Source organism: Patulibacter sp. NPDC049589, assembly GCF_040675535.1.
GTDB lineage: Bacteria > Actinomycetota > Thermoleophilia > Solirubrobacterales > Solirubrobacteraceae > Patulibacter.
Map to the genome: position 1 here is coordinate 1 of NZ_JBFAPC010000020.1, position 49958 is coordinate 49958.

Below are 49958 nucleotides of genomic sequence, written 5' to 3' on the forward strand. Positions count from 1 at the left end.
CGCGTCGCCGCCGGCCGACCGGACCCGTCGGCTGCCCGCGTGTCCGTCGCCCGCCGGCCGGGCCCCCCCCGGACGTCCGCCGCGGCAGGGGCCGTCAGCCCCCGAGCGGCGTGTCGTCCAGGCCGTCGAGCAGGTCCCCGACCGAGTCGTAGACGGCGACCGCCCCGGCGTCCCGCAGCTCCGCGGGCGAGAAGCCGCCGGTCAGGACCGCCACGGTCCGGATGCCGGCGCGCTCGGCGGCCTGGACGTCCCACGGCGTGTCGCCGACCATCACGGCGTCGTCGGTGCCGAGCTTCTCCAGGGCGGCCTTCACGAGGTCGGGCTCGGGCTTCGTGTGCTCGACGTCGCTGGACGTCGTCCACCCGTCGACGAGCTCGCGGGCGTCGAGCAGGTCGAGGTAGTGGTCGACCTCCTTCGCCTTCGCGGAGCTCGCCAGCACGCAACGCCGGTCGCCGGACGACAGCCGCTCGACGAGTTCCCGGGCGCGGTCGAACGGGTGGACCGACGCGATCGACCCGAGGTAGAGCGCGCCCTCCGCGGCCCGGATGTCGTCGCCGTGCTCGGCGTCCGCGTCTTCGCCGATCAGCTTCGCCACGAGCTGGTCGCCGCCCATCCCGATCGACCGGTGGATCCGCCAGATCGGCAGCACGAAGCCGTGCTGCACGAACGCCTCGTTCCACGCCAGCGCGTGCTGGTAGTTGGTGTCGACGAGCGTGCCGTCGATGTCGAGGATGGCGGCGGGGGCGGGCACGCCGGATCGCTACCCGGTGGTCCGCCCCGGGACGCGGCGGTCCGGCCACCGTCGAGCGCGCGCCGTTCTTCGTCGCACCCGGGTGCGTCTCGGCGTCAGTCGTCGGCCGCCACGATCCGCGGGATCGCGCGGGCCGCGGCCTCGGAGAACCCGAGCGGCGTCACGCCGAACACGGGCTCCGCGTCGTTGCGGTCCACGACGAGGTCGTCGCCCAGGCCCTCGAGCAGCGCGGTGATCAGCGCGCGGTCCTCGTCCGCGACCGCGGAGGCGACGAGGCCCTCGAGCTTCGGCACGCTGATCGGCACCGAGAGCGCCCGGTACGGCTTGTCGAGCTGGCGGGCGATCTCCCGCATCAGCTCCTCGACCGAGAGCTCGTCCGCGCCGGCGATCTCGTAGCGGCCCGGGGGCGCCGTCCGCGCGGCGGCCAGGCAGTCGAGGACGTCGTCGACCGCGATCGGCTGCGAGCGCGCCTCGCGCCACGGGGCCGTCGCGAGGACGGGCAGGCGGTCGACCATCTGCACGAGCGTCTTGAACGAACCGCTGCCGACGCCGACGACCATCGACGCGCGGACGACCACGACCTCGGGCGTGCCGTCGGCCAGGAGCTCCTCGACCTCGTGGCGGCTGCGCAGGTGGTCGGAGGACCCGCCTTCGGGATCGAAGCCGACGGCGCCGAGGTAGACCGTCCGCCGGACCCCGGCCGCGCGGGCGGCGCGAAGGTAGTTCTCGGCGGCCTCGCGGTCCTGCTGCTCGAGGTCGCCGGAGCCGCCCATCGAGTGCACGAGGTAGTACGCGACGTCGACGCCGTGCAGCGCCGGGACGAGCGACTCCGCGTCGGACAGGTCGGCCTCGACGACGTCCAGCTCGACGCCGTCCGGCGGGTGCAGCCGGCTCGCGTCGCGGACCAGGGCGCGCAGGCGCACCTCCGGCCCCGCGAGCCGCTCGATCAGCTGCGAGCCGATGAACCCCGACGCGCCCGTGACCAGCACGAGGTCGCTCATGAACCGGGGCTCCCGACGGTCGGGGCGTGGAGGCGGCCGGGGGACGCGGGACCGGGGGTGGACACGCGGCGCGTCTACCCCCGGGGCGCGCCGGCGAACCGCCGTGCGCGAGGGGCCTCAGCCCTTCGGCGTCGAGAAGACCTGCGTCCGGGTCGTGCCGCCGTAGCCGCCCGTACCGCGGCGGGACGCCCCGACGCCGAGGACCCGGAAGCTCGGCTTCAGGATGTTCGCGCGGTGGTCGGGGCTGTTCATCCACGCGGTGACGACCGCGGCGGGGGTGCGCTGGCCGGCGGCGATGGTCTCGCCGACGCGGCGCCAGTGCATCCCGGCCGCGTTGGCGCGATCGGCGATCGTCGACCCGCCCGGAGAGACGTGCGAGAAGTCGTGCCGGCGGATCATGTCGTCGGTGTGGCGCTGTGCCGCTCGGGCGGCCCGGCTGCTGAAGCCCAGCTGCCGCAGGCCGTGGGCGGCGCGCTGCCGGTTGACCAGGCAGCGGACGGCGGCCCCGGCGTGCGACGTGCCCGGCGACGCGACGGACCTGTGGGCTCCGCGGCACGCGGCGTAGGCGGTCGCCGGGAGCGTCGTCGCGCCCAGTCCGGCGACGGCGGAGACGGCGGCGACGAGGGTCGCGCGGCGCGGCCCGCGGGCCGGTCGATCGCCCTCGTGGCGGGCGTTCTCACCGTCCTGCGGGGCTGACGATGGGCGCCCGACGACGGCGTCGAGGATACATCGGAGGCGGGGCGGGGGAAACGCAGCCGTGGCGTCGACCGTACCCGTCGACGCCGTCTTCTGAACTCCTCCCCGTCGGGACCGAATCGGCTCGCGCCGCGCCGTGTTCGTGTAGAAGATGGATCACCAGGCCGAGTCCGGACGCCGTCGTGGCGGCCGGAGCGGGGGAACCAACCGGGTCGTCATCGGCCCTGGGGCGAATCGCCGTAGTCCTCGGCGTAGCGCACCGCGCGAGCCCGTCAGCTCACCCCGTAGGCCGCTGAATCAGGAGCACGGACACATGGCACCGACGATGACGACGAGCACGGCCACCGCGACCACCGAGCTGTGGCGGATCGGGATCACCGAGGAGTCGTACGCCTTCGAGGCGCCGCGCCCCGGCGACCGCGACCTCGCCGAGCACGAGTTCTGGGAGCGGTCGAAGGTCCGCTCGCAGCTGCGGCGCGAGTCCGCCGCGGCGCGGAAGGTGGGCGTCAAGCAGGGCGCTCGATCAAAGCTGGCGATGGCGCTCGTGGGCGTCACGCTCGCGGTCCCGGCCACCGAGGCGGTCACCGCCGGCACCGCGCAGGCGGCCCCGGTCACCGACTCGATGCTCAAGCGCGGCGACAGCGGCGCCCGCGTCGCGGCGCTGCAGCGCGCGCTCGGGATCACCGCCGACGGCGAGTTCGGCACCGCGACCCACAAGGCCGTCCGCGCCTTCCAGCGCGCCAACGGCCTGGCGATCGACGGCGTCGTCGGCACGCTGACGGCGTCGAAGCTCGGGCTCGGCTCCTCCGCCAAGAAGGCGTCCGCGTCGACCGGCTCGAAGGCCTCCAGCCGCTCGGTCTCCTCCGCGGCGAGCGACCCGGACCTGTCCTCGTCCACGATCCAGGCGATCCAGTCGAAGCTCGGCATCGGCGCCGACGGCGAGTGGGGCCCGCAGACCCGCAAGGCCGTCCGCGACTACCAGCGCAGCAACGGCCTCGAGGTCGACGGCGTCCCCGGTCCCGCGACGCTCGCCAGCATGGGCATCACGGCCACGGCCGGTGGGTCGTCCAGCGGCTCGTCCGCCGGGTCCGCCACGGCCGAGAAGGCCTCCGCGTCGACCGGCCTGGGCGCCGCGATCTCCGCGGCCCAGTCGAAGATCGGCGTCCCGTATTCCTACGGCGCGACGGGCCCGTCGTCGTTCGACTGCTCGGGCCTCACGCAGTGGGCGTTCAAGCAGGCCGGCATCTCCCTGCCGCGCACGAGCTTCGCGCAGTACGGCGTGGGCACGAGCGTCTCGAAGGCCAACGTCCAGGCGGGCGACCTCGTGTTCTTCTCGACGGCCGGAGCCGGCGCCTCGCACGTCGGCATCGCGACGAGCTCGTCGACGGTCATCTCGGCGACGTCGCACGGCGTGATGGAGCACTCCTTCACGTCGGGCTACTGGAGCCAGAACTACGTCGGGGCCAAGCGGGTCTCGTAGGGGTCGAGGGGTGGGGCCGGCTTCGCGGGCGGCCCCGACCCCGCCGAGCGCGCCGGTCGGGGCTCAGCCGAGCTCCCGCACCGCGCGCTCCAGCTCGTCCAGAGCCCGGCGGCCGCCGGGGCCGAGGTCCTCGGTCCGCGCCGCGAACGCCGTCAGCAGCCCGCCGTAGTACCAGCGCACGTCGTCGCCGCTGCCGGTGGTGAAGCGCGACCAGAGCTCGTCGCCGACGCGGCGGTGGTCGCTGACGAGCGAGCGGGCGTTGTGGAGCTTGTCGGCGAGCGAGACGCGCAGCTCGTCCGGCTGCTCGTGGGCGATCCGCTCGAGGTACTCGCGCTTGCGGTCGTGCCAGGGCGCCTTGTCGGCGTCGCCGGTGACGGAGTCGGAGTTGGCGAGCACGATGCGCGCGACGTCGGGGCCGAAGCGCTCGGCGATCTCGGCGTGCGCGGCCATGCCGCCGCCGTCCTCGATCACGTCGTGGAGGAGGGCGGCGATCGCCTCGTCCTCGGTGGTCTCCATCTCCAGCACGATCGACGCGACCGCGAGCAGATGCGCGACGTACGGGATCCGTCCGCCCTTGCGCAGCTGCCGCCGGTGGTGGCGCGACGCGTAGACGAGCGCCTCGTCGAAGCGCTCGGTGGTCAGCGGGTCCTCGGTGAAGGTCTCGGGCACCGCTCGACACTAGCCCCGCGCGGTAGCGCCCTCCACCGGAGATCAGCGGAAGGTGACCCCGACCGTCGCGCCGGTGCCCGCCCGCACGAGGAGCCGGCCGCCGCCCGCGCGGCGCAGCGTGACCGTGAGCTTCTGCGTCGTCCCTGCCGGCCGGCGCAGGACGCTGCGGCGGATCGTCCGGCCCGACTGGCGGACGCGGACGACGACCTTCAGGGTGGCGTTCGCGCCCGGCAGCGCGATCCGGATCCGCAGGCGCCGGCCGACGCGGCGGACGGAGGCGGCGGTCACGGTGCTCGGCATCGTGGCGGGCGTTCCCGGCGCGGTCGTGGTGGGCGCCGCGCTGGCGACGGTCCCGAACGCCGCCGGCGCGCGCGGGCACGACGGGGCCTTGAGCGTCACGGCCCCGACGCCGGCGGCGAGTGGACGGCTGAAGTCCTGGACCCAGTACGGGCCGTCGGACGCCGTCGCGATCCCGTACCCCGCGACCGTGAAGTACGGCGTCATGAGGTTCTCGCAGTGGCCCTCGCTGGCCAGCCACGCGCTCATCACCTCGCGGGCGGTGCGCTGGCCCGATGCGATGTTCTCCCCGTAGGCGGACCAGGCGAAGCCCGCGGCCTTGATGCGGTCGCCGGGGTCGGTGCCGTCCGGCGAGTCGTGGGAGAAGAAGCGCCGGGTCACCATGTCCACCGCGAAGAGCTGCGCGGCGCTGCGGACCCGCGGGTCGATGGCGAGGGTCGTGAGGCCGGCGGCGGTCCGCTCGTGGTCGACCAGGCACGAGACCGCGGCGGCGGCGCGATCGATGCCGATCGCCGCCGGGGTCGCGTCGATGTCCGCGCACGCGGTGGCGGCGGACGCTCCCGGCGCGGCGCCGAGCGACAACGCCACGACGGCGAGCCCGATGGAGGACGCGGTGACGACGCGCGTGCGCATGACCGGGAGATCGACCCCAGCCCGGGAAGCACGTCGCCGATGGCTCCGCGTGCGGACCGATGGCGGAGGGCGCCGGTGGCCGTTCGGGCACATCGGTCGGGCCACCCGCGGGGTCACTCCTCGGTGCCGGCGCGGGCGGCTGGAGTGCGAGCGTGGTCCTCGGCAAGCGACGCGGCGAGGCGCGTGCCGCGGGCGAGCGCGGCGGGAGCGCGTCAGGCGGCACGCGTGACGATCAGCGGAAGCGCGCCGCCAGCGAGGCGGACCCGGCCGTGACCGCGACGCGGCCGTTCGCGGCCTTCGCCAGCGTGACGCGCAGGCGGTGGACCTTGCCGCGCGTCAGGCGGAAGCGGACGGTCCGGCGCGCCTGCTTGCGTTGCGTGATCCGCAGGACGACCGTCGCCTTGCCGGACCCGGCGGGGAGCGTCAGCGTCACGGTCAGCCGGCGACGGGTGCGCTTGGCCGTGGCCTTCGCCTTCTTGGCCCCCGCGCCCGCCCCGGTCGTGGTGCCCGTGCCGGTGCTGGTCCCCGCTCCGGTGCCGGTTCCCGTGCCCGTCCCCGTCCCTGCACCCGAGGGCGCCGGGATGGCCGGGAGCTTCGGGCACGTGATCGCGGGACCGTGGGGCTCGGGCGTCCCCAGGGGGCGAGCGAAGACCTGGACCCAGTAGGGGCCGGCGCCGGCGGTCGAGACCCCGAAGCCGGCGTCCGTGAACTTCGGCGCCATGAGGTTCGTGCAGTGGATCTCGCTGCCGAGCCAGGCCTGCATCACGAGGCGCGGCGTCAGCTGGCCGCGCGCGATGTTCTCGCCCACCGACGACCACGAGTATCCGGTGGCGGTCAGGCGCTCGGCGACCGTCGTGCCGTTCGGCGCCGGTACGGGCGCGGTGTGGTCGAAGTAGTTCCGGGCGGCCATGTCGTCAGCGTGGCCCTGCGCCGCCTGACGGGCACGGGCGTCGAGGGCGACGGGCTGGAGGCCGACGGACTCCCGCTCGTGGTTGACGAGGCAGCCGACAGCGGCGACCGCGCGGTCGGGCGACGAGAGGGCGACCGGGAGGTCGGCGTCCGGACAGGACGTCGCGGCCGTGGCGCCCGGGGCGGTGGCGAGGGCGGCAGCGACGGCGGCGGCAGCGACGAACGCCACTCCGGCCGGCCGTGGGCGGCGGGCGCGGGAGGGACCACCGGACGCGCCGGACCACGGAGCTGACATGGCCTGAGTATGGACGCTCGGCGGTCGCTCCGGGCCGGGACCTCTACGGCGTCCCCGGGCGTCGAGCGGACGACGTACCGTCCGTCCACCACGGCGATGCCGCGCGGGTCGGCCGAACGCGGCCGGGCTGGGTGCCGGCCCCCTGGACGGCCGGTCGACGACGGGCCCGGGTCGTCCCCGATCTTCGCGTCCCCGACCGGCCGGCGACTCCCGGCGCAGGCATGATGGCGGGATGCCGAGCTCGCGCAGCGCCGACCGCCCATCGACCCGGGTGCGCCGCGCGCTCGGCGCCCTGGCCCTGGCGCTCGTCGCCGGTGCCGCCGGGGCGGGACCCGCCGGCGCCGCCCCGCTGCCGACCGCGCCCGTCGGACCCGCCCGCGTGACGGTCGCCACGCCGTCGGGATGGACGGTCGAGGAGCACGGTCCCGCGAAGGGGCAGGACCGCCTGACGCAGATCGTCGTCCGGCGCCCGGGCGGGGACGTCGACGCGCTGCTCTACCCGGAGCAGGACGCCGGCGACTTCTGCGACGCCACCGCGGACAGCTATCACTGCCTGCCGCTGCGGGCTGCGTTCACCGGCGATCTCGCGATGGGCAAGGACGGCCTCGTCGTGACCGACCAGGACGCCGACGGGATCCCGGAGGTCGCGATCGGGCTGTTCACGGGCGGGGCGCACTGCTGCGTGATCGACGTCGGCTGGTGGCGTGACGCCGCCGGGACCTGGCATCACGACGCCACCAACGGCGGGTCGGCGGGCGGCGACCGGACGGACGCCCCCGGCCGGCTCCGCATCGCCGACCCCGCGTTCGAGGGCCTGGACTGGGCCTACGTCTTCTACACGCCGTACTTCACCTGGTCGCGGCTGATCCCGGGGAAGGGCTGGGTGGACGCCACGACCCGCGCCGACCACCTCCGTGAGATCCAGCGGCTGAACGGCCGCGTCCGGCGGTACGCGCACGACCGAGACGCCAAGAAGCTGATCGAGGCCGTCCGCGCCGTCCGGATCGCCCACCGCTTCGCGCTCGGGCAGACGCAGCAGGTCGCGAGCGAGCGCGCGACCTACCGCCGCAAGTACGGCCGCCGGGCGCTCAAGGACCTCGACCAGGCCCTGAAGGGCGTGGCGCGGGTCGCCTGACGCCCGCGCCCCCCGAGGTTCTCCGTCCGTTCACCTCCGGGCCGCCGACGCCTGCCATCGTCGAGGGCCGTGGGCCCCCTGGACCTCATCCGCCCCGCGGGCGACCGGCTCCGCCGCGCGGCGATCGCCCTGCTGCTCGTGGCGGCGACCCTCGTCGCGGAGCTCCTGGACGGGGTGGCCGCCGGGGTCGTCGACGGCGCCGCGACCGGCCCCGGCCTCGCCGGCGGCGAAGCCGTCGCCGGCCTCGGCGGTCTCGCGCTCGCGGCGTTCATGGGCCTGCGCATCGCGCGCGGCCAGGACGTCCCGAGCCGAGGCGGGATCCGCCTCGCCGCCGTCCTCACCGCCGGCCTCGTCGTGGCGCTGGTCGCCCACGAGACGCTCGCGCTCGGCCTGCACGTCGAGCACGGCGCGTGCGTCGCCGACCTCGGCGGGCACGTCCTCTGCGTCGTCCTGCCGGCCGCCCTCGTCCTGGGCGCCGGCATGGCCCTCGTCGTCGGGACGCGCGTCGTCCGCGCCGCAGTGACGGCCCGTCGCCGGCTCCCCGTGGCGCCCCGCGGGCCGCGGGTTCTCGAGCGCTTCGTCGTCGCGTGGACCGGTGACGTCGTCCCCGCCCGGCTGCTCCCCGCGCTGCGTCTCGCCGGCAGAGCCCCGCCCGCGCTCGCGGGCTGACGGACCGCTCCGGCGCGCCGCTCGACGACTCCCCCGGGCCGGTCGCCCGAGACGGTCGTCGGCCGGTGCGGCGATCGGGTCCCGAGTGCGGCCGAGGCCGGACCCGGGGCAGGGTCGGAGCGGTTCGCGCCCGGCGCGATCCGCCACCTGCGGCGCGTCCTCCGACGAGGAGGCGGCCCTGGGCGGATCGTGGACCGGCCCGGATCGTGGCCTCGGCCGGCTCGTGGGACGAGCGGTTCGTGGCCCGGATCGGCCCGTCGACCCGTCGGTTCGTGATCCCGATCGGGCTCGTGGACCGGTCCAGACGCGGCGGTCGAACCGGCTCGCGAAGCGGTCCGCGGTCGGGTCCCGGTCCGGCTCGGCTCGAGGACTGCTCTGGCCCGCGACCCACCGCGCGCCGGGGACCACCACCTCCTTTCCCTCACCCCGACAACCAAGGAACGACTCGATGTCCAACCCCCGCATCCCAGGCCGCGTGCGCCGCCCGCTCATCGCGGCGGCCGCCGCGACCGTCGTGGTCGCCGCCGGTGGCGCGACCGCCCTCGCCGTCACCGGCGACGCCACGGTCGACCGCTCGGCGTCACTCGCCGCGAAGATCAACCCGGCCACGCCGAAGAACGTCATCCTCCTGATCGGTGACGGGATGGGCGAGTCGGAGGTCTCGATCGCCCGCTACTACCAGGGCGTCGACAAGCCCCTGAACATGGACCGCCTGCCGTTTCGCGGCGTCGCGACCACGTACGACCTGACCCCGCTGGACGACGTCGCCACGGCCGGCAAGGAGAACTTCGCGCCGGACTCCGCGTCGACGGCCACCGCGTGGTCGACGGGCCACAAGACGCAGATCAACCGCCTCGGCCAGGGCAACAGCGCCAACCGCGCGACGCCCGGCGAGAACTTCGAGACCACCATCGAGGCGGCCAAGAAGCTCGGCAAGTGGACCGGCAACGTCACGACCGCCGAGGTCACCGACGCGACGCCCGCCGGCCCGACGGCGCACATCAGCCAGCGCGGCTGCCAGGGTCCCGCCGACGCCCGCACGACCTGCACGACGGAGGCCAAGATCAAGGCCGACGGCTCGACGAACGCCGGCGCCCTCGGCTCCGTCGCCGAGCAGCAGGAGGCGCTGCGTCCGGACATCACGCTCGGCGCCGGCCGCGCGCGGTACCTCCAGACCCTCGCCCCGACGGGCACGAAGACGGTCGTCGACAAGGCCATCGAGGACGGCTTCCAGTATCTGACGACGAAGGCGCAGCTGAACGCCGTCACGGACCTCGGCACCAAGCCGGGCGACAAGCCGGTCCTGGGCCTGTTCCACGCGAGCGAGGTCAACAGCGACCCCGCCAACATGGTGAGCGAGTGGTCCGCCGCGGACAGCGGCGGCAACTTCCTGCCGAAGGCCGCGGCCAAGCGCCCGGCGCTCGACGGCAACCCGATGGCCTGCAAGGCCGGCTACCGCGAGAGCGTCCGTCCCGAGGAGCCCGCGCTCAACGAGATGGCGTCCAAGGCGATCGACCTGCTCGACAAGGCCAAGGGCGACAAGGGCTTCTTCCTGCAGATCGAGGGCGCCTCGATCGACAAGCGCGACCACAGCGCCAACCCGTGCGAGCAGATCGGCGAGACGCTCGAGTTCGACAAGGCGATCGGCAAGGTCCTGGACTACCAGGCCGCGCACCCCGACACGCTCGTGATCGTCAGCGCGGACCACTCGCACTCGAGCCAGATCGTCAGCGCTGCGCCGGTGAGCGCGACGCCCTCCTCGCAGGAGCAGCCGACGGGCTACTACAGCACCGTCGCCACGCCCAGCGGAGACAAGCTGCGCATCTCGTACGGCACGAACGGTGGCCGCACGGACGGCTCCGTCGTCGCTCCCGATGTGGTCACCGGCGCCGTTCCGAGCCAGCAGCACACCGGCGCCGCCGTCCCGGTCATGGCGATCGGGCCGCAGGCCGCGAACGTCACGGGCACGATCGACCAGACGGACCTGTTCCCGCTGCTGTCGTTCAAGCGCGTCCCGTCGACGCTTCCGACCACACCGGGCGCGACGACCACGATCGCCGGCCCGACCACGACGGTCCCGGGCCCGACGGTCACGGTCCCCGGAGCCGCCCCGGCGGTCAAGCTCTCGGCCGGCGTCGCCGTCCCGAAGACGCTGAGCAACCTCGGCGCGCGCAAGGGCGTGCCGGTCTCGCTGCTGGGCTCCAAGTCGGCCACGGTCGTCCTGACGCTGAAGAACGGCTCGACGACGCTGTCGAAGACGACGGTCAAGGTCACGGGCGGCACCGCGAAGAGCGCGACCCTGAAGGCGAGCAAGCTGCGCAAGAAGCGCGCCGCGAAGCTCAAGCTGACCGCCGTCGCCACGGCCGGCAGCGAGAAGGTCACGCGCACGGCGACGATCTCCGTCACCAAGTAGCGCGAGGGGCGGGGCGGGCCGGTGAGGGCCGGCTCGTTCCCGTGGTGTGCGGGCCGGTGAGGGCCGGCCCGCGCCCGTCAGCCCGCCGCGTCCCGCAGCAACCGGACGACCCGACCGGAGCCGACCACGGTCGCGCCCTCGGCCTCGACACGGCGCCCGAGTTCGCGGTCCGACGTCACGACGACGTCCCCCGCCCCGGCGAGCTCGACGATCAGGTCGTCGGCGTGCCCCGCGAACCGCGCGAACACGCGCAGGAGCTGCATCTCGACCGCCGGCCCGTCGTGGACCACGACGACGTCGGCCCGGGGATCTCCGAGCAGCGCCCCGCAGAGCGCGTCGGCGTCCTCGTCGATCTCCACCGTCAGCCGGATCCGCGCGGCGGCCTTGTCCCGCCACCACCCGTCGGGCCGCGATCCCATGACGTTGGACCCGTCGACGATCAGGCGGGGCATCGGGGGAGGGTACGCCAGGCGCGGGGCCGGAACGGGTCTGGCGCAGTTCGAGCTCGATCTGGTACTACCGCGGTAGTACCATCACGGTCATGGCCGTCCGGAAGCTCTCCGTCGCCCTCGACGAGGATCTCGCGGCAGCCGCGTCGGCGGCGGCCGCCCGCCAGGGCCGCAGCCTCTCGGCGGTGTTGAGCGAGGCGACGGCGGGGTGGCTCGCGCTGGAGGACGGCCGGGCGGCCGTGGCCGAGTACGAGACGGAGTTCGGTGTGCTGACGGCGGAGGAGCTCCGCGCTGCCGACGACACGCTCGACCGTCTGGGCGTCGGCCACGACGGCCGCGATGGTTGACCCCGTGGCCACCGGCGCCCGGGCTCCCGAACGCGGGCTGACCTACGACGCCGGCGCCCTGATCGCGTTGGAGCGCGCAGACCGTACGACCTGGGCGCTGCATGCGGCCGCACTGCGCCGAGGGATTCGTCCGACGCTGCCGACCGTGGTCCTCGGACAGACGTGGCGGGGCGGACCCCAGGCCCAGCTGTCCCGGGCCGTGCGCGGCTGTCGTGTCGAGGCCCTCGACGAGTACCGAGCGCGTGCCGCCGGGACGCTCCTCGCGGCCGCCGCGTCTTCCGACCTCGTCGACGCCGCCGTCGTCATCGGTGCGCTCCGTCGTCACGACGCCGTGGTCACCAGCGATCCGGGCGACCTCTCGGTCCTGGCCGATGCGGCCGGTCGGGATCTCGTCCTGCTCGAGGTCTGAGCAGGCTTGGTGTCACTCCCCGGCGGCACCCACCCAGACGTCGAACCCCGACACGACGCCGCCCCGGACCCGCGCGGTGACGATCGGGATGTCGCCGCCCTCGCCGACGTAGGAGAAGGCGTCCTGGAGCACGACGTCGCCGGAGCCGTCGGCGGGCGGGGTGGCGTCGACGTAGAGCTCGGCGATCCGGGCCATCGGCTCGCCGACCCGCAGCCCGGCCGCGGTCTGCCAGCGCGGGCCGGTCACCCGGGCCGACTGGATCCGCAGCTCGCTCGTCCGGCACGCCTTCCGCCGGCAGCCCCCGAACGTCGCGGCGACGATCGAGACCCCGGCGGCCTTCCACCGGACGCGCCGCAGCGTCCCCTTGCCGCGCGACGTCGTCGGCCGGCCGAACGCGCGGTAGGCGGCCGAGAGCGTGGACGTCCTGGTGTTCACGCGGACGGGCCCGAGCCGCGAGAGGAACCCCTCCGACGTGGTCGTCAGCACGTGCGGCGACTTCGGCGCGGGCGCCTGGGCCTGGGCTGCGGACGGGCCGGCGACGGCAGCGATCGAGGCGGCGAGGCCGGCGGCGAGGGCGGCGCGTCGCCAGGGTCCAGGGGCGGTGGGGGAGGACCGCCCGACGAGGAACGCGGGGGAGGACGGTTCGGCGGGGACGGTGGAGGCCGACGGTCCGACCAAGACGGCGAGGTAGGACGGTTTGGCCGGGACGCCGGGGGAGGACGGTGCACGCATGACGCACTTCTACCCGGCGGTGAGCCGAGGGACGAGGGCGTTTCGGCGGTGTCTGGTCCGACGTTCGTCTTCCGCGTCGACGTAGCGGTCGACGCCGCCCGGGCCCGCCGGCGGTCGGGTGACGCCGGCCCGGGCGATCGGGGCTCGGGCGACGACGGCTGTCCCCGCGCTGTTCATCGGGCGCACGGCAGTCCGCGAAGCGCCAGCGGTCAGCATCCGCCCGCCGCCCCGCCTACCGCAGCACCGGCGTCGCCCCGCGGATCGTCGCCGGGCGGAAGCGGTGGCCGAGGACCTTGCCGGCACCGAGGCGCAGCTCGAGGATCCCGGTGCTCGTGGTCCCGCCCGAGTTCGCCGGGAAGACGAAGTTGCCGAGCGAGTAGGCGATCAGCCGCGAGCCCGACCGCACGATCGGCTGGAGGACGTGCGGGTGCGCGCCGATGACCGCGGTCGCGCCGGCGGACAGCGCGGCGCGGGCCAGCTCGACCTGCCGGCCGCTCGGCCTGCGGTCCAGCTCGATCCCCCAGTGGAACGCGGCGATGACGACGTCGGCGTCCTTCCGGGCGCGGGCGACGGTGGCGCGCACGGCCTCCGGCGTCGACCACGCGGTGCCCGGCCGCGACCCCGACGCGCGAAACTCCGGCGGCAGGATCTCGTTGAAGGCGACGAACGCGACGCGCAGGCCGAGCTTCGTGCGCACGACCGGCCGGTACGCCTGCGCCTCGGTCGCGCCTGCGCCGACCGGCGACGCGCCCGTCGACCGGACCGCTCGCAGCGTGTCCAGCAGCGCGTCCTGACCGTAGTCGCCGGAGTGGTTGTTGGCGAGGTCGAAGACGTCGAACCCCGCGAGCCGGGTCGCGGCCCGCAGCGCCGCCGGGCTGCCGCGGAAGGTGAACAGCTTCGGGAACGGCCGCCCGCGCCGGCTGATCGAGCACTCGAGGTTGCCGAACGTCAGGTCGGCCCGCTTCAGCGTCGGCCCGACGCTCCGCCACGGCGCGCTGAGGTCGCCGCCGGCGATCGCCCCGAGCGGCCCGGGGGCGAGGTTGATGTCCCCGACCGCCGCCAGCGTCAGCGCCCGGACGCGGACCCGCACGATCTTCGTGGGAACCCCGTCGGCGCCGAGCACGCGCAGCTGCCGCCGTCCGGACGCCTCGCGGATCCGGAACGACGTGCTCGTCGCCTTGGCGGTGAGCGGATCGCCGCGCCCGACCCAGGCCCCGCCGATCCGCTGCTGGACCCGCGCGGGCAGCGCGACCCCGCGGGCGCGGACGCGCAGCAGGCCGCCTGGGGCGATCTCGGTCGGGGCGAGGGTGGTGCCGCGGCGGGCGTCGGGGTCGACCGGGGGTGGCGTGCTCGGGGCGGGGGCCGGTGTGGTTGGCACCGGCGGCGCGGGGGTGGGCGTCGCCGGTGCCGGGGAGGCCGGCGGCGGGGTGGCCGGGGTCTGGGTCGGCACGGCCGACCGCCCCGAGCCGTTCGTCGATCGGCCCTGCCGCGAGGCCGGTGCGGTGACGGACACGCCTCGGGTCGATCCGAACACGCGTCGCAGGGGCGAGGACTCGGACCCCTGCCGCGAGGCCGGCGCTGCCGTCACCACCGCGGGTGGAGGAGACGGTGGGACGGCGGCCGGGACGGTGGGCATCGCGACGGATCCTGTCGCAGGCGGCGGTCGGTGCATCGGTGCGTGGCCGCACGCATGCGGGCGGTCGACCGGGGGCCGCCGTGGTCGGATGGGGCGCCGGGGCCCGGCATGGCTCGCCCGGGGCCGTCCGGCCCGGGGCGCCCTGCCCCCGGACCGGAATCGGACCGGGGTGCGCCGTTCGTCCGGCCCGGATGCGCCGTTCGTCCGGCCCGGATCCGCCGTTCGTCCGGCCCGGATCCGCCGTCCGTCCAACGGGCCGCGACGACCTCGCCCGCCGGACGGCGCCCGCCGACGCATTCGACATGGTGGCGCGCGGGCAACTACGACGGACGGGGAGGGGGCCCCTGGCGATCATGGGGCTCCTCGCGCCTGTCGTCGGCCTGGCGATCGTCGCGGTCCTGTGGTTCAGCATCGGCGCGCCGTTCGCGGCGGGCGGCGACGCGGCCCGCCGCGAAGGTCCACGGGCGACCGGGCTGCGCGTCGAGTCTTCACGGAAGGGCGAGCGTGCGCGCCTCACGATCACCGGGCGGGTCCCACGCTCGGCCGGCTCGCAGCCGGTCGTGGTGCGGGTGCTCGGCCGCGCGGACGTCGCGGGCTCGTGTCCGGTTCCCCGCGTTCGCCGCTCCGGCGCGCTGTCGCTGCCCGACGGCAGCGCTCGCGTCGGCTGGTCGGGGATCTCGGGCACGACCCCGGGTCGGGCACTGCGGGCCGGGGCACCGTTCCGCATGGTCGGCACGGTCGCGACCCTCGGCCCCGAGGCGCTGCGCCTCTGCGTCCACCTGGTGCGGGCGGGCGCGCACCCCGAGGTGCTGCGGACCGAGCGCATCGTCGTCCCGAGTCGCGCGGGCATCACCCCGCTGAGCGTCGTCGCCAAGCCGATCGTCGGCGGCGTGGTCGTCCCGGTACTGGAGGGGCTCGCCGGGCTCCTCCTGCTCGTCGTGACCGTGCGACTGTTCGTCGCTGCGGTCCGTCGGATCCGCTGGGCCCGCCCGGCCCCGGCCTCGACGGCCCCGCGCCCGCTGGCGTCTGGATCGTCCCGCTCGTCGGCCCTGGACCTGCCGCCGCTGCCCGAGGGCGTGCACGTCCCGGACACCCCGCCGTGGCTGCTCGGCGAGGACGCGGGGGACGGTTCGGGCAGGCAGTCGGAAGGGCACCGGCCGCACCAAGGCGGGGCCCGACGCGGCGTGCGCGACGACGCGACCCGGCTCGCGAGCGCACCGAGCGATCCGGACGGTCGCGGCGACTCCAGCGCGGCACCCGGGGAGGACGTCGGCCTGGGACCCACGGCCCCGACCCACGACGCCCCGATGGCGACACCGTCGAACGGCGATCCCGCGCCGACAGGCCGGCCGGCAACCCCGGGTGTCCTCGACCTCCCGACCGTCGTCGCCCCCACCGCCGACCCGGACACGGCCGCAGGCGTCGCCGGGGCCAGCGCCCGGGCCGCCGGCGCGACCCGCGAGGCTCGGTGGCGCGAGAGGCGCCGACGCGAGGTCGAGGCGGAAGGACGCGTCTGGGACCCCACCGAGCGCGCCCCGTTCCACGTCCGCGCGTGGAGCATCGGGGCCGTCGGCGAGGAGCTCGCCGCCGAGCGGTTCGCGAGCCTCGCCCGCGGCTACCCGGGCGTCCACGTCCTGCACGACCGCCGCGAGCCGGGGCGCCGACGGGCGAACATCGACCACGTCCTCGTCGGCCCGGCCGGCGTCGTCGTCGCCGACACGAAGCACTGGGCCGGCGTCGTCCGCATCGACGGCGAGCGGCTCCTCGTCCGCGGCCGCGACCGCACCGCCGCGGTCGATGGCGTCCGGGGCCAGGTCTCCTCGGTCCGCGCGATCCTGATGGCGGCCGGCCTCGGCGCCGTCCCGGTTCAGGGCGCGCTCCACTGGACCCGCAGCGACGGCGTCCTCCTCGACGGCTCGCTCGAGCTCTCGGGCGTCGCGCTCCTCGACGCCCGCGGCACGATGATGCGCGCGGTCGACGGCGGCGTCCTCGGCCGGGCCGGGGTCCGGCAGGTGCTGACCGTGCTCGAGCGGGGGCTGAGCGCGGCGGCGTAGGGGGCGGCCGGGGCAGACGCTCTGGGAATCACCGCTTCGTCGTCGATTCCCAGAGCGACTCCGGGAGTGGCCTGCCCCGCGGCCTCGGCGCCCGCCCGCCCTCCTTGTCCGGATCGTCACCACGGCCGCCCGCCCGGGGGCGAGGATCGGAGTCCCCCCCCGATCACCCCGAACACGGAGTCCCCCATGTCCCGTTCCCTCCGCCGCGCGAGCCTCGCGCTGCTGGCGGTCCTCGTCGCGCTGACGGCCGGCACGGCGGTCGCGTCGGCCGCCGACCGCTACGTCGCCCTCGGCGACTCGTACTCGTCCGGCACCGGCACCCGGACGTACACGAACACCGCCTGCCAGCGATCGAACAGCGCCTACCCAGCTCTGCTGGCGGCGGCCCGCCCGAACACCGCGCTGACGTTCGTCGCGTGCAGCGGCGCGACCACGGCCGACGTCCTGGCGAACCAGATCGCGTCCGTCACGGCGAGCACCAAGCTCGTGTCGATCTCGATCGGCGGCAACGACGCGGGCTTCGCCGACGTCCTCACCGAGTGCGCCCTCCCCGCGTGGGCCTCGAACTGCGCCGGCGCCGTGACGACCGCCCAGACGTACATCACGAGCACGCTGCCGGCGAAGCTCGACGCGGTCTACGCCCAGATCCGCAGCCGCGCCCCCTCCGCGAAGGTCGCCGTCCTCGGCTACCCGCGGATCTTCAACGGCGAGGACTGCAACGCCGCGACGTTCTTCTCGCCCGACGACGAGACGAAGCTGAACGCCACGGCCGACCTCATGCGCAGCACCATCCGCACGCGCGCTCAGGCCCACGGCTTCTCGTTCGGCGACGTCATCCCGGCCTTCGCGGGCCACGCCGTCTGCGACTCCCCGGCCTGGCTGAACGGCTTCTCGAATCCGATCGGCGAGTCCTACCACCCCAACGTGACGGGCCACAAGAGCGGCTACCTGCCGGTGGCGCGGGCGATCCTGGGCTGAGCTCCGCCCGGCGTCCGCGAGCTCGGAAGAGCGCGCGGACGCCGGACGGCCGTCGTTACCGGTGCCGGAGTCGGTTCCGGCCGTCGCTCCCGCGGCCACAGACGACGCCACCATGCCGCGGTCGTGCGACCCACGGCACGTTCGCGGTCGCCGCGCAGCGCGATCCGCGGAAGCCCGCCTTCCGCACCTCCGAATCCGGAGCGAACGGGCCGCCCCGGATGCGCCCGATGTCCGAACGGCGCAGCGGCGGTACAGACGTACACTCGCCCCATGAACGCGCACCGGTTCAGGGCCTCGCGGCCCGGGCCGCCGACCTCGGCGGGCGGGTGACGAACGCGAAGGGCCGCCGGAGGCTCCCGTGGTCAAGTCCCTCGGTGACGGTCGCGATCGTCGTCGCGGTGATCGTGGTCCTGGCGTGCGCCGGGATCGCCCTGGTCTCCGGACCGCTCGGCGCCGACGGCGCGACCGCGGAGGGCGGCGGCGAGCGCGCGACCCCGCTGCGGGCCCAGACGGAGCGCGACGGCAACGGCGTCCGCGTCACCGTCACCGGCCGGGTCCGCACGAGCGACGGCACGGGGCCGGCAGTCGTCCACGTCCTCGGCCGCACGGTCGGGACCTCGTGCCCGGAGCCCACGGTCGCCGGCGACGGCACGATCGACCTGCCACCGGGGGACGTCCGGATCCCGTGGCGCGTCGACGCCGGGACGGCCCCGGGCGTGAAGCTGCCGACGGGCCGCCGGATCCGCATGGTCGGGCGGGTCGTCACGCCGGCCGCGGTCCGGAACCTCTGCGTCCACGTCGTCCTCGGTGGTGCCGAGCCGGGCGTGCTGCGCAGCGTCGAGGTCGCCGTGCCGAACCTCGCGTCGCCCGGCCCGGGCGTGAACAGCCCGCTCGTGGAGGACGCCATCGTCCTCGCCCTCGTCGTGGTGATCGTCGTCGCTCTGGTCGCGGGCATCCTGGCGATCGGCGTCATCGAGGCGCGGCGCCGCGGCAGCACGTGGGCGCTCCCGGCGCTCCCGGCCGACGTGCGGATCCCCGACGTCATCCCGGCCGACGACCCCCGCGCGGACGCGTCCCGGGGACGGCTCCGCCTGCGCGCCATCCGCGAACGGCGGCTGCAGCGCTGGAGGGACAAGCGCCGCAAGGCGGCCGAGGCGTCGGGCGAGCCGTGGGACCCGCACGAGAAGCCGCCGCGCCGCCTCGCGATCTGGGGTGTCGGGGACGGCGCGGGCCGCCTGGCCGCCGAGCGCTTCCGGGCGCTGCGGGACATGCACCCCGCCGTCGAGGCCCTCCACGACCGCCGCGTCCCGGGCCCCCGCGGAGCCACCATCGACCACGTCTTCGTCGGCCCGGCGGGCATCGTCGTCGCGAGCTCGAGTCGCTGGGACGGCTTCGTCGAGGTCCGCGGCGACCGCCTCGTCGTCGCGGGCAAGGACCGCTCCCGCACCATCGACGGCGTCGTCGGCCGCGTCGAGGCGGTCCGCGCCCTCCTCGACCACGCGGGCATGGGCGGCCTTCCGATCCGCGGCGTCCTCCACTGCGTCGTCACGGAGGACGTCCTCCTCGACGGCTCCCTCCGCGTCCGCGACGTCCCCCTGCTGGACGCCTTGGGGACGATGGGGTTGGCGGCCGACGGGAACGTGCTCGGGTACGAGGACGTGCGGAGGCTGGTGGCGGCGCTGGAGCGCAGGCTGCCGCCCGTGGGGTGAGGGTGGGGCGGCAAAGGACACGACGTGACGGGCTGAAAGAGGAACTCCTCGACGACCATGACCTGGATGCCGCGGATCCGGGCCTCCTCGGCCTTGCGCGAGACGCTGTTCGGGTCGCAGACAGCGGCGGACCTCGGGCGGCCCATCGCCGGCGGTCGTCACCACGCGGAGCCCGACGCTCGCGAGCGTGGCTCCGTCGGCCGTCGCCGTCGCCGCGGGGTGACGTGCCGCTGGCGGTCTCGAGCGCGGCGGCGAGCTCCTCCGCGTGGTCTTCTCGGTCCGGGGAGAGCAGGGTCCCCTTTGCGCGCCCCAGCCATGCGGGCGATTCGGCAACGGCTTGTCGCCGTCGCCCGTCTTCGTCTCGTCCGGTAGTTGCGCCTCCGGACCTCGTCGCGGACGGTCGTCGCCTCGCCGCCACGCCGTCGCTGCCGCGGCTACGCGACGCGCTGGAGCATCGCGCATCCGGCCGGTGGCGGAGAGGGGTCGCGTTCGCTCACGTCCCGTTGCTGGCCGAACGGCGCTTGCGGTTCGTCGCACGACCCAGCATGCTGCGCCGTGTTCCCTGACACCCGCGCCGTTCCCGGGCCCGGTCGTCGAACCCACCAGGAGACCGCACGATGGACCAAGAGTCTTGCCGGGCCCGCGCCACCGAGCGCGAGGCTTGTCAGATCACGGGGAGTGCCTTCGACCCTCACAGCGTGTCGATGGAGCCGGAGCCGGAAGGGAACGCATGGAGGCGCTGATCGGCGCGTTCGCCCTGCTCGTGGGCCTGGGGGTCGGCTGGCTCGTCGCGACCCGGGCGAGCGGGAGCGAGGAGCTGCGCCGCGAGCGGGATGCCGCCCGCGCGGACGCGGAGGGCAACGCCGCGAAGGCGACGGCTGAACGGGAGCAGCGTACGTCCGCGGAGACGGCCTTCCGCGAGACGATCGCGGGCCTCAAATCCGATCTCAACGCCGCCCAGAAGCACGAGGAGCAGCTGCGCAACGCGATGGAGTCGGTCTCCGGGACGGTCCTCGAGAAGACGACGAAGCAGCTGCGCGCCGAGTTCGACGAGCAGCGCAAGCGGGACCGTGAATCCGCGACGACGGAGCTCGACCGGCGGACCGAGAAGATCGAGGCGCTCGTCAAGCCGGTCGGCGACAAGCTCAAGGCGTTCGACGCCAAGGTCCAGCAGGCCGAGAAAGCTCGCAGCACGCTCGACGGCTCGTTCCTGAAGCAGCTCGAGACGCTCGGGCTGCGGGTCGAGGACCTCGGCAAGCGCACCGGCAGCCTCGTCGACGCGCTGCGCAAGCCGAACGTCCGCGGAGCGTGGGGCGAGCTGCAGCTGCGAAGCGTCATCGAACGCGCGGGGATGAACGCCTACTGCGACTTCACCGAGCAGACCACGGTGACGGACGGCGACGGTCGTCGGCTGCGCCCGGACGTCCTGGTGCGCCTCCCGGGCGACAAGCTCATCGTCATCGACGCCAAGGTGCCGCTCGACGCGTTCCTGGCCGCGCAGGAGGCGGAGACGGAGGAGACGATCGCCGTTGCGATGGCCCGGCACGCGCGGCAGGTGCGCGAGCACATCAAGACGCTCGCGACGAAGCGCTACCAGGACCAGTTCGACAACACGGCGGATCTCGTCGTGATGTTCCTCCCGAACGAGGGCATCTACCACGGCGCCCTCGACGCCGACCGGGACCTCTTCGACTACGCGGTCGACCAGAGCGTGCTGATCGCGACCCCGACGACGCTCGTCGCGCTGCTCCGGGCGGTGAACTACGGCTGGACGCAGGAGCGCATCGCGGTCAACGCTCGCGACATCGCGCAGGCCGGCACCGAGCTGCACAAGCGGCTCGTGAGCTTCGTCGAGCACTTCACCGGTGTCGGCAAGAGCCTGAACACCGCGGTCTCGAAGTACAACGCGGCGGTCGGCTCGTTTGACGGACGCGTGCTTCCGCAGGTCAAGCGCCTGGAGGAGCTCGACGCCAAGAGCGCGAAGGTCCTGCCGGAGCCGGCCGGTGTGGAGGAGACGGCGCGGGAGGTTCGCGCGACCTCGGGGCTCGGGGCGGGGGCGGACGACGTCTGAAGCCCACGAGCCCCTACGGGCCCACCACGCCGCCGGCGACGCCCTCGAGGTCGAGATCTTGACGCAGCCCGCCGTCGATCTGGCGCTCGTGCACGATCGGTGCCGCTGGTGCAGCAGCCCGTACAGGTCCGCAACGTCGGGGAGCACCCGCACGTCGACGTGGCCGTGACCGTGCCGCTGCACGGGACGCGACGTCGGAGGGCCCTCGGCGACCGGGACCCGGAAGGACCCTCGCCGACCGGCGCGCAGACGCCGTCCCGGAGGACGCGCTCGCCGTCCCCCGGCGCCCCCGGGAGGGGATCGGCACACGCGCCCCCTGGCGTGACCCGGGGTCGCGTGGCGACGAGCGTCGTCGCCGGAGAGCCTGCGCCGCTCGTGGCCCTATATTCCGCCTGATGTCCTCCAAGCGATCCCGTGGCAATCGCTCGCGCGCCGGTTCGTCCTCTCGTCGGGCGAAGCGCCGCCAGGGCCACCCGGCGAGCCAGACCGAGGCTCGGCGCCGCGGCGAGGAGGAGGCGCGCGACGCGGCACGCCGGGCGACGGCCCGCCGCGACGGGGCGCTCGCCGGCGATCCGTTCGGCGGCGACGCGTTCGGCGGCGGTGGCCTGGGCGGGGACGCGGACCTGCAGCAGACCACGGCCGCGGTCGCCGCGGGCCTGCGCCGTGCCGCCGCCCGCGTCGACGGCCCGCTCCGCGGCGCGCTCCTCGGGTCGGAGGTCTGCGAGCCGTGGGCGACGGACACGAGGGTCGGCCCGGACGGTCCGGAGGCCGACATCGGCATTGCGCTGGTGCGCGAGACGGCGTCGTTCGCGGATTCCAGGGCCGTGGCGGCCCTCCGCGCGCTGGAGCTGGGCGCGACGGAGCGGACGGCGACCGCAGCGGCCCGCGCGGCCGAGGTCCTGGTCGCCGACGGCCAGCCGGACCCCGCGTGGTACGCCGCCTCGCGCGGCCTGGCGCCGGTGGCCGCGGGCAGCCTGACCGAGGACCAGTTCGACGACGGGCGGACGATCCTGATCGAGTTCGCGGGGCCCGCGTACGAGGCGCACACGATCGGCGTGTACGTGGACCGCAACATGGGCGGGCTCGCGAAGGACCTGCTCGTCGGCCCGCCCCTCGCGCAGCTCCAGGCTCAGATTGCCGCCAATGCCGATCACCCGGACTTCGGGTCGCTCCGCTTCGAGCGCATCGACCTGGAGGACGCCCGCCGGCGCGCGACGCTCGCGATGGCGCGCTCGCTCGTGACGGTCGATCCGCCGTTCGGGGAGGACGTCCCCGTGCTCTGGGGGCTCGTCCTGCAGCGTTTGAGCCTCTTCGACGGCGAGATCCCGCCAGAGGCCGTCCGCGACGATCGCGACGTCGCGTCCGTCGAGGAGCGCGACCGGCTGTTCGAGGCGTTCTTCGCGTCGCCCGGGGCGCCGGACCGCGACGACGCGTCGGCGACGATCGTCGCGTCGGCGATCGACTTCGCGGCGGACTACGCGGGCGGCGATCCGGCCCGCTGGAGCCCGGTCGTCGTCGAGATGTTCATGGTCGATTTCCTGCCGCGCAAGGCGACCTTCGGGGACGAGACGTTCGCCCGCCTGCCCGACGTCCTGCGATCGTGGGTCCGCTTCGCGGCGGAGCAGCGCGGAGTGGGCGCCTCGGCGACCGAGGAGGCCGTCGCCTCGGTGGGCCGGTGGGAGGACGAGCTGCGCGCCGCGGTCGCGGACCAGGGCCGCTGGGGCCCGGCGAAGGCGATCGGGATGGCGATGCAGGAGGCCGGCGTCGACCTGACCGACCAGGCGGCGATCGACCGCTTCATCGCGGTCTACAACGCCTCGCTCCCCGCGCCGGAGGACATGGCGCCGCCGCACCTCGGGGCCGGCCTGGACCCCGAGATCCGCCGCAACCTCGAGCGGGCCGTCGCCGCGATCGAGCCGGTCGACGCGCGCGGGCCCGGGCCGTCGACCCTGGAGCCCCTCGATCTCGCCGTGCTGCGCGTGCCCGTCGCCCTCCGGGAGGCCGCCGGCGAGATCGTCGCGCACACCGACCGGGTCGCGCTGCAGGCACTCGACGCCGCCTACGCCCGCATCGCCCGCGAGATCGTCGCCCGGCTGGCGCGCAAGCGCCCGTCGCCGCTGGCCCGCGGCCGCCGCGAGATCTGGGCCGCCGGGGTGCTGCACGCCGCCGGCACGATCAGCGGCCTGGCCCAACGTGGCTCCGAGCCGTACCTGACCGCCGACGGCCTCGCCGCCGCCACCGGCGTGCCGAAGGGCACGATCACCGGCAAGTCCGCCCGCATCCGCGACGAGCTCGACCTCCGCACCGGCGACGCCGCGGTGACGCACCCGTCGTTCAACGACCTGCCGTGGTACTTGCGGAGGCGGTGAGGGCCGGGGCCGCGAGGGGCGATCGGACGCCCGCGAGGGGCGATCCGCCGCTCCCGTCGCGACGGGAGCTCGCGACCGTCGGCGAACCACTGCACGTCGGGCCCGAAGAACGACGAGGGACCGACGGGGGTGTCCACGGGCAGGATTCGGAGGAACGGGCGATCCGCGGTGACGGAACCACCCCGGAATCGGGCCGACGGCGTTCCGGAAGGCCGCACCCTTCGATCGCGTGATCTAGGCGGCCTGGTCCTCCGCGCCCGGCACCCGGATCACCACGTCGCGCTGCGGTCGCTCGATGCCGAGCTCGTCGGACGCGTCGCAGAGCACCCGGTACATCGCGTCCAGCGCCGCGCAGCCGGCCTCGTCGGGGAACTCGACCATCGGACGGCGCCGCGACACGAAGGCGTTCCGCACGGCGTCGGCGATCGGGACGAAGCGGTACCGGTTCTCGCCGCCCACGTAGATCAGCGCCCGGCCATCGCCGGTGACGTGCAGGAACGAGCGGGATTCCAGGTGCCGGTAGACGTGGACCCGCGTCCCGTCCTCGAGCCTGAGGTCCCCCATCCAGGTGAAGAAGTCGGCGAGGGTCTCGGGCCGAAGAGCGGCGTAGAGCACGTCCCACGACGGATCGTCGCGCGCCTCCAGGAACTCACCGTGGACGATCTGGTCTTGCGAAGCGGACATGCCGGGAGTCTGCGGGCGGGGCCTGTGTCGTCACCAGGGGGAAACCGTGCCAAATGTGAGGCCAAACGATCAGACGTGTCCCACGGCTCGGAACGCCCGATCTCGGCGACGTCCTTCCCCGACCCGTGGAGGGCACCGAAGGTCTCGGCGACGTTCGTGATCTCCGCCACGCGCAGGGCCGCCGCATCGCTCGTCAGACCGGCGCGGCGGACGAGGACGTCTTCGAGCTCGGTCAGGACGCCCGTCGAGATCCGCACCTCGAACGCGTCCTCGCCGGCGAGCCCCAGGAGGACGTCTCGAACCGCCGGTGGGTAGAGCACGCACGTGTCGACGCGAACGCGCAGCAGGGCCACCCGCGGACGGTATCCCCGTCCGCGGACAGCCTCGGCGGCTCAGCGGTAGTCGTCCTGATCCAGCGCGGCAAGTGCGTCGAGCGCCGCCTTCCGCGGGACTCGGCGCGCATCGTGGAACCGCGACACCTCGCTGGCCCGCACGCGCCGGTGCGTTCCGACCCGTTCGAACGCGACCTCGCCGTCGTCGAGCAGCTTGAGGAGGTGCGTCCGGCTCACGTCGAGCGCGACCGCGGCTAGGCGGGTCGTCATGAGCGGGTCACCCAGGGCGAGGGTGACCTCGCCGCCCGCGGCGAGCGCGTCGACGACCTGCCGCAGGGCGAGGAAGATGCTCGGGGGGATGGCCAGGCGCTCGCCGTCCGGGACACCAGCTCGGCCGCAGCGGAGTCGTCCAGCGACGCCGCGAGGCGCTGGACCTGCTTGAGCTCCTGCGGTTCGGCGCTGACGGGGACGGTGGTGCCGGAAGACACGATGGATCCTGTTCCTTGGACGGGGTCGGGTCGCTCGACGCCGTCCGATCAGGGAACCATATGCGCAGAGTCGGCGATCAAGTGCCACAAGTGCCACGCCGCTTCGGCCTCGTCCGACGACCGGGGGACCAGGCATCTCTCGCCGTGCTGGCAACGGCATCGGTCTGTGCGGCGGCTTACGACGACGGCATCGCCCTGTCGATCAGAGCGACCGGATCTCGTGTCCCGTCTTCTGCAGCACCATGGCCTGCGGCCCGGACGCAGCGAGCATGGCGCTGACGGCCGGCCAGCTGACGGCGAAGCAGCGGAACTTCTCCCACATCGGGAAGTCCGCCCGACTCAGCGCGAAGAGCGTCCCGCCGGCGGCCTTCAGCACTTCACGCTCAGGGCCCTGCTGCAGGATCGACTTGTCCTGCGTGAGGATCGCCCACCCTCGGGCCACCGCGTCCTCGATCCACCACTCGTCGCCCTCCTGGGCGATCTGCATCGCCGGATGGACGTCATGCTGGAAATGCGCAGTGATGCCGTGAGATCCGGTGAAGATGCTGATCGCGTCAGTGACCCGGCGACCGACGCCGTTCTCGACGTAGAGGTCGGTGATCACGCAGCGGCGTGCTGCAGGGCGGCCTCGACCTCGGCCGTCGACGCACCCGTGTCGTAGGCGATCTCGTCGACGCCGAGGCCCTCGGAAGCACGGGAGACGATGGCGTCGATCCGCACCGCGGTCTCGGCGGTGACCGGCCGTCCCGCCGCGAGGCGCGAGTCGATGACGATCGGGACGTCGCGTGAGACGACCCACCAGCGCTGCGCGAGCTCCGACGCGTAGTCGATGTTCGCGGTGGCCTGTGAGACGACGTCCTCGATCGTGGTCTGCCCGGCTCGGGTGGCGTTCACGAGCAGATCGTCGTGCTCTTCGGAGAACCGCGTGAACAGCTCGCCGCCGTGGACCTTGAAGTCGACCGTCAGCAGCGGCCGATCGACCTGGAGTTCGACGGCGCAGTAGTCGAGGGCCTTCCGGATCGACTGCAGCGCCGCGTCGTCGCGATAGCGGACGAGCATCTGCAGCTCGAGCAGGTTGAGAAACGAGAGCGGGAGCGACTCCGGGGTCCCGTCCATGCGGATCAGCGGCGGGTCGATGACCGTCGCGCCCTGATGGCGGCGAGTGTGCCCCGCCGTCCAGCGCTTCACGGTGCTCCCCGGCCGTCCGACCAGCTGTCCGGCGGCGGTGAAGGAGTAGCGCGGCGTCTTGGCCCGCTGTTCGATGCGTTCATCCACCCTGACCCGAGTGTAGAGCGGCATTTCGCTGCCGCGGCACTCGCCACAGATTCGGCGCAGAGCCCCGATCTCCCGCGCGGACTCACTGCGACCCGTGGCCCGGACCCCGAGACCCTGCGCATCCCCCCCCATCCGCCGACGGCCCTTGAGTTCGGCGTCAGATCAGACGATGCTCGACCGACCGTCCCTTTGAGCCCGCCACCGCCCGGCGCCTCGAACCCGTTCCCCAGGAGCCTGCAGCCATGGACCACGAGCCCCTCTGGGCCCGCCACCACGTCGCCGTCGACGGCCTTGAGGTCGAGGTCCTGACGCAGCCTGCCGTCAACCTGGCGCTCGTCCACAACCGGGTGCCGCTGGTGCAGTCCGTGCTGGTCCGCAACGTGGGGGAGCACCCGCAGGTCGACGTCACCGTGACCGTGTCGCTGCACGGGCAGGGGATCGAGCTGTCGGACCCATGGGTCCGCACGATCGACGGGGAGCTGACGCCCGGTCAGGAGCTGGCCTGGAGCGACTTCGGCGCCGTCCATCCGTCCCACGAGCACCTGGCCGGCCTGAACGAGAGCCATCCCGCGACGCTGCGGGTCGTCGCCTCGCGGACCTGGGGCGACGACGTCGAACTCGCGATCCCGGTCGACGTCCTGGCCGCCAACGAGTGGTTCAACGCACCGATCTTCTTCTCGTCGCTCGCGGCGTTCGTCCAGCCCAACACGCGCGCCGTGAACGCGGTCCTGGACACGGCCGCCGAGATCCTTCGCAAGGAGACGAAGGACTCGAGCCTCGGCGGCTACCAGAAGGGCCCCGAGCGGGCCGCCCAGATCGCGGCGGCGATCTACGCCGCGCTGCACCGGCGGGGCGTCCGCTACATCGACCCGCCGGCCTCGTTCGAGGACTCCGGCCAGAAGGTCCGGACGACCGCCCAGGTCCTCGACGACCGTTTCGGCACCTGCATCGACCTGGCCGTCTCCTACGCCGCGTGCCTCGAACAGGCCGGCCTGTATCCCGTGGTCTGGCTCGTGAAGGGGCATGCGTTCGCGGGCTTCGTGCGCGACGGCGAGGGCGGGGGCCTGCCGCAGGCGGTGCTGACGGAGCCCAACCAGCTCGTGAACCTCGTCGAGTCCGGCGTCGTCGTCCCGCTCGAGGCCGCGTACTACAGCGACGAGCAGGACCACGGCTTCGCCGGGGCGGTCGCGATGGCGAAAGCCCGCTTCAGCGACCCCGACGCCCTGCGCGGTCTGATCGCCGTCACGTCCGCCCGCCACGACGGCATCCGCCCGCTGCCGAGCCACGACGAGCTCGCCGAGATCGACGCGCCGACGGAGGCGAAGCCGGCGGCCGCCGCCGCGAACCCGCTCGACCTGCCGCCCGAGCTGCGGACCGCCCACACGGGCGACAACGTCCTGCTCGACGTCAGCGACGACGCCCCGCCGCGCGTCGTGAAGTGGAAGCGCTCCCTTCTCGACCTCAGCACCCGAAACCGCCTCCTGAACCTGCGGCCGTCCGCACAGGTCCTGGACCTCCACGTCCCGGCCGGCGCACTCCCGCTGCTCGACGACCTGGTCCACGCGGGAAAGACCATCCGGCTGCGCCCGCAGGACTCCCTGAGCGACGTCCACCAGCTGCAGGGCGCCCGGCGTGCGCAGGATGTCGACGCCGAGGTGATCACCCGGCTGCTCCGCGAGGACCACACGATCCACGTCGCGGTCACCCAGGCGAAGTACCAGAACGGCCTGCGCGGTCTCAGTCGCGCCGCCCGGACGATGTTCGAGGAGACCGGCAACTCGAACCTCTACCTGACCTTCGGCGCGCTGGTCCACAAGACCACCGGCGGCAAGGAGGCCCGAGCCCCGCTGTTCCTCATCCCCGCCCGGATCGAGGGCGGCAGCGGTCGGAGCGAGTTCCGCGTCACCGTCGACCCGTCCAACGTCGCGACCCCGAACCACTGCCTCGTCGAGTGGCTGCGGCTGAAGCACGAGGTCCGCATCGAAGCCCTCGAGCAGCCGCGGCTCGACGACAGCGGCATCGACGTCGCCTACGCGCTCTCCGCGATCCGCGCCGCGTTGCTCGAGCACGCGCTCGACTTCCGGATCGACGAGGTCGCGAGCCTCGCGATCTGCCAATTCAGCACCTTCGGGATGTGGCAGGACCTCGAGCGCTCGTGGGACGTCCTCCAGCGCAGCCCGATCGTGCAGCACCTCGCGCTGCACGCCGGCGACTCGTTCCAGGACCCGGCGGGCGACGGCGTCGACATCGCGCTGCAGGAGGTCGACGAGACCGAGGTGGCGGTGCCGATCCCCGCCGACGGGTCGCAGCTGCGCGCCGTCGCGCTGGCCGCCGCCGGCCGGACGTTCGTCCTCGAGGGACCGCCCGGCACCGGCAAGTCACAGACGATCACCAACCTGATCGCCCACGCGCTGGACCGCGGCAAGAGCGTGCTCTTCGTCGCCGAGAAGCAGGCAGCGCTGGACGTCGTCAAGCGGCGCCTCTCGAAGGTCGGGCTCGAGCACTTCACGCTCGATCTCCACGGCAAGGACCAGCAGCCGGCACTGATCCGCCAGCAGCTCAAGCGCGCGATCGACAACGAGGCGAGCTACGAGCGGCGCGGGTGGGACGCGAAGCTCGCGACCTTCCGCGGCCGGCACGCGCCCCTGGCGGAGTACCCCGACAAGGTCCACGCGAAGAACGGCCTCGGCTACTCGCTGTGGGGCGCCGTCGAGGGGCTCCGGCAGTTCGGCGAGGGACCGTCGGCCCCGGTGCCGGCGTCGTTCGTGCTCGACCCGCCGATCGCCGACGAGGAGGTCCGCGGCGCGCTGCAGAACTTCGCGCGGTCGTCGCGCGCGACGCGGCTGGCGGCGGGCCACCCGTGGGCGCTGGTCGGCCGGGTCCCTGATGACCTCGACGCCGCGGCGGCGCGCACCGCGATCGCCGCGCTCGCGTCCGCGCTTCAGGAGCTCGAAGCCGACGCGGACGGGCAGCGCCTGGCCGGCCTGGTCGGCTCGCCCCGCGAGCTCGCGACGATCCTCCCGCAGATCCGCGAGCGGCTCGACCACGAGGCGTTCGGGTCCGCCGAGCTCCAGCGGGTCCGCGCTCCCGCCTGGCGCACGGCCCGCGCGGGCCTCGTCGACGAGCTGGTCCGCTTCCAGGAGCAGCACGCGACGGTGCTCCAGCTCTTCACGCCGACGTTCCTCGAGGACGGCGACCTCGCCGGGCTGGCCGGCTTGGCGGACGAGGCGCAGAAGGGGCTGTTCGGCAAGAAGAAGCGGGCCGAGCGGTTCGACCAGGCCGTCGCCAGCCTGCTGCTGCCGGGGAAGGACCTCGATCCGGAGCAGGTCGACGGCCTCGTCCTGGCGGTCTCCGGTGCGCGCGACCACGCCAAGCGCCTGACCACGGAGGCGCGGGACCTCCTGCGCGACGCGACCCCGAGCCACTGGACGCCGCTGCGCCCGGACGCCCTGGCGCGCCTCACCACCGCGCTCGACGACATCGACCGCGCCGTGGCCTTCGCCGACGCGCACCCGGACCTCTGGGTCCGCCTGGAGGAGCACGGCGCCGCGAACGCGTCGTCCGTCCGCACGCTCGAGACCGTGGCGGCGGCGACGGACCGGTGGCTGGCGCTGCTCGGCACCGACGACGCCGACCTGACCCGCTGGACCAGAGACCGCGCGTGGACGGACGCGTTGCGCGACGACCTCGCCCACTGGTCGGCCGAGGTCGCGGACGGGGGCGACGTCCCGATCCGCCGCTGGGCGCAGATGGTCGCCTTCCTCGATCCGCTCCGCGACGCGGGACTGGACGAGTTTCGCGAGGCGCTGCTGACGGCGAGCCTGCCGGCGGAGGAGGCCGAGGTCGCGTTCCTGCGCGGATCGGCCACGGCATCCGTCCGCGAGCGCCGCGCCGTCGGCGGGCTCGACGTCTTCGACGCGGCGCTGCGGGGCGGCGAGATCGAGGACTTCGCGACCGCCGCGTCGGCACTGCGCGAGGAGCAGACCGTCGCCCTGCCGGCCGCATTGATCGAGCGCCGGTCGTACCAGGCCGGTCGCCTGGCGGGCCCGGTCGGCGAGCTGCGCCGGCAGCTGGACGCGAAGCGCAAGGGCGCGACGTTCCGGCAGCTGATCGAGCGCTACGGCGAGGAGATCCTCGAGGCCACCCCGTGCTTCTTCGTCAGCCCGACGTCGCTCGCGCAGTTCGTCCCGCCCGGCTCGGTGACCTTCGACCTGGTCGTCTTCGACGAGGCGTCGCAGGTGACCGTCCCGCAGGCCATCGGTGCGTTGGGCCGCGGCCGCTCCGCCGTCATCGTCGGCGATTCGCAGCAGATGCCGCCGACGTCGGTCGGCAAGGTCTCGATGACCGGCGCGGGGGAGGAGGACGAGGAGGACGCGCCGCCGGAGGATCTCGAGAGCATCCTCACCGAGTGCGTCGAGTCCGGCCTGCCGCGGCTGTGGCTGTCGTGGCACTACCGCAGCCAGGACGAGTCGCTGATCGCGTTCTCGAACCAGCACTACTACGAGGGCAACCTCGCGAGCCTGCCGTCGCCGGGCGGCGACCCGACCGCCGGCGTCGAGCTCCGGCGCGTGCAGGGCCAGTTCGACCGCGAGAGCACGGGCGGCGACCTGCGCACCAACCGCGTCGAGGCCGAGGCGATCGTCGCCGAGATCCGCGAGCGGGTGGCCGATCCGGCCCTCGCCGGCCAGAGCATCGGCGTCGTCACGTTCAACGCGCAGCAGCAGACGCTGGTCCAGAACCTGCTCGACGATTGCGGCGATCCGCTCGTCGCCGCCCAGCTGCGCCCCGACGCGACCGAGGGGATCTTCGTCAAGAACCTGGAGAACGTCCAGGGCGACGAGCGCGACGTGATCCTCTTCTCGACCGCGTTCTCGAAGCGGCCCGAGGGCGGCCCCCTCCCGATGAACTTCGGCCCGATCACGAACCAGGGCGGCGAGAAGCGCCTGAACGTCGCGGTCACCCGCGCCCGCCGCAAGGTCGTCCTCTTCACCTCCTTCGACCCCGCCGACATCGACCTGGCGCGCACCTCCTCCCGCGGCATGGCCCACCTGCGCGCCTACCTCGAGATGGCGGTGGGCGGCGCCACCCCGACCGCGTCCCACCACCGCGCCCTGGTCGGCCGCGACGAGATCGGCGAGCACATCGCCGAGGCACTGCGGGGCCGCGGCTACGAGGTCGAGGCGAACTACGGGCTGTCGGACTTCTCGCTGGACCTGGTGGTGCGGGAGGCCGACGTCGACCGCTGGCAGGCGGCGATCGTCCTCGACGGCCCGGGCTGGGCGAAGCGCCCGACGGTGGCGGACCGCGACCTGACTCCGGGACTGCTCGAGCTCCTGATGGGCTGGGGCTCGTCGCTGCGCGTCTGGCTGCCGGAGTGGCTGGACGACCCGGAGGGCGTGCTCGACCGGGTCGACGAGGCGATCGCGGCCGCGAAGGCGCGGGCCGACGAGGAGCGCCTGCGGCTGGAGGAGGCCGCCGCCGAGCAGGAGCGCCTGATGGACGAGGCGCGCCGGCGGGCCGAGGAGGAGGCTGCGGCGGGCGACGAGGACGAGGACCTCGACGACGAGAACCCGGTCGAGCTCGAGACCTATGTGCCGGCGAACGATTCCGCGGAGGTCGGAGACCTCGACCCGCATGTGCCCGAAGTCGCCCCTGAGCCCGACGAACCGGAGGAGTCGGCTCGCCAGACCGATGTGGTCTACGCCTCGAGCCTCGCGGCACCGCCGGCGGTCTCGCCGGCGATCGAGGGAGACCCGCTGACGATGGCAAGCCCGGTGGTGCGCGACTGGACCGCCCGCGGCGAGGAGTACGTCGAGGAGCTCGCGACGCCGCTCGGCGAGCGCGCCGACCTGGACCGCACGAACTCGCGCAGCGTCCGCGCGACGATCACCGCGGCGGCCCGCCGAACGGTCGAACAGGAGGGCCCGATCGCCACCGAACGCCTGGCCCGCTCGATCGCCCGCCGCTTCGGCTTCGACCGCGTCCCGGGCGTCCGCCAGCGCTTCATCCTGGACCTCGTCCCGCCGGACCTCATCCACCCCTCCGACCTGGGCGACTTCGTCTGGCCGACCCAGCTCGACCCGACCACCTGGCGCGGCTACCGCACCACCCCGGCCGACCTCGCCCGCCCCCTCTCGGACATCGCACCGGAGGAGATCGTCAACGCGATGGCGGCGGTCTGCGCCCGCTCGCCGATCCGGGACGACGAGCAGCTGTTTCGGGAAACGCTGGCGGTGTTCGGGCAGAAACGTCTGACGACCACGAGCCAGTCGCGGCTGGAGCGGTGCCGAGACCTGGGCCTGTCGACTAGCAGGCTGATGCACGATGGCGACCGGTTTCGGCCTGGCGCCTGACCGGCCGAGCGCCGCGAGTGCGAAGCCGCCCTAGCACGAAGAGATTGACGATGACCGACACGACGAAGACGCAAGGGTCGAGCGGGATGAGCGCGGTTCTCTTTGGAATCGGTGGACGGCGCTGTCGGGAGGACGTTGGTGAACCACCTCTCGTCGGGGAGGCGCGCCATCTGAGTTCATCCGAGCGCGTGCCGGTCGACAAACGCGAGCCTTCACGACCGTCTCGGGCTCCAGGTCAGGACCGCTATGTGTCCGGAGTTCTAGTGGCGCCCATCCGATTTCGTCGTCACCGTCAGAACAGCGCGTAGGATCACGACCGTGATGTGGAAGGGGCGTTGTCGCCCAGTAAGGCTCGTGCTAGGGAGTACCAGGAGTATGAACAGGGAGGGCCCATCGCCCGCCGAGATCGCGTCCCCGCAGCGGGCTGCGGCTCCGCGGTTGCAGCCGGGCAGAACAAGAGATCGGTCCGCACGAGAGACGGCTTTGGACATCTGATGCCCCCCACCGCAACCCTCGGTCCCGACCTCGACCTCATCGCCCCTGGCAGCCGCGTCATCGTCCGGGACCTCGAATGGCAGGTCCTCGAGATCGAGCGCCAGGCGATGGGTACTCGCGCGATCGTTCGCTGTGTCGGTCGCTCCGAGCTCGTCCGGGACCAGCCGGCGTCGTTCTACTCGGACATCGACACGATCGAGCCCGAGGACCCGACTAGGACGACGTTCCGGGTCGACACGTCCGCGAACGGCATCGAGACGCGGCTCGTCCTCGAGTCCCTCGTGCGCCGGACCCCACTGCCGATATCGCACACGGCCCTGAGCGTCGGGCACAAGATGCTCGTCGACGAGCTGCCGTACCAACGGGAGCCGTTCCGTGCCGCGATGGCGCAGCTGCAGCCCCGCCTGCTCGTCGCAGATTCCGTCGGTCTCGGGAAGACGATCGAGGTCGGGATGCTCCTGGCCGAACTGCAACGCCGTGGCCGTGCGAACCGCGTGCTCGTCGTCGTGCCCCGTCACATCCTCGACCAAGTGCAGCACGAGCTCTGGTGTCGCGCCGGCGTGCCCCTTGTCCGTCTCGACTCGGACGGCATTCAGCGGCTGCGCCAGAAGATCCCCGCCGGCCGGAACCCGTTCGCCTACTTCAACCGCGTGATCGTCTCGATCGACACGATCAAGAGTGCTTCCAGGTACCGGCACCACCTCGAGAAGGTCCGGTGGGACGTCGTCTGGATTGACGAGTCTCACAAGCTGGTCAACCAGGGGACGTTGAACAACCAGCTGGCACACGTCTTGGCCCCGAATGCGGATGCGCTCATCCTGTCCTCCGCGACGCCGCACAACGGAAAGCCGGAATCATTCGCTGAGTTGATCTCGCTGCTGGATCCAACGGCCGTCGCCGATCCCGATCAGGTGACCGCGGGCGACATCGAGCATCTGGTCGTTCGACGGCATAAGCATTCGCCGGACGTCGAGGCGGTCATCGGGGACAGGTGGGCAGAACGGGCCGAACCTACGCCGATCACTGTGGTTCCAACGGCCGAGGAGGAGGCGCTGTTCGCCGAGCTGTCCTCCACGTGGGTCGGTCCGGAGACGAAGGCACCCTGTTCGGACCCGCTGTTCGCGTGGACGTTGCTGAAAGCCGCCCTGTCGTCTCCGGCTGCGCTTGCAGAGTCCATCGAGAACCGTCTCGCCAGGCGCAGCTCGTCGGCGCTAGAGACGCCTAACCGGCCGGTGTCCGACGCCGAGGACGAGGCTCTTCGTCGCCTCTGGGTGCTGGCGCAGGCGGCCATGGTTGCGGGCTCAGCGAAAGTCGCAGAGCTGGTGTCCGTCCTGAAGAACATCGGTGTGGGAAAGCGGAAGCCCGTGCGCGCGGTCGTGTTCTCCGAACGCATCAGGACACTCGACTGGATCGCCGAGGCAATCAGGACCGAGCTCGGGATGTCCGCGGACCAGGTTCAGACCTTCCACAACTCGAAGTCGGAGGACGAGCAGCAGCGGGTCATCGAGGACTTCTCGATGGCGTCGGCGAAGATCCGGGTCCTCGTCACATCGGACATCGCGGCCGAGGGTGTGAACCTGCACCACCAGTGCCACCACATGGTCCACGTCGACCTTCCCTGGTCGCTCATCACGCTCGAGCAGCGCAACGGCCGCATCGATCGATACGGGCAGCTCCATTCCCCGGAGATCCGCTACTTGGTGTACCAACCGGCGGACGCCGAAGTCGCGTCAGACATGCGGATCGTCTCGCGTCTCATCGAGAAAGAGAACGCCGCGCACCGGGCCCTCGGTGATGCAAGTTCGGTTATGGGGCTGCACAGCGAGGGGGCGGAAGAGCAGGCCATCGTCGCCGCGCTCCGGCGCCGCACGAGGGAGGATCGCGAGGCGGCGCTTGAGGCAGCTGCACCGGACATCGACGCATTCGATCCGTGGGCGTTCGCGGGGCTCTCGTCGGCTGACGGAACGGGTGACGGCGAGACCTCGGCCGCCATCATGCCGCCAACCGTGCTGGTGGAGCCCGCGCCGTCCCTGTTCGAGGGAGACGATGACTTCCTCCGTCGCTCCGTTGATCACCTGCTCACGCTGGACCCGTCGCCGATCGGGTCTCGGGCAAAACTCAGCTGGGAGGAGGACGACACGGTTCTCTCGTTCAGGCCGCCGGACGATCTGATGGACCGCCTCAAGGGACTGCCGCAGTCGTATCTTCGCCAGCGCAACCTCGCCGAGCGGCTGAGGCTGACGGCGGACACCGAGGCGGCCAACCGCTCGCTCGAGGACGCGGTGGGACAGCGAGCGGCGTCCGGGGATACCGGAACCGCGTGGCCGGAGATCCACCACCTAGGCCCCCAGCACCCGGTGCTCGAGTGGGTCGCAGACAAGCTGCTCTACCGGGTCGCCCGGAACGAGGCGCTTGCCCTCGCGTGTGCGGTGCGGGAGCCGGCACTGCTCGTCTCCGGGGTGTGGTCGAACAAGCTCGGCGAGCCGATCGCCGCCGCGTGGTCTGCGGCCACGGTGGAAGACGGCCTGGTGACCTTCGAGGATCTGCATGCCGCACTCGCCGAGGCGGGCGTGCGCCATCGGATGGTCGCTCCGGCATGGGATGGGGATCCGCAGGACCTCCAGGCCCTGGTCCCGACCGTCGTTCGGGCCATGCAGGCGCGACTCGCCGACGACCTCCGACAACCTCTCGAGGACGTCACGAACCGCCTCGAACAGACGCGTCGCAGACTCGAGGGCTGGCAGTCCGAGGCCCGGAGAATCGCGACCGGCATCAAGTCTGAAGCCCATCGACGGCGTCGTTTGGACGACGTCGAGCTCGTGTCGCGACAGATCGAGGGGCTCATCGCCGACAACACCCCGGCGGACGCTCCCCTGATCCGGGTCGTCGGAGCGCTCGTACCCAGCTCGACCGGAGGAGGCTGAGTATGCCGACGCCTAGGACCGCAGCACCGACCGAGAAGATCTTCCCGGCCCTCAGCAACCTCGGGTACTTCTCGGACTACTACCTCACGCACCGCCTCGACGCGGGGCTCGGCGAGCTGCACGGGCGGTGGGATAAGTCAGAGCGGGTCGCCGAACCGACGGCGCGAACCCGGGTGCGCACACTGTCCCGTGACTTCGATCGGTCCCGTGTCCAGGCATCCTCGACCTCCCCCGATGCCTCGGTTCTCGATCAGGATCGGTTCGACCTCGGTCAGTTGCCTGCCGACGGTGTGCGAGCGCTGCAGACGCTGAACCGTGCAGTCCTGGGCGCACTTGGATGGGATCCCGACGAGCGGGAACCCGTGGAGTTGACCTCTGGCGATAAGACGTTGACGGTGCCCGTCGCGCACCGCTGCGAGACGCCGGAAGGGGTGTTGCTCGTCGCGCTGGAGACCGTCTTCGGCACCGATCCGGCCGCCCTCGTCGCGAGCCGGTCCGCCCCGGCGGGCCGGCTGCTCGACCCGGTGCTGCTCAACGGCAAGCCGGCGGGCCATACGGTGCTCGACGCAGCCCAGCTCATCTTCACGTCCGACGACCCACCCGGCTACATCCTGGTCGTCTCGGGGGGCGCCGTCACGCTTCTGGATCGCGAGCGTTGGGGGGAAGGCGTGTCGCTCGGCGCGAACCTCGAAGACGCGCTTGCGCGACACGATGTAACGGCGAAGGGCGAGCTCGCCGCGATCGCCGCCTTGTTCAGCTCGGATGCCATCAACCCCGGTGACGGGGCGGAGAGCACGCTCGCGAAGCTCCTTGATCGCGCGTCGAATGAATCGGCGGGCGTGTCGAAGGAGCTGCGTCACGGCATCCGGCGCAGCGTGGAGCTGCTTGCGAAGGCCGTGGTGGCGGACGTGCGCTACCGCCGAAGGGAGGCGTGGACCACGATCGACCCGCAGGATCTGACGCGCCAGAGCCTCAGGTACCTCTACCGCATCATCGTCCTGCTCTTCGCGGAGGCCCGTCCCGAGCTCGGCATCCTCCCGAGTGACGATCCCGACTATCAGGCCGGGTACAGCGTCGCCCGTCTTCGCGATACGGCGCTCGTTGACCTACAGACCGACCACGCGAAAAACGCGCGCCATCTGCAGGCGTCGCTCGACGTGCTGTTCCGGCTGGTGAACGACGGCCACGAGGCTGCTCAGGCGCTCGACGGCGACGGCGTTCGCGACCTCACGTTCCCAGGCCTTCGATCGTCCCTGTTCGGGACGGAAGCATGCCCGCTCATCGACCGCACGCAACTGCGCGACGAGACCCTTCAGGAGGTCATCGCGAACCTCTGCTTCACGCGGGAGCGCACCGGCGCGCCCCGTCGACCGGTGTCGTATTCGACTCTCGGCATCAACCAGCTCGGCGCGGTGTACGAGGGGCTGATGGCGTACAGCGGGTTCCTGGCCACCGAGCCCCTCTACGAGCTCGACAAAGACGGCGATCCTGACAACGGATCCTGGGTGATCCCGGTCGACCGGGCGGCAGAGTTCGCGGACGACCTGTTTCTCACCGAGGAGCGCCACGACGGCTCCAGGGCTCGGGTGCGCTACGAGGAGGGAGAGTTCGTGTTCCGGCTCTCCGGCCGTGATCGGCAGCGGTCGGCGAGCTATTACACACCGGAGATCCTCACCGAGTTCACGGTCCGTCATGCCCTGGATGTGCTGTTTCAGGAGCGTCCGGGACTCGACGCGGCGGGCATCCTCGATCTCACGGTCTGCGAGCCCGCCCTCGGCTCCGGGGCCTTTCTGAACGAAGCCATCACGCAGCTCTCGGTGCGCTATCTGAAGGCGGCTCAGGATGAGGCCGGCGAGACGATCGATCCGGACCGGTACCAGCTCGAGCTTCAACGGGCCAAAGCGCACTTCGCGGTGAACCAGGCGTTCGGTGTCGACCTGAACCAGACTGCGGTCGAGCTCGCCGAGGTCAGCCTCTGGCTGGGGTCGATGCACGCAGGACTGCAGGCGCCATGGTTCGGGGGGCGGCTGCGAGCGGGCAACAGCCTCGTCGGAGCGCGTCGAGCGACTTACACCCTTAAGCAGGTCGGCAACGCTGCGTGGACTGGGGCGGCTCCCCAGGCTCCGAAGGATCGAGCCTTGAGGGACGTCCCGCTGGGGTCGGCAGCGGACATCCATCACTTCCTGCTTCCCGGGCAGGGGTGGGGGGCCGCCGCCGAGGCGGACGAGGTCCGGGAGTTGGCTGCCGAATGGACCGACGACGTCAAGCGCTGGCGCGCACGAGTCCTTCTCGCCCCGAACAAGCGGCAGACCGAACGCCTCGGCGCGCTGGCGACCCGGGTGGAACAACTCTGGGCAGAGTCGCTTGCCGAGGTCCAAGGACTCTGGTCGGCGACGCGGCAACACGTGGATGTCTGGGGAGCGGCGACCCCGGCCGGCGGCCGTCGGTTTGGCGATGAGGCCATTCGCCGGGTCTTGAGCGATCCCCGGTCGGCGACGACCAGGCTTCGAACGCTGATGGACGCCTGGTGCGCCCTGTGGTTGTGGTCGCCGCAACACGGCGTTGGTCTTCCGACCTTCGACGAGTGGCTTGCAACGGCGGAAGCCCTCCTGCGAATCGACGAGCCCTGGCAGTCAGGAGTGTTGTTCGCGGACGAAGGGGCGCTTCCGCTGCCTGCGGGGAGCTCGATCGATGACGTGACATCGCGACACCCGTGGCTGGCTCAGGCTCGAGGTATCGCCGAGCAGCAGCGGTGGTTCCATTGGGAGCTTGAGTTCTCCCCTGTATTCGCGGCCGGGGGCTTCGACCTGCAGGTCGGGAACCCGCCATGGGTACGTCCGAGGTGGTCGGACGCCGACGCTCTGGCGGAAGCCGATCCGTGGTTCGGTGTGACGAGTCCGATGCCGGAGACCGAGAGAAGCGCGCGGCGATCGGCTGCGCTGCAGGATGGGCGGTCGCGAGCTCGGTACCTCGCTGAGCGCGCGGAGAACGCGGGCCTGAACGCGTGCTTCGGCGCCGTGACCCGGGAAGAGCTCTTGGGCGGACAACAGACGAACCTCTACTTCCTGTTCATCACGGGAGCTTGGAGGCGCGCCAAGAGCGCTGGCGCTATCGCGTTGATGCACCCCGAGGGTCATCTGGGTGACCCGAACGCCGCGACCTTGCGGGCGGCGGCATATCGCCACTACCGCGCGCATTATCACTTCATCAACGAGTTGCAGCTGTTCTCGGAGATCAGCCATACGAAGGAATACGGCGTTCACGTCTACAGCGGGGACCGGGGGCATGTCGAATTCGTCCAGTCCGCCTTCGTCTACCACCCAAGCGTCATCGACCGGAGCGTTGACCACGACGGTACGGGTGAGCTTCCCGGCAGGAAGCTCGCCACCGGGGGGTGGGATGTTCGTCCACACCGGGAACGGCTGGTTACGGTCGACGCCGACGTCCTCGCGGCCTGGGCAAAACTCCTGGCGTATTCGGTCCCGGAGTCGGCGCCGGTCGTGAAGTCGGTGACCACCGCGGAAGCCGCGGCCGTCGAAGCGATCGCGAAGTACCCGCATCGTCTCGGCGACGCGACGCACTTCTGGACTCGCGGTTTCGACGAGCAGACAGCACCGCGGCGCGGGCTAATCGAAGAGCGCACCGCGGTCCCCGCATCCTGGGACGAGGTCATCCTTCAAGGGCCACACGTCGGGATCTGCTTGCCCTTCGCGAAGCAACCACGGGTGACTGGCCGGCATCAACAGGATTACGCGGCTTGGGACCTCGCGAGCCTTCCGGAGACGGTGGTCCCACGGACCAACTGGCAACGGAAGGCGAATCGCGCCGACTTCGACAAGGAGATCGCCGAGTGGGACGGCACGCCGAACACCGAACGGTTCCGGCTGATGGTCCGCAGGCAGATCGCTTCGAACACCGCTCGTTCCGTCTTCGGTGCGCTCATCCCGCCCCGCCCGTCGGCCGTCAGCGTGTGCTATCTCGGCGGTCTGACCGACGATCGACAGACCGTTGCCTTCACCGGTCTTTTGGCGGGCATCCTCGCCGACTTCTTCGTTCGCGTCTCGGGTGCGACCGATCTTCATTCGAACGTCGTCGCACGATTCCCGATTTCGGCCGAGGACGAGCCGCTGGCAGCCCCGCTCGTGCACCGGACGCTACGGCTGAACGCATTGACGAGGGAGTACGCACCGCTCTGGGAGGGACTGGTGCATTCCGATTGGGACGTGGATGAGTTCACCAACTCGGGCGCAGCAACCCGCTCCCTTGCTGCGCCCCCCAAGACATGGAATATGGGCGTTCCGGTACGCGGCGAACTCGACCGATGGCTGCTCCTCACGGAACTCGACGCACTCGGCGCCCTGATCGTCGGCGTCGATGTCGAGGCATTGACGGCGGTGTACCGCTCGCAGTTCCCTGTGCTCCTAGGCTACGAACACCAGATGCTGTTCGACGCGCGCGGACGACAGCTCTGCGGCGACTGGCACCAGTACGGCTTCGTCCAAGCGCAGATCGAGGCGGAGGCAAAGGCGAGCGGGAAGCGCGGTTGGAAGAAGGTGTGGCCGCGTGTGCAGGCATACATCGACGGCGACACCGACGTGGACCTCGGCCCCTTCGTTCCGCCCTTCACGCCGGCCGACCGAGAGAAGGCGATGTCGCACGCGTACCGCACCTTCGCGGAGCGATACGAGATCGACGTCCCGGCTCCGGCGACACCTGGAACGACAAGAGAGCCCGCATGATCCCGTCGCTCGTCGCCGGCGACCTCCGGACAAGCATCGTCGAGTACCTGGCGACGACGTTCGCGCTGTCCGAGGACGACACCTACGCAAAGCTGACGGACTTTCTGCTCGACAAGGAGGAAGGGATCTTCCGCGGACCGTATCTCCGCGTGCGGCTTCCATTCGTCGAGGCCTCCGATGACGCAGATCTCGGCGTCCGGTGGACGCCACCGGACTTCAGGCCCTACGCGCACCAGGTTGCCGCGTGGCAGCGGCTGGCCGGCCGGAGTCGTACCCCCAAGCCGACACTCATCACCACGGGGACGGGTTCCGGCAAGTCCGAGGGGTTCCTCGTCCCCATCGTCGACCACTGCATCGCCGCACGAGAACGCGGTCAGCGGGGCATCAAGGCGTTGATCCTCTACCCGATGAATGCGCTGGTGACGGATCAGGAGCGACGTATCGCGGCCGCACTGACCGATCCGCAGGCAACGGCCGCCGGGGTCCGAGCCGGCGTCTGGATCGGCGACGACCAGAGCCTGAAGGCGCGTCGCGACATGGGGCCGACCCACCTCGTGTCCGACGCGTCGGCGTTGATGGACGACCCCCCGGACATCCTGCTGACGAACTACAAGATGCTCGACCGGCTGCTGACGACCCCCGCCCGGCAGCGACTCTGGGCCGCCAACACCCCGCCCGCTGACCGTGAGGGGTGGCGGCAGGCTTTGACGTATCTGGTGCTCGACGAGTTCCACAGCTACGACGGCGCTCAGGGGACCGATGTCGCCATGTTGCTCAGGCGTCTCGGGCACCGTCTGGGGGTCGCTACGGCGGCGACTCCTCTCGCCGGGATCGCACCGGTCGGAACATCGGCCACGCTCGGGTCCTCGCCGAGTTCCGGGGCTGACATGTGCAGGTTCGCCGAGAAGGTCTTCGGTGTCCGTTTCGATGCGTCGTCGATCGTCGGCGAACAACGACAGACCGTCGCTCAGGTCTGCCACGACATCGACTTCGCGCTGCCCGTCCCGGCGCCCGCCGATGTCGCGGGTCTCGACCCGGAGGATCTGGATGGCCTCGCGCGGGCCTTCACCGGCGAGCCGTTCGACGATGCGCAGGTCGTGGGACGGCGGCTCCTTCGGCACCACGTCACAGCATCGTTGCTGCGAGTGGCCGCCGACCGCCCGCGGCTCTGGTCGGACGCCGTGGCCGGTGTTGCCCAGTATGTGCAGGAATGGGGCCGGGTGTTGGCCGACGAGCCGGCCACGGTCGCGGTGGCCCTCGAGCGGTTCGTCGCATTGATCTCGCAGGCCCGAGGTACGACGGCGACCGGGGGAACCCGTGCGCTGTTCAGCGTCGAGGTGCAGGTCTGGATCCGCGAGGTCACCCGGCTCCTTCGCGCGGTGACGAAGGACCCGGGGTTCCGTTGGTCCGATTCACCGCCCGAGCCGGACCGGGCGACGATCGATCTTCCCTCGGTGCACTGCACGTCGTGCGGGCGCTCCGGCTGGATGGCGCTTGCCAACCGCGCGAGCGGGCAAGGGGCGGCGGCGCTCGAGCGCCTGGTGAACGATGATCCAGCCGGACCGTACACCGCGGCGGTACGGGACCGAGAGCGCACCAGGACAATGCTGCGCGCCGATCCGAAAGAGCCGGACGTCCTCTGGCTCGATCCGATCGGTGGCCAGGTCTTCTCGGTCGACGAAGAAGACCGGCGGATCGCCGTCCTCGTCGGAGGGATGACGGGCGACGACCGGACGGAGACGTCCCGAGACGCGGCGGCGGAGGAGCAACGGTGCCCGTCGTGCGGGACGAAGGACGCGATCCGATTCATCGGCTCGCGCGTGACCACCCTTGCAGCGGTGGGCATCACGCAGATGTTCGGATCACCGCACGTTGCGGACGACGAACGGAAGCTTTTGGCGTTCACCGACTCCGTGCAGGACGCATCGCACCGTGCGGCCTTCTTCTCGGGGCGGACCCACCGCTTCAACCTGCGAGCCACGATGTCGAAGGCCGTCCAAGAGCGCGGGCGACTGCCTCTGCAGGACATCGCCGCGATCGCGCTGGGCAGCGCAGACGCGCAGGACCGGCCGGCGGACGCGCTGTTCTCGCTCGTTCCGCCCGACCTGCTGTGGGAGGAGGATCTGATCGACGCCTGGGCTCACCCGGGGACGAGCGGGGCTGCAGCGGCTCGCGATGCGATCGCGCTGCGACTCGGTTTCGATGCCGTGCTTGAGGCCGGGCTCCGGTCGCGGTTCGGTCGCACGCTGGAGACCACGAACACGGCGACGCCCGAGATCTCGCTCACTGAGGACGAGTGGACTCGCATCGTCGCGTTCGCGACCGAGACCGTGCGGGCCAACGCCGGGACGTTGTTCTCGACAGAGCCGGGCGACATCCGGACGTGGATCGAGGGACTCCTCCAGCGGCTCCGACTTCGGGGCGGAATCTTCCACCCGTTCCTGGATGATTACGTCAAGGAGAACGGTCGCCGCTGGCTGATCTGGGGCGGGGGACACCGCCTAGCACCGAAGTTCCCGAAGCAGATATCGGCACCGACGTTCTTCACATCCTCCGCGTCTGACGACTTCGACGCCGTGGCCGGCGCTCAGACCTGGGTCGCGTTGTGGACGAAGAAGGTGGTGGGCGTCACCGGCCCCGGCGCGGACAGGGCGGTCCGCGACGTCATCGACGAGCTTGTGCGGATCGGTGTCCTGGAGCAGCGAGTCTCGACGAAGGGCCTGGTGTGGGGCCTGCCGCCGGATCGGATCGCGTTTGTCGACGTGATCCCGACAAGCAGTGGGACGTTTCCTCCGGCCGAGGTGAGATGTGACCTCTGCGCCACGAGACATCACGCTGCGCCCGATGACCTGGCGCGCTGGGTCGGGCGACCGTGCCTGAGGCTTCGGTGCACGGGGCTCTACGCGGCATCCTCCAATCTGCCGACGAACTACTACCGCGGGCTCTATCGCGAAGGACGCATCCGTCGGGTGGTCGCGGCGGAGCACACCGGTCTCTTGGACCGCAAGCACCGTGAAGCCGTCGAGACGGGGTTCAAGGACGGAGGAGGACCTGAGGCGCCCAATGTCCTCGCCGCGACGCCCACCCTGGAGATGGGAATCGACATCGGCGATCTCTCGGCCGTGATGCTGACCGCGGTACCGCCGACACAATCGAACTACGTTCAACGGGTCGGACGGGCCGGGCGTCGCACCGGCAACTCGTTCGTGACGACATTCGCCGAGGGCGATCCGAGGAGTCTGTACTTCCTGCAGGATCCGGAACTCATGATCGCCGGCGAGATCACGGCGCCGAACTGCTACCTCGACGCGATCGAGATTCTGCGGCGGCAATACCTGGCCTTTCTCGTCGACCGTGCGGCGGAGGGGCCGTCCGGACCGCTGCCTGCCGCCGGGGAGATGCCCCGAACGATCGGGCAGACCGCCACGTCGGGGATGCAGCCCGGCGGGTGGATGCGGGTCATCCTCGAGGCCGGAACGGGGGAGGGAATGGTCACCGCCTTCGTTCGTCTGTTCGGTGTGCATCTGGACCCCGCCGTCGCCAGGCGCCTGAAGGACTGGGCGGCAACCGACATGACGCCGCATGTCGAGCGCGTCATTGACCGCTGGCACGCGCAACTCAAGACGTTGACGAACCAGCGGGAACGCTTGCGTGACCGCGAGAAGGCGCTGAAGGAGAAGCCGTCACAGACGCCGGACGATCAGGCCGCTCTGGGGCGCGTCGTCTTCGAGCTGCGCTACCTCTCGAGGCGGCTTAAGCAAGCACGAGAAGCCGTCACCCTGAACGAGCTCGAGGCGCTCGGCCTGATGCCGAACTACACCCTCTTTGACGACTCCGTCACGCTCGAAGTTTCCCTCTGGAGTCCGAACCCGGAGCACGACGAAAACGACAAGAAGTCGCGTCGATTCATCTCGGAAGGGGGCGAGTACGTTCGGCCGGCGAGTCGCGCTATCCGCGAGCTCGCGCCGGGGAATTGGTTCTACGTCAACGCCCATCGGGTCCGTATCGATGCGGTCGACAACGGGACGGAACACGAACCGTCACATCAGCGCTGGCGGCTCTGCCCCGAGTGCTCGTGGGCGACGATCGACGCCGCGGAGAAGTTCACCAAGTGTCCTCGGTGCGGGTCGCTCGGCGTGGCTGACCAAGGGGCCACCCTCAACGTCTTGCCCTTGCGCATCGTCTCGTCAACGGAGCGTGAAGCGACCGCTCGGGTGGGAGACGAAAGCGACGACCGTGACCGGGAGTTTCATGACGTCCGGACCCAGGTCGATATCGACACTGAGGACATCAGCGCGGCTTGGATGCACACGGACCCGGACACGGTCTTCGGTGTCGAGACCGCGCGCGCTGCGACGATCCGGTTCTTGAACCTCGGTCCTGGGCAGAGTCATCAGCCCCGTGCACTGCGCATCGGCGGCGTGGATGGTCAGGTGGGGCTCTTTCACGTCTGCGCGCATTGCGGTGGGGTCATGGGGATTCGCGGCGACCGCCGAGACCCTTCCGACAAGGACCATCACCGCACGTGGTGCAAGGTGCGGTCCGGCGCACGAAAGGAGCGGTGGGAGCCGCTCGCGCTGGTCCATGAGCTCGTCACCGAGGCGGTTCGAATCCTCCTGCCGGTTGCGGAGTACGAACACGCCGAACGGGTTGCTTCGTTCAAAGCGGCCTTGATGCTCGGGCTTCGGGATTCGTTCGGTGGTGATCCGTCGCACCTTCGAGTCCTCGAGTCCGACTTTCCCGCCCGAGGCGGCAGTCCGGAGGACCGCAACCGTTTCGTCGTGCTTCACGACACGGTGCCCGGTGGCACCGGATACCTGCCCCGGCTGGCGGACCCCGCGGCGCTGCAGCGGATACTGAGCCGCGCTCGCGACCTGATCACCACGTGCGAATGTCAGACGCGAGGCAAGGCCGGCTGTCATCGGTGCCTGTACGGGGGAATTGAACGCCACGAGCTCCCCGTCGTCTCACGAGACGTAGCCCTCGAGCTGCTAGACGAAATCCTCGTGAAATGGAACCTCGAACCCGCCCCCGAAGGAACGATCACGGGGGTCAACCTCACCCCGGTTGTCCAGTCGGAGCTCGAGCGGATGTTCAAGGCGCTGCTCCTGCGGTGGGTCGACCACGCTCCGGCGCAGGTCACCGCACGCCCGGATCCGGAGCACGCCGCCCGGACGCGTTTCGAAGTGCGCTTCCAGGACGGGCCTCACTGGGAGATCCAAGAACAGGTGAACCTGTCGGCGCATCAGACGGTTCCGGACTTCTACGCAACAAGGGTCGACGCTGCCGGAACGCCGCCCATGGCGATCTATCTCGACGGCTGGGAGTACCACGGCAAAGACTCGGCGCAGATCGACTGGGACGCCGCACGGCGGACGTCACTTCGCGAGTCCGAGATCGGCGTCTGGACGATGACGTGGCATGACGTCAAGGCCGCGTTCGACGCGGCGAAGACAAATGGCAAGGTCGGAGCCGTGACCCCGGTCGCGATGCCCGCGCGGAACAAGGCGTCTACCGCGATCGTCAAGCAGCTTGGGGAGGAGCACTCGCTCGCCAACGTCCTGAAGCTTGGGGCGTTCGAGCAGCTGATGGCGTTCCTCCGTGCCCCAGAGGCAGCCGGTTGGCACGCGGTTGCCACCGGTCTGGCCCTCGGCCCGATTCACAACGGCATCGTCTTGGACGTTCCCTCGGTCGAGCTCGCGGTTCACCAGGCGGTGCTCCATGGCGCGCCCGAGGCGTCACCGGTCCCCTGCGAAGCGAAGGCCATCATGTGGGAGAGCGCAGGCGGGCTTCGAGGGCATTCGATTCTTGACCCCCGGGCGGACGCGGGACGGACCTGCACGACCGTCCTCGCACTCGACACCTCGGCGCCGGTCGCACAGGACGAGTGGGCAGATTGGATGCACCTCGGCAACCTCCTCACGGGCCTTCGAGATCAATCGATCGTGACGACGACGAACTCGTTCGTGCCGGACGAGTCCGAGGCGAGCTCCGCGGTCGCGGAGCCGACGGCCACGGGCGCGAGCATCGCCGGCCTCGGCATCGAGTCGGCGCTCGAAGACTGCTTCGATGCTGCTGCGAAGGCGCTGGCCATCGCGGCAGCTGCGGTCACGTACGACGATTTCGTGGTCGGGTTCGAGCCGGGCTGGGCGGACGGAACCGTCGTGGAAGTCGCGTGGCCGACTCGCAAAGTCGGCATCCTGGCGGCAGGGGCGGATCATCCAGAAGACGCCCACGGGTGGGCCATCCGCCCGTCGGACGAGTGGGACCCGCAGAACTTGATCGCCGCCCTCGAGCCGAAAGCGGTCTGATGCCGACCCTCGTCTTCGCCAAGCAGTTCCTCGATGACTTCGCCAAGCTCCAGCCGGTCGTTCGTCAGAAGGTTCGTGAGCTTCCGGACAAGTTCGAGCACGCCGCCCACAGCGGCGTGCACCTGGAGAAGCTGAACGCCTCGAAGGACGACCGCGTGCGGACCGTTCGCGTCGACGGCTTCTGGCGGGGAGTCGTCGTCCGGCTGGGGGAAGCGCGGTACGCGCTTCTTCGAGTCATGGCGCATGACGACGCCAACGAGTGGGCCGTGCGCCAACGCTTCGGCGTGAACCCCGTGACCGGCATCGTCGAGATCCTCGACGTCCCAGGGGTCGCCGAGCACGTCTCGGCTCTCATGGGACCGGACGCTGGCCCAAGGCCTTCGGGTGATGATTCCGCGGCGTTGTTCAGCGAGCGACGGGACCGCGACTTTGCGCAGGTCGGCGTTGACGAGGACCTGGTGCCCATTCTTCGACGGATCGCAACCGAAGAGGAGCTCTACTCGATCGCGAACTATCTGCCGGAAGCCCAGGCCGACGCCGTGTTGTTGCTGGCCGACGGCAAATCGGTCGACGAGGTTTGGAAGGAGATCCAGGCGTCGTATGAGGTCGACCCGACCGAGGCGATTGACACGAACGATCTCGACTCGGCGCTCACACGCCCGGCGAGCAAGTCCTCGTTCATCGTCACCACGAACGACGACGAGCTCGTCGAGCTCCTGACCGGGGATTTCGAGGCCTGGCGGACCTTTCTCCACCCCGAACAGCGCAAGTTGGCCGAGAAGCCGGTCTACAACGGTCCGGCCAGGATCACCGGCGGGGCCGGTACCGGGAAGACCGTGGTGCTCATCCACCGGGCGCGGTTCCTTGCCCGGGCGCTCAACGAATCCGGTGACACGACGGGCCGCATCCTCGTTGCCACGTTCACGCGAAGCTTGTCGAGCAACCTCGAACGGACCCTCCGGACGTTTTGCGCGCCCGAGGAGTACCGCCGCCTACAGGTCACCACGGTCGACGCACTCGCGAGTCAGGCATTGGCGTCGGCGTCGTCGAGACTGCGACCGGCACAGTCGGACGAACTGCGCGAGCTGGCGCACGAGGCCGTGGGGATGACGGGCCTCGACGAGCTCGGTCTGGATCAGCGATTCCTGATCGCCGAGTGGGAACAGGTCGTGCTGGCTCGTGGCATTCGCTCGCTTCCGGAATACGCCACGAGCCCCAGGCCCGGTCGCGGGGTCCGGATGACGCGCCCGCAACGCAAGATCGTGTGGAGCGCCATAGAGCGTCTGACCGCGGACCTCGCCACGAGGCACCGCGCGACGTATCTGCAGTCGGCGGATCTTGCAGCCGACCAGTTGGCCGCGCGAAGCGGCGAGACGCAGGGTGGCCGGTTGTTCGCCCACGCGGTCATCGATGAGGCGCAGGACCTCCACCCCGCCCAGTGGCGCTTGATCCGAGCAGCGGTGAATGAGGGCCCGAACGACCTCTTCATCGTCGGCGACGCTCACCAGCGCATCTACGACTACCGGGTCAGCCTCAGCCGGCTCGGGATCGAGACCCGCGGCCGCTCGCGCCGGTTGAAGATCAACTACCGGACGAGCCAGGCAATCCTCGCGCAGGCGCAGCGGATTCTGCGGGGCGAGGCTGTGGACGATCTGGACGGAGGCGTCGAGGAGATCGCTGGCTACCGCTCCGCGTTCGATGGGCCGGCGCCTACCTCAGCGCGTTTCGTCACGCCTGCAGACGAGGCCCAGTATGTGGCCGACAAGATTCAAGCGTGGCTCGCCTCTGGTGTCGCTCCGTCGTCTATTGGGGTGACGGGCCGGACCCGCGCCGTGCTCAAACCCGTGCAGGATGCGCTCTCGCGCGGGGGCATCGTTTGGACCGACGTCGCAGACGATGGCACCGGTGTTCGGACGGCAACGATGCACTCTGCGAAAGGGCTCGAGTTCGCGAGGCTCGCGCTCGTCGCGCTCAACGCCGACACGGTGCCCCTGCCAGCTGCCGTGACTTCGAAGGGTGAAGATCCGGTACAGCACGAGCTCGACCTTCTTCGCGAGCGGTGCCTGTTGTACGTCGCCTGCACTCGAGCGAGAGACGAGCTGTCGCTCACCGGCTCGGGGACGCCAAGCATGCTGTGGGCTGAATAGCAGCGACGAGCGCTGGAACACCGGCTGTGCTGGTGGACGGCACACTTTCGCCAGCCGATTGAACCGGTCCCGCCTAGAGTCGGAGTTAGGCGGGTGCGAGAAATAGGCGCATGGCACGTCACGAGGTCTTGCGGGGCAGAGTCAAACAGTTCGACCGCCCCCGGTGGGGCCCTCTGCTTGGACTTGATACCTCTGCGCCGAACGAATTCATGTGGATGTGCGAAGTCGAACTGGATGACGGTCGCCGAATCCAGGCCTACAAGAACGCGCGGACCCGCGGGTACCTGCACCTCGACGATGAGGGCTCGACGTACGTTCACGTCGGTGGCGGGTATCGACGCATTGCCGTGAGCATTGCGCTCCGATGTGCACGCCCACCTCCCGCCTCCAGCTGAAAAGAGCCAGGTGGGCGGGTGGGTGTGGACATCTGAAGTGGCCCCTCTGTCGACGCTTGAAGTGGCCCCACCTGCGGTCGTGATCGTCGGGCCCCGCGCGACCGTCGTCAGGC

The 49958-nt window shown here is 71.8% G+C and carries 29 protein-coding genes and 1 riboswitch; of the genes, 16 read left to right on the forward strand and 13 right to left on the reverse strand.

From position 1 onward, the window contains the following. Nucleotides 1-94 precede the first annotated feature (94 nt). The 3 genes from AB0L40_RS05815 to AB0L40_RS05825 form a co-directional block, all read right to left on the reverse strand. Nucleotides 95-751 (reverse strand): HAD family hydrolase, encoded by a 657-nt coding sequence (locus AB0L40_RS05815; RefSeq protein WP_364350576.1) that lies wholly within the window; start codon nucleotides 749-751, stop codon nucleotides 95-97. A gap of 95 nt (nucleotides 752-846) precedes the next feature. Beyond that, entirely contained in the window at nucleotides 847-1752 is a 906-nt protein-coding gene (locus AB0L40_RS05820; protein WP_364350579.1) for an NAD(P)H-binding protein, read from the reverse strand. Between the two features lie 117 nt (nucleotides 1753-1869). Further along, complete coding sequence (locus AB0L40_RS05825; RefSeq protein WP_364350659.1) at nucleotides 1870-2601, reverse strand: CAP domain-containing protein; 732 nt, start codon at nucleotides 2599-2601, stop codon at nucleotides 1870-1872. Continuing rightward, nucleotides 2601-2754: riboswitch (cyclic di-AMP (ydaO/yuaA leader) on the forward strand. It overlaps the preceding gene by 1 nt. A gap of 7 nt (nucleotides 2755-2761) precedes the next feature. On the opposite strand from AB0L40_RS05825, the gene AB0L40_RS05830 reads away from it, so the two are divergent. Next, nucleotides 2762-3928: an NlpC/P60 family protein gene (locus AB0L40_RS05830; protein ID WP_364350582.1), complete on the forward strand. Its 1167-nt coding sequence runs from the start codon at nucleotides 2762-2764 to the stop codon at nucleotides 3926-3928. 63 nt (nucleotides 3929-3991) lie between these two features. Here AB0L40_RS05830 and AB0L40_RS05835 read toward each other — a convergent pair whose 3' ends face one another. The 3 genes from AB0L40_RS05835 to AB0L40_RS05845 all read right to left on the reverse strand — a co-directional run bounded on the left by AB0L40_RS05835 (nucleotide 3992) and on the right by AB0L40_RS05845 (nucleotide 6731). After that, the gene (locus AB0L40_RS05835; RefSeq protein ID WP_364350585.1) at nucleotides 3992-4597 is read right to left on the reverse strand and encodes an HD domain-containing protein; all 606 of its coding nucleotides are present in this window, start codon (nucleotides 4595-4597) and stop codon (nucleotides 3992-3994) included. A gap of 42 nt (nucleotides 4598-4639) precedes the next feature. Beyond that, nucleotides 4640-5527, reverse strand: coding sequence for a CAP domain-containing protein (locus AB0L40_RS05840; RefSeq protein WP_364350588.1), 888 nt, complete (start codon nucleotides 5525-5527; stop codon nucleotides 4640-4642). Nucleotides 5528-5759: 232 nt separating this feature from the next. Continuing rightward, the gene (locus AB0L40_RS05845; protein WP_364350591.1) at nucleotides 5760-6731 is read right to left on the reverse strand and encodes a CAP domain-containing protein; all 972 of its coding nucleotides are present in this window, start codon (nucleotides 6729-6731) and stop codon (nucleotides 5760-5762) included. Between the two features lie 232 nt (nucleotides 6732-6963). On the opposite strand from AB0L40_RS05845, the gene AB0L40_RS05850 reads away from it, so the two are divergent. From AB0L40_RS05850 to AB0L40_RS05860, 3 genes are all read left to right on the forward strand, one after another. Next, nucleotides 6964-7866 carry a hypothetical protein gene (locus AB0L40_RS05850; protein WP_364350594.1) on the forward strand — a complete coding sequence of 301 codons (903 nt, stop codon included), beginning with the start codon at nucleotides 6964-6966 and terminating at the stop codon, nucleotides 7864-7866. Between the two features lie 69 nt (nucleotides 7867-7935). Further along, nucleotides 7936-8535: a hypothetical protein gene (locus AB0L40_RS05855; protein ID WP_364350597.1), complete on the forward strand. Its 600-nt coding sequence runs from the start codon at nucleotides 7936-7938 to the stop codon at nucleotides 8533-8535. 448 nt (nucleotides 8536-8983) lie between these two features. After that, entirely contained in the window at nucleotides 8984-10948 is a 1965-nt protein-coding gene (locus tag AB0L40_RS05860; RefSeq protein WP_364350600.1) for an alkaline phosphatase, read from the forward strand. A gap of 77 nt (nucleotides 10949-11025) precedes the next feature. Here AB0L40_RS05860 and AB0L40_RS05865 read toward each other — a convergent pair whose 3' ends face one another. After that, the gene (locus AB0L40_RS05865) at nucleotides 11026-11400 is read right to left on the reverse strand and encodes a hypothetical protein (protein ID WP_364350603.1); all 375 of its coding nucleotides are present in this window, start codon (nucleotides 11398-11400) and stop codon (nucleotides 11026-11028) included. An 89-nt stretch (nucleotides 11401-11489) separates the two neighbouring features. Here AB0L40_RS05865 and AB0L40_RS05870 point away from each other — a divergent pair, with 89 nt between their 5' ends. Beyond that, nucleotides 11490-11744, forward strand: coding sequence for a hypothetical protein (locus AB0L40_RS05870; protein ID WP_364350606.1), 255 nt, complete (start codon nucleotides 11490-11492; stop codon nucleotides 11742-11744). Next, a complete protein-coding gene (locus AB0L40_RS05875) occupies nucleotides 11737-12153 on the forward strand; it encodes a twitching motility protein PilT (protein WP_364350609.1) in 417 nt (138 codons plus the stop codon). Before AB0L40_RS05870 ends, AB0L40_RS05875 begins: the two co-directional genes overlap by 8 nt. A gap of 12 nt (nucleotides 12154-12165) precedes the next feature. On the opposite strand, the gene AB0L40_RS05880 is transcribed toward AB0L40_RS05875, so the two are convergent. Together AB0L40_RS05880 and AB0L40_RS05885 are read right to left on the reverse strand one after the other, a co-directional pair. Next, complete coding sequence (locus tag AB0L40_RS05880; protein ID WP_364350611.1) at nucleotides 12166-12885, reverse strand: hypothetical protein; 720 nt, start codon at nucleotides 12883-12885, stop codon at nucleotides 12166-12168. A 232-nt stretch (nucleotides 12886-13117) separates the two neighbouring features. Further along, nucleotides 13118-14263 (reverse strand): CapA family protein, encoded by a 1146-nt coding sequence (locus tag AB0L40_RS05885; protein WP_364350614.1) that lies wholly within the window; start codon nucleotides 14261-14263, stop codon nucleotides 13118-13120. Between the two features lie 611 nt (nucleotides 14264-14874). Here AB0L40_RS05885 and AB0L40_RS05890 point away from each other — a divergent pair. From AB0L40_RS05890 to AB0L40_RS05910, 5 genes are all read left to right on the forward strand, one after another. Then, a complete protein-coding gene (locus AB0L40_RS05890; RefSeq protein ID WP_364350617.1) occupies nucleotides 14875-16575 on the forward strand; it encodes a nuclease-related domain-containing protein in 1701 nt (566 codons plus the stop codon). 186 nt (nucleotides 16576-16761) lie between these two features. Beyond that, nucleotides 16762-17553 (forward strand): SGNH/GDSL hydrolase family protein, encoded by a 792-nt coding sequence (locus AB0L40_RS05895; RefSeq protein WP_364350620.1) that lies wholly within the window; start codon nucleotides 16762-16764, stop codon nucleotides 17551-17553. A 374-nt stretch (nucleotides 17554-17927) separates the two neighbouring features. Further along, nucleotides 17928-19262: a nuclease-related domain-containing protein gene (locus AB0L40_RS05900; RefSeq protein WP_364350623.1), complete on the forward strand. Its 1335-nt coding sequence runs from the start codon at nucleotides 17928-17930 to the stop codon at nucleotides 19260-19262. A gap of 730 nt (nucleotides 19263-19992) precedes the next feature. Beyond that, nucleotides 19993-21333 (forward strand): DNA recombination protein RmuC, encoded by a 1341-nt coding sequence (gene rmuC / locus AB0L40_RS05905; RefSeq protein WP_364350626.1) that lies wholly within the window; start codon nucleotides 19993-19995, stop codon nucleotides 21331-21333. 395 nt (nucleotides 21334-21728) lie between these two features. After that, nucleotides 21729-23702, forward strand: coding sequence for a DUF6398 domain-containing protein (locus AB0L40_RS05910; protein ID WP_364350629.1), 1974 nt, complete (start codon nucleotides 21729-21731; stop codon nucleotides 23700-23702). 234 nt (nucleotides 23703-23936) lie between these two features. Here the strand turns inward: AB0L40_RS05910 and AB0L40_RS05915 are convergent, their stop codons facing one another. The 4 genes from AB0L40_RS05915 to AB0L40_RS05930 all read right to left on the reverse strand — a co-directional run bounded on the left by AB0L40_RS05915 (nucleotide 23937) and on the right by AB0L40_RS05930 (nucleotide 26481). After that, entirely contained in the window at nucleotides 23937-24386 is a 450-nt protein-coding gene (locus tag AB0L40_RS05915; RefSeq protein WP_364350632.1) for a hypothetical protein, read from the reverse strand. Between the two features lie 392 nt (nucleotides 24387-24778). Continuing rightward, the gene (locus AB0L40_RS05920) at nucleotides 24779-24988 is read right to left on the reverse strand and encodes an excisionase family DNA-binding protein (RefSeq protein ID WP_364350635.1); all 210 of its coding nucleotides are present in this window, start codon (nucleotides 24986-24988) and stop codon (nucleotides 24779-24781) included. Between the two features lie 420 nt (nucleotides 24989-25408). Further along, on the reverse strand, nucleotides 25409-25810 hold the full coding sequence (locus AB0L40_RS05925; protein WP_364350638.1) for a hypothetical protein: 402 nt from the start codon (nucleotides 25808-25810) through the stop codon (nucleotides 25409-25411). Next, nucleotides 25807-26481 carry a hypothetical protein gene (locus AB0L40_RS05930; RefSeq protein WP_364350641.1) on the reverse strand — a complete coding sequence of 225 codons (675 nt, stop codon included), beginning with the start codon at nucleotides 26479-26481 and terminating at the stop codon, nucleotides 25807-25809. Before AB0L40_RS05930 ends, AB0L40_RS05925 begins: the two co-directional genes overlap by 4 nt. 242 nt (nucleotides 26482-26723) lie before the next feature. Here AB0L40_RS05930 and AB0L40_RS05935 point away from each other — a divergent pair, with 242 nt between their 5' ends. The 5 genes from AB0L40_RS05935 to AB0L40_RS05955 all read left to right on the forward strand — a co-directional run bounded on the left by AB0L40_RS05935 (nucleotide 26724) and on the right by AB0L40_RS05955 (nucleotide 49450). Further along, on the forward strand, nucleotides 26724-32834 hold the full coding sequence (locus AB0L40_RS05935; RefSeq protein ID WP_364350644.1) for a DUF4011 domain-containing protein: 6111 nt from the start codon (nucleotides 26724-26726) through the stop codon (nucleotides 32832-32834). A gap of 494 nt (nucleotides 32835-33328) precedes the next feature. After that, a complete protein-coding gene (locus tag AB0L40_RS05940; protein ID WP_364350647.1) occupies nucleotides 33329-36253 on the forward strand; it encodes a DEAD/DEAH box helicase in 2925 nt (974 codons plus the stop codon). A 2-nt stretch (nucleotides 36254-36255) separates the two neighbouring features. Continuing rightward, on the forward strand, nucleotides 36256-40992 hold the full coding sequence (locus tag AB0L40_RS05945) for a hypothetical protein (RefSeq protein WP_364350650.1): 4737 nt from the start codon (nucleotides 36256-36258) through the stop codon (nucleotides 40990-40992). Further along, nucleotides 40989-47303: a DEAD/DEAH box helicase gene (locus AB0L40_RS05950; protein WP_364350653.1), complete on the forward strand. Its 6315-nt coding sequence runs from the start codon at nucleotides 40989-40991 to the stop codon at nucleotides 47301-47303. The genes AB0L40_RS05945 and AB0L40_RS05950 overlap by 4 nt, the downstream gene beginning before the upstream one ends. Next, nucleotides 47303-49450 carry a UvrD-helicase domain-containing protein gene (locus tag AB0L40_RS05955; RefSeq protein WP_364350656.1) on the forward strand — a complete coding sequence of 716 codons (2148 nt, stop codon included), beginning with the start codon at nucleotides 47303-47305 and terminating at the stop codon, nucleotides 49448-49450. The genes AB0L40_RS05950 and AB0L40_RS05955 overlap by 1 nt, the downstream gene beginning before the upstream one ends. Nucleotides 49451-49958 lie beyond the last annotated feature (508 nt).

Coding starts and splice junctions, on each gene's coding strand:
- AB0L40_RS05895 (WP_364350620.1), top strand. CDS start 16,762: ATGTCCCGTTCCCTCCGCCGCGCGAGCCTCGCGCTGCTGGCGGTCCTC.
- AB0L40_RS05860 (WP_364350600.1), top strand. CDS start 8,984: ATGTCCAACCCCCGCATCCCAGGCCGCGTGCGCCGCCCGCTCATCGCG.
- AB0L40_RS05840 (WP_364350588.1), bottom strand. CDS start 5,527: ATGCGCACGCGCGTCGTCACCGCGTCCTCCATCGGGCTCGCCGTCGTG.
- AB0L40_RS05830 (WP_364350582.1), top strand. CDS start 2,762: ATGGCACCGACGATGACGACGAGCACGGCCACCGCGACCACCGAGCTG.
- AB0L40_RS05915 (WP_364350632.1), bottom strand. CDS start 24,386: ATGTCCGCTTCGCAAGACCAGATCGTCCACGGTGAGTTCCTGGAGGCG.
- AB0L40_RS05920 (WP_364350635.1), bottom strand. CDS start 24,988: ATGACGACCCGCCTAGCCGCGGTCGCGCTCGACGTGAGCCGGACGCAC.
- AB0L40_RS05940 (WP_364350647.1), top strand. CDS start 33,329: ATGCCCCCCACCGCAACCCTCGGTCCCGACCTCGACCTCATCGCCCCT.
- AB0L40_RS05875 (WP_364350609.1), top strand. CDS start 11,737: ATGGTTGACCCCGTGGCCACCGGCGCCCGGGCTCCCGAACGCGGGCTG.
- AB0L40_RS05880 (WP_364350611.1), bottom strand. CDS start 12,885: ATGCGTGCACCGTCCTCCCCCGGCGTCCCGGCCAAACCGTCCTACCTC.
- AB0L40_RS05910 (WP_364350629.1), top strand. CDS start 21,729: ATGTCCTCCAAGCGATCCCGTGGCAATCGCTCGCGCGCCGGTTCGTCC.
- AB0L40_RS05935 (WP_364350644.1), top strand. CDS start 26,724: ATGGACCACGAGCCCCTCTGGGCCCGCCACCACGTCGCCGTCGACGGC.
- AB0L40_RS05820 (WP_364350579.1), bottom strand. CDS start 1,752: ATGAGCGACCTCGTGCTGGTCACGGGCGCGTCGGGGTTCATCGGCTCG.
- AB0L40_RS05850 (WP_364350594.1), top strand. CDS start 6,964: ATGCCGAGCTCGCGCAGCGCCGACCGCCCATCGACCCGGGTGCGCCGC.
- AB0L40_RS05870 (WP_364350606.1), top strand. CDS start 11,490: ATGGCCGTCCGGAAGCTCTCCGTCGCCCTCGACGAGGATCTCGCGGCA.
- AB0L40_RS05890 (WP_364350617.1), top strand. CDS start 14,875: ATGGGGCTCCTCGCGCCTGTCGTCGGCCTGGCGATCGTCGCGGTCCTG.
- AB0L40_RS05950 (WP_364350653.1), top strand. CDS start 40,989: ATGATCCCGTCGCTCGTCGCCGGCGACCTCCGGACAAGCATCGTCGAG.
- AB0L40_RS05955 (WP_364350656.1), top strand. CDS start 47,303: ATGCCGACCCTCGTCTTCGCCAAGCAGTTCCTCGATGACTTCGCCAAG.
- AB0L40_RS05865 (WP_364350603.1), bottom strand. CDS start 11,400: ATGCCCCGCCTGATCGTCGACGGGTCCAACGTCATGGGATCGCGGCCC.
- AB0L40_RS05845 (WP_364350591.1), bottom strand. CDS start 6,731: ATGTCAGCTCCGTGGTCCGGCGCGTCCGGTGGTCCCTCCCGCGCCCGC.
- AB0L40_RS05945 (WP_364350650.1), top strand. CDS start 36,256: ATGCCGACGCCTAGGACCGCAGCACCGACCGAGAAGATCTTCCCGGCC.
- rmuC (WP_364350626.1), top strand. CDS start 19,993: ATGGAGGCGCTGATCGGCGCGTTCGCCCTGCTCGTGGGCCTGGGGGTC.